General features: G+C 46.2%; 44 protein-coding genes, 1 tRNA gene and 1 pseudogene (1 of these 46 cut by a window edge). 16 read left to right on the top strand and 30 right to left on the bottom strand.

Annotation, left to right across the window (positions count from 1 at the left end):
* A protein-coding gene (locus tag QUB56_RS02075) for an SAM-dependent methyltransferase (RefSeq protein ID WP_332952713.1) crosses the window boundary here: on the top strand, positions 1–572 show its 3' portion. It extends 148 nt beyond the left edge of the window; the window shows 572 of its 720 coding nt (coding positions 149–720); its start codon lies beyond the left edge, outside the window; its stop codon occupies positions 570–572.
* 246 nt (positions 573–818) lie between these two features.
* On the opposite strand, the gene QUB56_RS02070 is transcribed toward QUB56_RS02075, so the two are convergent.
* The 5 genes from QUB56_RS02070 to QUB56_RS02050 form a co-directional block, all read right to left on the bottom strand.
* Positions 819–1,919, bottom strand: a complete 1,101-nt coding sequence (locus tag QUB56_RS02070) for an iron-containing redox enzyme family protein (protein ID WP_332952711.1) — start codon at positions 1,917–1,919, stop codon at positions 819–821.
* Between the two features lie 172 nt (positions 1,920–2,091).
* Positions 2,092–2,703, bottom strand: a complete 612-nt coding sequence (locus tag QUB56_RS02065) for a rhodanese-like domain-containing protein (protein WP_332952709.1) — start codon at positions 2,701–2,703, stop codon at positions 2,092–2,094.
* Positions 2,693–3,463, bottom strand: coding sequence for a sterol desaturase family protein (locus tag QUB56_RS02060; protein ID WP_332952708.1), 771 nt, complete (start codon positions 3,461–3,463; stop codon positions 2,693–2,695). The genes QUB56_RS02065 and QUB56_RS02060 overlap by 11 nt, the downstream gene beginning before the upstream one ends.
* Before the next feature lie 23 nt (positions 3,464–3,486).
* Complete coding sequence (locus tag QUB56_RS02055) at positions 3,487–4,125, bottom strand: type IV pilin-like G/H family protein (RefSeq protein ID WP_332952705.1); 639 nt, start codon at positions 4,123–4,125, stop codon at positions 3,487–3,489.
* A 567-nt stretch (positions 4,126–4,692) separates the two neighbouring features.
* Positions 4,693–6,474 (bottom strand): AAA-like domain-containing protein, encoded by a 1,782-nt coding sequence (locus QUB56_RS02050; protein WP_332952703.1) that lies wholly within the window; start codon positions 6,472–6,474, stop codon positions 4,693–4,695.
* A 173-nt stretch (positions 6,475–6,647) separates the two neighbouring features.
* Between QUB56_RS02050 and QUB56_RS02045 the strand changes: the two genes are divergently transcribed.
* From QUB56_RS02045 to QUB56_RS02020, 6 genes are all read left to right on the top strand, one after another.
* A complete protein-coding gene (locus tag QUB56_RS02045; RefSeq protein WP_332952702.1) occupies positions 6,648–7,193 on the top strand; it encodes an NfeD family protein in 546 nt (181 codons plus the stop codon).
* 124 nt (positions 7,194–7,317) lie between these two features.
* Positions 7,318–7,878, top strand: a complete 561-nt coding sequence (locus QUB56_RS02040) for an SPFH domain-containing protein (protein WP_332952701.1) — start codon at positions 7,318–7,320, stop codon at positions 7,876–7,878.
* A gap of 245 nt (positions 7,879–8,123) precedes the next feature.
* Positions 8,124–8,639, top strand: a complete 516-nt coding sequence (locus QUB56_RS02035; protein ID WP_332952699.1) for a type IV pilin-like G/H family protein — start codon at positions 8,124–8,126, stop codon at positions 8,637–8,639.
* 48 nt (positions 8,640–8,687) lie between these two features.
* Positions 8,688–9,215, top strand: coding sequence for a type IV pilin-like G/H family protein (locus QUB56_RS02030; protein ID WP_332952697.1), 528 nt, complete (start codon positions 8,688–8,690; stop codon positions 9,213–9,215).
* Positions 9,216–9,225: 10 nt separating this feature from the next.
* On the top strand, positions 9,226–12,075 hold the full coding sequence (locus tag QUB56_RS02025) for an AAA-like domain-containing protein (protein ID WP_332952694.1): 2,850 nt from the start codon (positions 9,226–9,228) through the stop codon (positions 12,073–12,075).
* Positions 12,076–12,378: 303 nt separating this feature from the next.
* Positions 12,379–13,437 (top strand): potassium channel protein, encoded by a 1,059-nt coding sequence (locus tag QUB56_RS02020; protein WP_332952692.1) that lies wholly within the window; start codon positions 12,379–12,381, stop codon positions 13,435–13,437.
* Positions 13,438–13,813: 376 nt separating this feature from the next.
* Here the strand turns inward: QUB56_RS02020 and QUB56_RS02015 are convergent, their stop codons facing one another.
* From QUB56_RS02015 to pyk, 3 genes are all read right to left on the bottom strand, one after another.
* Positions 13,814–15,019 (bottom strand): phytochelatin synthase family protein, encoded by a 1,206-nt coding sequence (locus QUB56_RS02015; protein ID WP_332952691.1) that lies wholly within the window; start codon positions 15,017–15,019, stop codon positions 13,814–13,816.
* A 255-nt stretch (positions 15,020–15,274) separates the two neighbouring features.
* Positions 15,275–15,346 (bottom strand) — tRNA-Thr (locus QUB56_RS02010).
* A 94-nt stretch (positions 15,347–15,440) separates the two neighbouring features.
* Positions 15,441–17,228 (bottom strand): pyruvate kinase, encoded by a 1,788-nt coding sequence (gene pyk, locus QUB56_RS02005; RefSeq protein ID WP_332952690.1) that lies wholly within the window; start codon positions 17,226–17,228, stop codon positions 15,441–15,443.
* A gap of 571 nt (positions 17,229–17,799) precedes the next feature.
* Here pyk and crtR point away from each other — a divergent pair.
* Positions 17,800–18,690, top strand: coding sequence for a beta-carotene hydroxylase (gene crtR, locus QUB56_RS02000; protein ID WP_332952687.1), 891 nt, complete (start codon positions 17,800–17,802; stop codon positions 18,688–18,690).
* A gap of 61 nt (positions 18,691–18,751) precedes the next feature.
* Positions 18,752–18,931, top strand: a complete 180-nt coding sequence (locus QUB56_RS01995; RefSeq protein ID WP_332952685.1) for a hypothetical protein — start codon at positions 18,752–18,754, stop codon at positions 18,929–18,931.
* A 139-nt stretch (positions 18,932–19,070) separates the two neighbouring features.
* Here the strand turns inward: QUB56_RS01995 and QUB56_RS01990 are convergent, their stop codons facing one another.
* The 10 genes from QUB56_RS01990 to QUB56_RS01945 form a co-directional block, all read right to left on the bottom strand.
* Positions 19,071–19,265, bottom strand: a complete 195-nt coding sequence (locus QUB56_RS01990; protein ID WP_332952683.1) for a hypothetical protein — start codon at positions 19,263–19,265, stop codon at positions 19,071–19,073.
* Between the two features lie 30 nt (positions 19,266–19,295).
* Positions 19,296–23,051, bottom strand: coding sequence for a chemotaxis protein CheB (locus QUB56_RS01985; protein ID WP_332952682.1), 3,756 nt, complete (start codon positions 23,049–23,051; stop codon positions 19,296–19,298).
* A 326-nt stretch (positions 23,052–23,377) separates the two neighbouring features.
* Positions 23,378–24,787, bottom strand: a complete 1,410-nt coding sequence (locus tag QUB56_RS01980) for an adenylate/guanylate cyclase domain-containing protein (RefSeq protein ID WP_332952681.1) — start codon at positions 24,785–24,787, stop codon at positions 23,378–23,380.
* A gap of 997 nt (positions 24,788–25,784) precedes the next feature.
* Complete coding sequence (locus tag QUB56_RS01975) at positions 25,785–26,867, bottom strand: 30S ribosomal protein S1 (RefSeq protein ID WP_332952679.1); 1,083 nt, start codon at positions 26,865–26,867, stop codon at positions 25,785–25,787.
* Between the two features lie 948 nt (positions 26,868–27,815).
* Positions 27,816–28,373, bottom strand: coding sequence for a transcriptional regulator NrdR (gene nrdR, locus QUB56_RS01970; RefSeq protein ID WP_332952792.1), 558 nt, complete (start codon positions 28,371–28,373; stop codon positions 27,816–27,818).
* A 195-nt stretch (positions 28,374–28,568) separates the two neighbouring features.
* Complete coding sequence (locus tag QUB56_RS01965; RefSeq protein WP_006635641.1) at positions 28,569–28,664, bottom strand: photosystem II reaction center protein T; 96 nt, start codon at positions 28,662–28,664, stop codon at positions 28,569–28,571.
* Positions 28,665–28,806: 142 nt separating this feature from the next.
* Entirely contained in the window at positions 28,807–30,336 is a 1,530-nt protein-coding gene (psbB, locus tag QUB56_RS01960; protein ID WP_332952676.1) for a photosystem II chlorophyll-binding protein CP47, read from the bottom strand.
* A gap of 198 nt (positions 30,337–30,534) precedes the next feature.
* Positions 30,535–30,864, bottom strand: a complete 330-nt coding sequence (locus tag QUB56_RS01955; RefSeq protein ID WP_332952674.1) for a hypothetical protein — start codon at positions 30,862–30,864, stop codon at positions 30,535–30,537.
* A 143-nt stretch (positions 30,865–31,007) separates the two neighbouring features.
* Positions 31,008–31,223: a hypothetical protein gene (locus QUB56_RS01950; RefSeq protein ID WP_332952673.1), complete on the bottom strand. Its 216-nt coding sequence runs from the start codon at positions 31,221–31,223 to the stop codon at positions 31,008–31,010.
* Positions 31,224–31,778: 555 nt separating this feature from the next.
* Positions 31,779–32,381, bottom strand: a complete 603-nt coding sequence (locus QUB56_RS01945) for a DUF3800 domain-containing protein (RefSeq protein ID WP_332952670.1) — start codon at positions 32,379–32,381, stop codon at positions 31,779–31,781.
* A 211-nt stretch (positions 32,382–32,592) separates the two neighbouring features.
* Here QUB56_RS01945 and mnmG point away from each other — a divergent pair, with 211 nt between their 5' ends.
* The 4 genes from mnmG to QUB56_RS01925 all read left to right on the top strand — a co-directional run bounded on the left by mnmG (position 32,593) and on the right by QUB56_RS01925 (position 37,257).
* The gene (gene mnmG, locus QUB56_RS01940) at positions 32,593–34,509 is read left to right on the top strand and encodes a tRNA uridine-5-carboxymethylaminomethyl(34) synthesis enzyme MnmG (protein WP_332952669.1); all 1,917 of its coding nucleotides are present in this window, start codon (positions 32,593–32,595) and stop codon (positions 34,507–34,509) included.
* Between the two features lie 161 nt (positions 34,510–34,670).
* A complete protein-coding gene (locus QUB56_RS01935) occupies positions 34,671–35,411 on the top strand; it encodes a GDSL-type esterase/lipase family protein (RefSeq protein WP_332952667.1) in 741 nt (246 codons plus the stop codon).
* Positions 35,412–35,519: 108 nt separating this feature from the next.
* Positions 35,520–36,809: an AAA family ATPase gene (locus QUB56_RS01930; RefSeq protein WP_332952665.1), complete on the top strand. Its 1,290-nt coding sequence runs from the start codon at positions 35,520–35,522 to the stop codon at positions 36,807–36,809.
* 7 nt (positions 36,810–36,816) lie between these two features.
* A complete protein-coding gene (locus QUB56_RS01925; RefSeq protein ID WP_332952663.1) occupies positions 36,817–37,257 on the top strand; it encodes a hypothetical protein in 441 nt (146 codons plus the stop codon).
* Positions 37,258–37,273: 16 nt separating this feature from the next.
* Here the strand turns inward: QUB56_RS01925 and QUB56_RS01920 are convergent.
* The 5 genes and pseudogenes from QUB56_RS01920 to QUB56_RS01900 form a co-directional block, all read right to left on the bottom strand.
* Positions 37,274–37,438, bottom strand: a pseudogene (locus tag QUB56_RS01920) (DUF433 domain-containing protein).
* A 570-nt stretch (positions 37,439–38,008) separates the two neighbouring features.
* Positions 38,009–38,953 (bottom strand): GDP-L-fucose synthase, encoded by a 945-nt coding sequence (locus QUB56_RS01915; RefSeq protein ID WP_332952660.1) that lies wholly within the window; start codon positions 38,951–38,953, stop codon positions 38,009–38,011.
* An 851-nt stretch (positions 38,954–39,804) separates the two neighbouring features.
* On the bottom strand, positions 39,805–40,836 hold the full coding sequence (gmd, locus tag QUB56_RS01910) for a GDP-mannose 4,6-dehydratase (protein WP_332952659.1): 1,032 nt from the start codon (positions 40,834–40,836) through the stop codon (positions 39,805–39,807).
* A 226-nt stretch (positions 40,837–41,062) separates the two neighbouring features.
* Positions 41,063–41,794 (bottom strand): sugar transferase, encoded by a 732-nt coding sequence (locus tag QUB56_RS01905; protein ID WP_332952658.1) that lies wholly within the window; start codon positions 41,792–41,794, stop codon positions 41,063–41,065.
* Between the two features lie 316 nt (positions 41,795–42,110).
* The gene (locus QUB56_RS01900) at positions 42,111–43,280 is read right to left on the bottom strand and encodes a glycosyltransferase (RefSeq protein ID WP_332952657.1); all 1,170 of its coding nucleotides are present in this window, start codon (positions 43,278–43,280) and stop codon (positions 42,111–42,113) included.
* 300 nt (positions 43,281–43,580) lie between these two features.
* Here QUB56_RS01900 and QUB56_RS01895 point away from each other — a divergent pair, with 300 nt between their 5' ends.
* Complete coding sequence (locus tag QUB56_RS01895; RefSeq protein ID WP_332952656.1) at positions 43,581–45,668, top strand: iron uptake porin; 2,088 nt, start codon at positions 43,581–43,583, stop codon at positions 45,666–45,668.
* A gap of 600 nt (positions 45,669–46,268) precedes the next feature.
* On the opposite strand, the gene QUB56_RS01890 is transcribed toward QUB56_RS01895, so the two are convergent.
* Positions 46,269–48,086 carry an NFACT RNA binding domain-containing protein gene (locus QUB56_RS01890; protein ID WP_332952654.1) on the bottom strand — a complete coding sequence of 606 codons (1,818 nt, stop codon included), beginning with the start codon at positions 48,084–48,086 and terminating at the stop codon, positions 46,269–46,271.
* A gap of 573 nt (positions 48,087–48,659) precedes the next feature.
* Positions 48,660–50,231: an NAD(P)/FAD-dependent oxidoreductase gene (locus tag QUB56_RS01885; protein ID WP_332952791.1), complete on the bottom strand. Its 1,572-nt coding sequence runs from the start codon at positions 50,229–50,231 to the stop codon at positions 48,660–48,662.
* 292 nt (positions 50,232–50,523) lie between these two features.
* Between QUB56_RS01885 and QUB56_RS01880 the strand changes: the two genes are divergently transcribed.
* Positions 50,524–51,111 carry a hypothetical protein gene (locus QUB56_RS01880; protein ID WP_332952652.1) on the top strand — a complete coding sequence of 196 codons (588 nt, stop codon included), beginning with the start codon at positions 50,524–50,526 and terminating at the stop codon, positions 51,109–51,111.
* Between the two features lie 271 nt (positions 51,112–51,382).
* Here the strand turns inward: QUB56_RS01880 and QUB56_RS01875 are convergent, their stop codons facing one another.
* The 4 genes from QUB56_RS01875 to QUB56_RS01860 all read right to left on the bottom strand — a co-directional run bounded on the left by QUB56_RS01875 (position 51,383) and on the right by QUB56_RS01860 (position 56,436).
* Positions 51,383–54,445 carry a CHAT domain-containing tetratricopeptide repeat protein gene (locus QUB56_RS01875; RefSeq protein WP_332952651.1) on the bottom strand — a complete coding sequence of 1,021 codons (3,063 nt, stop codon included), beginning with the start codon at positions 54,443–54,445 and terminating at the stop codon, positions 51,383–51,385.
* A gap of 352 nt (positions 54,446–54,797) precedes the next feature.
* Positions 54,798–54,974, bottom strand: a complete 177-nt coding sequence (locus tag QUB56_RS01870; protein ID WP_332952650.1) for a PIN domain-containing protein — start codon at positions 54,972–54,974, stop codon at positions 54,798–54,800.
* On the bottom strand, positions 54,971–55,513 hold the full coding sequence (locus QUB56_RS01865; protein WP_332952649.1) for a hypothetical protein: 543 nt from the start codon (positions 55,511–55,513) through the stop codon (positions 54,971–54,973). The genes QUB56_RS01870 and QUB56_RS01865 overlap by 4 nt, the downstream gene beginning before the upstream one ends.
* 320 nt (positions 55,514–55,833) lie before the next feature.
* Positions 55,834–56,436 (bottom strand): hypothetical protein, encoded by a 603-nt coding sequence (locus tag QUB56_RS01860; RefSeq protein WP_332952648.1) that lies wholly within the window; start codon positions 56,434–56,436, stop codon positions 55,834–55,836.
* Positions 56,437–56,519: 83 nt separating this feature from the next.
* On the opposite strand from QUB56_RS01860, the gene QUB56_RS01855 reads away from it, so the two are divergent.
* Complete coding sequence (locus tag QUB56_RS01855) at positions 56,520–57,410, top strand: hypothetical protein (protein ID WP_332952646.1); 891 nt, start codon at positions 56,520–56,522, stop codon at positions 57,408–57,410.
* 52 nt (positions 57,411–57,462) lie between these two features.
* On the opposite strand, the gene QUB56_RS01850 is transcribed toward QUB56_RS01855, so the two are convergent.
* On the bottom strand, positions 57,463–57,671 hold a 209-nt coding region (locus QUB56_RS01850; RefSeq protein ID WP_332952644.1), incomplete at its 5' end, for a hypothetical protein.

The following is a 57,671-nucleotide window of genomic DNA, read 5'->3' as shown; positions in this document are numbered from 1 at the left end:
TTATTAAGTCTTTGCTGAGAACTGATTTTGACGGGAAAATAGAGGGATTTGAGCTAAATAAAGTAGCTTGTAAAATTGCTGAGTCTCAAATTAAGGAATATGAACTGACCGAACAATATACCGTCAACAATTGCTCTTTTTTTGATTCGTCTTTATACCAGTCGGCCGATTGTGTAATCTCAAATCCGCCTTACTTGCCGGCGGTGGATGATAAGATTTACCAGCCGCTGCTGCACGGGGGGAGTGATGGTTGTACAATTGCTAAGAAACTTTTATCTTTGGGCTGCGATGAAGTTTTGTTGATGGTTTCTAGCTATTCTAATCCTGTGGGTTTGATAGATTATGCCTTGGATCGAGGCTACTCGGTTGCGAATTTTGAGATTGCACCTTTAACTTTTGGCTATTATAGTTCGGAACCCAAGGTGAAAAGCGCGATCGCCAGTCTGCGAGAACAGGGCATGGCTTTTTATTCGGAAAATATCTATCTGCTGGCTGGAGTTTTGTTTAAGAAGCAGCAAAAGTCGCAAAGAGATTTGTCGATCGAGCTAATTCAGTTAATGACAGCATTGTGAACTACCCAGCGCTGGTAGGGTGCCTCTGAGATGTTGCACCATTGTCAGCAACAGGCTTTCGGGCCTGTTCCACAAAGAGTGTATTTCTTGTGGAACAGGCAAGATGCGTCAGCAACAGGCTTTCGGGCCTGTTCCACAAAGAGTGTATTTCTTGTGGAACAGGCCCGAAAGCCTGTTCCTCAAAGGCTTATTGAGAACGGTGCAACATCTAGGGTACATCCAAGACTTATGCACCCTAAATAGCTGTTAATTCCGTTCTGCGGCTTGGATCGATCGCACTACAGCAGCCCCAGCCCGATCGCCCATCGACTGCGCCTGATCGTAGCCCAACACCAGTTCCCACGCATCCTGCGGGTATCTATCAACCAGCGGGATCGCCACTTCATCCAACATCCAGCGGCCGTGACGCTCATCTTCTCGGACGTGCAGTTCCCAATAACTCATCGCAGCCTCCGAGAGGCCCAGACGCTGAACCCCGGCTACATAATTGCGGTAAGTGACGGGCCCCGCCACCTCAAAATAAGTGAGTCCGCCGTTGTAGCGCAGAAAATGGCGCTTGCGGTCCGTCAGCAGAAAGTTGTGATTGATGGTTGCGAGCACTTCCCAAGGCACTAAATCGAAGTACGCTTCTGGTTGTGTACTCATATCGAATTCGGCCAGCATTTGAGCAAAAAAGGTCGAGTGCTTGCGGGGGAGGCGACCGCCGCCGTATTCTTCGATCAGCACCCGCGTCAGCGTTGACTGAATTTCGTTGCCGACACCGCCGAGGATGCGAGAAAGGTGGCTGGCTTCAACTAAACCGTCGATAGAACCGATCGCCAGCAGGTGTCTGTATCCGGCTGCTGTCATCTGTTCCCGCAAATAGCGATCGGTCTCGTTCAAAGGACGAGCGACATCGGCGGCCGCGCGATCGCGCAGCGCTTGCTTGACATCCGGCAATTTTTGCAGCGCTGCAACGTCGATTTGCGCGCTTTCCCACTGCTGCCAAGGTTCCTCAATGCGATCGCGCACAGAGCGCAAATAGTGCGATCGTTCGTTATTGTACCGGCGCAAATCGTCGTACCAAAACAAGTTGAGGCGGTTGATACGGTAAAGCACGCGCTGCAAGAAGCTGTGAGCGGCCTCCGAGCCGTTCGGTTCCTGATAAGCCGATCGAAGGGCCACTGCGATCGCGCTTTCAAAATCGCTGACAAGTAACGGTTTTGTCGCCACCGTCTTGTCTAAATCCTCCACCTCTAGCAAATCGACAAATTGGCGATCGGCTGCTTCATAATTTGGGAGTACGGGTTGCTTTTTGGAAAGACTCCGCGAGTCTGAAGAAGGAAGTATCTCTATCGTGTTTGGCATGGAATCTAATTATGCTAACTCTAATTATTGTGCTGCCTGCCCAAACAGCCAACCGTTGCAGATTGCTGAGGATTATGGCTACTTTTCTTGAAGATAGCTAATCTGTCAGTACGATACACCTTTCTATTGATAGAGATTTGACAGAAATTAATTTTGTCACAACTGCCCCGATTCATTCCGAAAGCAGGGTGACTGAGGGAGACTTTCTCAATCTCGGCAAAGTAATTGGCGCTAATACCTGAGCATCTTTTAGAGTCGGCACTGCTTGCCGCCACGCTGTGATACCGCCTGAAAGGACAACAACATTCAGCTTGATATCCTTAATCTTATTAGTCTCATTTTTTGCCAATTTTTGGGAATGCCGAGCCGCTTTTTCCAACTGTTTGTATGCCTTAACCGATCGCGCTCCTTTGGTACAATAAAGTACAATTAAGGGCTGAGGTTGATTGGATTTAACCCTAGCTTTTACAATGGATTGAATCTCCTTGACACCGAACCCCATCTCAATATCAGTTAGCGGAACAAGGGGACTTTCACCGATGCGCTCTTCCGCGTATTCTTCGGGCGATCGCACATCAATCAAAATCACGGGTTTCAACTTACCCTGCTGCAATTGAGCCACAGTTACTTGTTTCGTATTTAAACTGGCGATAAAAGTTGGGATATCCATGTGATGAAATAGAGCCACTGCACTCAGAGAAGCAACACTCATCAATCCACATCCCATGGCAATCAAAAGGCGAGAATAGCGATTAATACCTGGTTTTGCATTTTTATCTAGCATTTTTCATCATCCTTGAAAATGGATAGAACATTTGTCCGACATATCCAGCAGGTATAGAATCAGAGATTCCATATTGATGAGGCATTTTTTTTTCTGGCATATAGATAGTGCCAAATAGCAAATCTAACAGTGGCAACTGAACAGCAAAGTTTTTGTTGTAAATTTCGGGAATTTTACTGTGATGCCAGTGATGAAATTGTGGGGTAGCTACGAACCATTTTAAGAAGCCAAATCTTAAATTAAGATTTGCATGAATTAGGAAGGCGATCGCCGCCGAATAAAGAGCATAAACTACCAAAGTCTCCTTACTAAATCCCAACCAGTAAAGAGGCAGAATTTTGCAAATCTGAGTAAATATTTGCTCGCAGGGATGCACCCGCACTGCTGCTAACCAATCCATCTGTTCAATGCTGTGATGGACTGCATGAAATTGCCAAAGCCAGGGTACTTCATGCAGTAGTCTGTGAGCAATATAATATGCCGTATCTGAAACGATAACTGCTTCTGCCAACTGCAACCACACAGGTTGAGATGTTACTTTGCTTTGCAATTCCGGGTTGAGTAAATTAGTCATCAGCGACAAAATTACAGTCACAACAATAGCGCCCGACCTGCCAATAAAGTAACCAGTAAAAAAATAAGTGGCATCGGTTGGCCATCCGAGACGGAATATCTTTTGGTTGTGCAAGGAAAAGATTCTTTCGAGGGGAATGAAGATGCCACCTAAGACGAGGAAGCCTTTGAAAATTTCAGGTAACATGAGATTCTCATTAATGTCTATATTTACTTAAGCGCATCGCTACTACCAGCAGCGCAGACAGGATTACCATTCTGAAGGATAGGATCGGGCGGTTGGGTATTTCCCGGAGAATTTGCTTTACACATAATGGATACAGTAGTCTTCTCTTTGTTAGCTGCTTGGGAAACAGGTACTAAAAATACAGCCCCGACATAGCTAGTAAGATTATTGCTGCGGGCTACACCATAATTAAACGCAGCATTTTTTGTAGCGAGGAGTGAATAGTTATAGTTGGTTGTCTGAGTTTTAAGGCCGAGGCCCAGAGCATTAACGGAATTGGAAAATGCGCCATCCTCGGCGTATATTGCTTGTTGACCTTTGTTCATTGCGCTAATATATTGTTTTGCTTCTGATTGCTTCGCTTTCTGCGCGCCACCACAACTGATAACAAAAGGGAAGGCGATCGCAGCAAGTATCATGACCGGAAGAACATAAATAAAAGTGATGCTCAGTAAAGTTCCTACACAAGATTTACTTTTTTTGTCAGGGGGAAGGTTTTTTTCTGAAGATGCCGCTTGTTTGTTAAGTGCATCGAGTTGAGGCTTTGTCTTAAGCTGTATGGTTGTTCTCGATACTGCTTGTTTGGTGAGTGCATCGAGTTGAGGATTTTTTTTAAGCTGCATGGTACTTGTCCAAATGGTTTAGCACAGTAGTTTTCAAGTGATTGACATACTCCCGGTGTAAACACATGGAGATTCTAGAGTCAAACAGCGAGTACACGCATAGCTTGTCTAATATCGCCTCATCTAACAGTCGATGCCAAGAAAAACAAGCAAGTTATTATTAGCGTCGTTTTCATCCAGTCCATTGAGTGCGGTGGGGTTTGCAAACCTCGCCTACTGCGCCTTGCTTCTACTGTATTTCTATTAGATCACGTGGCTATTTGAGAACGTGAGTTAGTTCTCATCGACTTCTCATCGACTTTTCATTACTCCCTTCCCGCCAGAAAACGATTTACTTCTTCTCTCCCCCATTCCCCCGAAGGCGGCAGGGCGGTTTCATTTTTCCTAGGGGCGGTGCCTCCCTGTCCGTGCCCTATCGCTGCGCCAATGGATCGCGTCGCTGGGGAGGGGTGGGCACGGGGGAACTACCCCTACAAAATCCTGGTTTTTCTGATCGTGAAACTGCCTTCGGGGGTGGGGGGTTCTTCCTTCGTGTCCTTAGCATCTGCGCGGTTCCATAATTCGATATTATTTGCCATTTAGCCGCTCGCGAAAATATTCCTCATACAATCGACATCTCGGAACGTAATTATTTCCCTCTAATTTAACCAATCCCATGCTATTTAACTTAAACCCCAATTCCGACCTCAATCTAACTGGCTGGGAAACACTCACAACCTCTCTCATCGCCTCCATTAATTCCGAATATTTCTCTAAATTCCATAAATGCCGCCGCAAATGATCGCTATAAATTCCCGCTTCACTTGGAGGTAACTTCACCAATTGATTGAAACTCACATCTTGACGCGAAATGCGATACATGGCTAGCCGCACCAAATAGGGATGACCTCCCACTAAACCCATCAATTCTACAACTTCACCCTCACTCCAATTCAATCCGTGCCGTTTAGCTAAATCTTGCACTTGCTGCGAATTAAACTCCGGCAAGTCTATCGGCAATCCCACATTAAACGGCGATTTATTCACGTCCAGCGGGATATAAACTTCCGTCGAATGCACCACAACCAAGCGAAACTTTTTCCAAATATCTCGCCGTTTCGCTTCTTCGTGCAAAGCTCGCAATAACCCAAAGAAGTCGTCGGCAATTTCCGGTGATTCAAACAGGCGATCGCTCTCATCCAACCCTAAGGTCAGAGGTCTTGAGGATTCTGACAGTAAATACTGTTCAAAATAAGCCTTGCAGCACTGATTGCTGCCAATTAAATCGGCTAATTGCCAACACTTTGGCAACGGCTCCAGCATTCCTAACTCTTGACCGATGCTAGCACAAAACCACTGCAAAAATGTATCTGAATTAGCGAATATTTTCCGATTTGCTAGCTGAAAACTCAGCGCTACCGTGCGAGAACCTTGAACTTCTGCGTGATGCAAAATCCTCGCCATCAAGGAAGTTTTGCCCATTTGTCTGGGTGCTTTTATGCGGATCAGCGCTCCCGGCTGGGCGATCGTCTCGTAACAGCGGGATTCGATCGGAGGGCGATCGATATAAAAACAAGAAGTGAGTTCAACTTGTCCTCCTGGCAATTCTGGAGCCGCTGCTGGCAGGGGTTGAATTATTGACTGTTTTGTGCTAGTAATTGCTTTCCATTCTACAGCCAATTCATGGTCAGCCGTTAACGATGTGCGACCTTCTTTGATAATGGTTAAAATTTGTGATAATAATTTAAATGTGTCGCCAGCACCGCGCCACAGCCAGGGCTGAATTCCTGCCAAATAGCTCAGTAAATCAAAGGAAAGCGGTGTATTTAATTCAACGAAAATCGGTAAAATCGCTGGTTTGCGAGCAGTAAGATTGGGCAATTCTTTGGCGAGCTGCACTTGTTCCAATACCATTTCGCTAGCTGCCGATTCTTGGGAAATCAGCAACAGCAAATAATCACAACACTTTAAATATGAGCGTGAGTCGCTGCTGTTGTTAATAAAAAAGACTTCGTGGCCTCCCGCACTCAAAGCTTGGTGTAACTGCTGGGAAAGGGTGTTGTGTGAGGTTGTGAGGGCGTTGGCTGCGCCCTCGAAGACGATCGCCACTTTTGCCCTCACAAGCACTACCTCCTCTGGCTCTGAATTAGCCTCAAAATCAGCTATATCGCGCCATTCCTGGCCCAATCCGCGACAAATTTCGATGAAATTGGCATAATCCACAGGTTTGCCATTCAGAAAATGGCTGACAGTAGATTGCGCCATCCCTAAATCCTCAGCCAGGATTTTCTGACTGGGAAAGCCATTTCTCAGGAGACAGGATTTAACTGTACGAATGCACTCTTCGCGCACCCTTAGCGATCGTGGCATTGCTTATCACAATCAAGATACTGAAACCATCATAAATGGCAACCGCCCCTAAAGTCGATGAAAAGTCGATGAAAAGTCGATGATTTTTCAAATAAGTCAGTCGCCAACTCAAATAGCCGCCTGATTAGATGAGAAATAACAAAGTTGAATCCTATCAACGAGGTAAAAACATTGTGTCTTCTATCCTAATTTGGTCGCTGGCCTCAGCCACTAATCAACCAGGTTTCGCTTTCACCCCCCCGATGTTGTGGTTGCTGATGGGAATGGTGCTTAGTGCGTTCGAGCTATTAATCATCAAAACTCAGCCCCAGAAATACAGGTTTTACGTGCTAATGATGGGAGCTTCGGCTTTAATTGAATCATTTATTTTGTGGAGAGGAGCTGTAGCATTTCAGTTTAGTTGGGCGAACATAATGTATGAAGATTTTGACTGGCAAATCTTCTACTGGATGGGGATAGCCCTCGCGCTGAGCATCTGGATTCGACCGATTTTCATTGTCCGCAAAAAGTTTGTCATTCCCGAAGCAACGGAAGCGACAACAATCTCTGAGATTTTCCCCGGAGAAACCGGAATGGTGATTTATGAAGGGGCTTCGTGGAAAGCTCGCAATGAAGATTCCCAAGGGGCGATCGCACCCAGACAAAAAGTTTACGTTTTGCGCCGCGAAGGAAACACGCTGATTGTTGTACCTGACAGATTAATTCATATCAACAGCTAAATCTGAGTTAGCTTTTTTATGACTCGGCGATTGAAATCGCTTCTTGCCAAACAAAGTCCCTTGCTAAGAGACTAAGAAATCACTATCAACTGTCAACTGTCAACTATTTACCAGGAGATTCACTATGTATCAGTATTTTTTGATGGTGTTGTTTGCAATTACCGGAGTATCCTTAGCCAGCAGCGTAAAAATCGTCCGTCAAGGAGATGAGGCTTTAGTTGAAATTTTTGGAAAGTACGATCGAAAAAAACTCGAACCAGGTTTGACATTTCTGATTCCCTTTGTCGAAACAGTCGCCTATAAACAAACTCTGCGCGAGCAAATTTTAAACTTGCCACCGCAACAATGCACGACGCGCGATCGCGTTGCTGTCACCGTTGAATTTATTGTGTACTGGCGAGTAATTGACTTAGAAAAAGCCTCCTACAAGGTGCAGAATCTCAAGGAAGCGATGTTAAATATGCTGATTCTTTCTATTCGGACTCACATTGCGACATTAGCTCTGGAGGAACTTTACACGGCTCGCAATGAAATCAATAATGCTTTAGTGGAGGAGTTGGATACAACGACAGATCCTTGGGGTGTGAAGTTTACGAGGGTGGAATTGCGCGATTTTGCGATCGGCAGTAAAGTGATTCAGCCGACATCCATTGACAGGAAAGAAGTACAAAAGCTGCGAGCTTAGAGATTAGTGTTTCCTAGTTTACTTGTTACCAGGCTCTGCCTGGTAACGCAGATCCAGAGGCTCTACCTCACTGAATTTAATTCGCCTTATATACACCATTTAAGGAGACAAGACTCTGACTAAATATCAAGAATCAACTATTAGCAATTTCCTCGTTACCAGGCAAAGCCTGGTAACGAAGATCCAGAGGCTCTGCCTCTCCGACTTTAATTCGCCTTGTATATACCATTTAAGCAGACAAGACCATGACTAAATATCAAGAATCAAGTATTAGCAATTCAGCTTATAACGGTTGCGGATGCTTATTGCTTTTAATGGGCATTGGAGTAATGGGGGCCATCGCTCTGCCATCAGTCATGGATAATACCCCTAGACCCAAGGTTTTCCAATCAGAAGCAAAACAGTATGTTGGCTCAATGAACCGCGCACAGCAAGCCATATTTATAGAAAAAAGTGCTTTTGCCACTTCTGTTAATGCTTTGGGAATTGCGATTAAAACGGAGACAAAAAATTACAAGTATTCAGTTCGCGCCACAAAGCAAACTGCCTTTAATTATGGAATCTCCAAAAAACCAAAGCTTAAGAGTTATGTTGGAGGAGTTTTTGTAATACGAGCCAAGTCAAATAATGGCGAGGATGAAATGAGAACAGAAAGCATCCTGTGTCGCACTGATACACCTGGTACAAGACCTCACCTACCTCCAAGACTTCAAAATAGTAAATTAGTTTGCCCAACAGGGACAACACAGGTAACAAAATAATCTAATAAAGACTAAAGTCTTTACTACAAAGAGAGAGGATACAATCCCATGAGCCAACAAAATTCAAAATTAGCTAGCATTGGATATAATTATTGTGGAGGCTTAGTGCCTTTAATGTTCTTTGGAATAATTCTGGCGGCGATCGTTGTGCTACCATTTCAGGCTAGGGTTAAGTATGTAAAGCAAGGGTCAGCCAGAGAGTATGTTAGCTCAATCAACAAACGTCAGCCAGCCTATTTTGCCGAAAAAAATGTTTTTATCACTTCGGTTAAGGCTTTACGAATTCCCATTAAAACCGATACCGAAAATTACAAATATTCCCTTGTAGTCACAAAAACAGCAACATTTAATTATGGAGTTTCAAAGCAAAAAGACCTTAAAAGCTATGTCGGTGGTGTCTTTCTAATTCCTAGTAAAAATTTTGACTCAAATGCTTCTCAGTATAAACTAACGACCACATCTATATTGTGCCAAGCTGATTCTGCTGGTACAATTAAACCACCAGAACCCACCAATCAAAATGGTAAAATTGCTTGTGCTACAGGCACAGTAGAACTGACACAAAACTATCACTAGAGCCTAGATAATGACAGTCGATTACCAATATCAAATCGGCGGCAGTCTCCCGCAAAATGCACCTACTTATGTAGTGCGACAAGCTGACTCAGAACTTTATCAAGCCCTCAAAGCTGGAGAGTTTTGTTACGTGCTCAATTCCCGACAAATGGGCAAATCCAGTTTGCTGGTGCGAACTGTACAAAAGCTCTCCGCTGATGGCATTGCCTGTGCTACGATCGACCTTTCGGACATTGGCAACCAGCAAGTCTCTCTAGATAAGTGGTATGGCGGCGTCGCTTACAAGCTATTGTGCAGTTTCAACCTGTTTAACCCAGTCGAGTTTATGACTTGGTGGCAGGAGAGAGAGTTGATGTCGCCAGTGCAGCGCTTAGGAGAGTTAATTGAAGAGCTGCTGCTGGCAAAACTTCCTCAACCTCTTGTCATTTTTATTGATGAAATTGATAGCGTTCTCAGTTTCAAAGAACCGCTAGATGATTTTTTTGCCCTAATTAGAGCTTGCTACAACAAACGCGCTCAGAAGTCAGAATACAAGCGCATTACATTTGCTTTGCTGGGAGTAGCTACGCCATCGGATTTAATTAGCGATGCAGCTCGTACCCCGTTTAATATCGGTTTAGCTATTGAATTGCACGGTTTCAACTTACAAGAAGCTCTGCCTTTAGCAAAGGGATTTGAGGGAAAAGTAGACAATCCTCAACAGGTTTTAAAAGAAATTTTGGACTGGACTGGAGGGCAGCCATTTCTGACTCAAAAGCTTTGCAAGCTGATTCTGAACCATCTAAAAAGCTTAGCCTCCGCTTCTATTATATCAGATTCAACGGATGAAATAAGGACTGACATTATTACTACAAATCAATTATTAATTAGCGAGATAGTAAGACATCATATTATTGATAATTGGGAATCATCCGATGAACCTGTACACATCAAAACAATTCGCGATCGCCTTCTTAGAAATCACCACCACGCCAGTAGGTTATTAGGATTATATCAAAAAATATTGCAACCCTTTGATGCCCCGCCACCCCCCTTAAAAACGGGGGATGAAATGCCAGAATTATCCTTGTTAAGGGGTGCTGGAGGAATCTGGGCAGATGATACTCCCGAACAAACAGAATTGCGACTGAGCGGATTAGTAGTAAAACGAGCCGGAAAATTAACCGTATACAACCGCATTTACGCAGCTATATTCAACCAAAACTGGGTAGAAAAAGCACTCGGCGACTTGCGCCCCTATGCCGAATCTTTAGCAGCATGGATAGCTAAAAACTGTCAAGATGAATCTCGCTTGTTGCGCGGTCAAGCACTGGAAGATGCCCGTAAATGGGCGGCAAATAAAAGCTTGTGTACCCAAGATTATCAATTTTTAAATGCAAGTCAAGAAGCGGAATTAGCCAAATTCCGCTGTCAAGAAAAACAGCATCAAGCTGAAATAGAACAACTGCGACGCGAAAAAAAGTTACTAGAGGAACTAAGCGAAGCACAAAAGCAGAAAAAAGTGATTGCAGCTAAACTTTGGCGCGAGCGACAACTGAGAGTGCAAACAGTTACAGCAGCAGCAGGAATACTGGTATTAATTCTGATAGGAGCCTTTTGGATTAAACCATCAATCGAAGAAAGAAATAACAAAATTCTCACTCTCAGTCTACTATCAGAAACGCTACTTTCTGCTGATAAAAAAGAGGAATCTCTGCTAGAAAGCATTAGAGCTGTTACAGAAATGAACCGATCGCTCGGAGTCAGTTCAGATATTCAGATGCGAGTAGCGATCGCCCTCGAGCAGGCAGTTTACAGCTTCCGGGAACGCCGCCGCTTCCAGAGTCAAGCCAGTAGCCTTGCTTTCGCGAGTTTCAGTCCTGACAGTCAAACCATTGTGACTGCGACCGATGATAATTATATCAAACTTTGGCAAACTAATGGAACTTTGCAAGCAACATTAACAGGGCATACTGATAAAATTAGAAGGGCAATATTCAATCCTGTTGGTGATATTATTGTCTCAGCCAGCGACGACCAAACTGTAAAGATTTGGAAAAAAAATGGCAAATTGATTCATGATTTAAAAGGACATAGGGGTCAAGTAACAAGCGTTTGTTTGAGTCCCGATGGTAAAATTATTGTTTCAGCAAGTGCCGATGGAACTGTTAAAATCTGGAATATTAACGGTGAAGAATTGTCAAGTTTTAAAGTCGAGCGAGGTTGGATAACTAGCGCAAGTTTTAGCCCAGACGGTCAGAGAATTGCTGCGGCTGGTACTGATGGTAGTGTTAAACTTTGGAGTTTGAGAAAGGTTGTGGAAAAGTTGCAAAAACAGCAGTCAATTGAAGCAAGCACCGATATCCAATTGCTCCGAACTTTACAGATAGAAAGTGATAAAATTATGAGTGTAGCTTTCAGTCCCGACGGAGCAATGCTGGCGACTGCAAGTGCTGGGGGAAATGCGAGAATTTGGAGAAAAGACGGCACACCGCTAAGTATTTTAAAGCATACAAGTGGATTGACAAATATCAGCTTTAGTCCCGACAGTCAAATGTTGCTATCTGCAAGCACAGACAAAATGGTGAGGCTGTGGAACATTGACGGTACATTGCTCAAAACTTTAAAAGGTAACAAGGATGCTGTTTGGAGTGCGAGTTTTAGTCCAGACGGCAAGGCGATCGCTAGTGCTAGTGCTGACGGTACGGTGATGCTGTGGAATTTTAATCTTGACGATTTGTTGCAGCAGGGTTGTAATGGAGTCCGCAATTATTTTCAGACAAATCCGATCGCCAATCAAAACAATCGCCACCTCTGCGACGGGATTGGAAGTCAGTCGGGACTCAGCCAAAAAGAACCCAGTCAAGAATCAAAATCTTGATTTTTGCAGCAAAGTATCTAGGAAAAAACTGGCTTTTTGACCAATAATTTCTTGATGGTACAGCCCCCCGGATTTATCCGTGGAATCAATCGAAAATCGAAAATCGAAAATCCTCCAGCCCCCGCATTTATCCCTGGGGTCAATCGAAAATCGAAAATCGAAAATCCTCCAGCCCCCGCATTTATCCCTGGGGTCAATCGAAAATCGAAAATCGAAAATCGAAAATCGATTGATTCCCCCTGCTTCTAGGGCTGATATGGTTAAAATTGTTAGCAGCTAATAGGTAATAGGTCAGTCCGATCGGTGTATTCAACTCTAGAGCAAAAGTACCAGCGCCTGCAAAAAGACTTAAGGGGCGGAGTCATCGCCCTTGGCGGCATTTTATGCACCGGTACTCTCTGGTATTGGCAAGTGGAAAAATGGTCTTTGCTCGATGCCGTTTACATGACAGTATTTACCCTAGCAACTGTGGGCTACGGTGAACTTCAGCCCCTGGGCAAACGCGGGCGAATGTTTACCATAGGCCTGATTTTGATGGGCGTGATTGTGATTGGTTTCATCGTCAACCGCTTTACAGAAGCGCTGATTCAAGGATATTTTCAAGAAGGAGCAAGAATTAGGCAGCAGCGACGATTGGTAGATTCTTTGATCGGGCATTACATTCTCTGCGGTTTTGGGCGCATTGGGCGTCAGATTGCCTTGGAATTTGAGGCAGAAAATATTCCTTTTGTGGTGATTGATTCGGCGGTGCAGTCGGTTGAGGCAGCTTTGGCGCTGGGGTATACGGCTGTCCAAGGAGACGCGACTCTGGACGAAATTTTGCTGAATGTCGGGCTCGATCGCGCAATTTGCATAGTAGCAGCTTTGCCCTCGGATGCCGAGAATTTATACACTGTGCTGTCGGCGAAAACTCTGAATCCGAAGGTACGGGCGATCGCCCGCGCCACCACAGAAGAAGCTGTAAAGAAGTTGCAGCGGGGCGGCGCCGATGCCGTCGTATCCCCCTACATTACCGGGGGAAAACGCATGGCGGCGGCGGCTTTGCGGCCTCAAGTTATGGATTTTTTAGACGGTGTTTTGACGGGCACGGAGAGTTCTTTTTACATGGAGGAATTTTTGATCGATCCCGATACTTGTGTCTACGTGGGGCAAACTTTGAGAAATGCCAAGTTGCGATCGCAATCGGGGGCCTTGGTTTTAGCAGTGCGGCGCGCTGGCGGGACTTTGATTGTCGGGCCTACGGGAGAAACTGCGATCGAAGGAGGAGATATGCTGATTTGTTTGGGTACTGCTGAACAACTGCGAACTCTCAATCAAATCCTCAGTCCCCTGAGTTTTCGCCTCCCCCGGCCCCCAAACTAATACCATGTCAGGTTTATATAGCATTCGCCAAAGTTGACTGTTGGCTGTTGACTGTTGACTGTTGGCTGTTGACTGTTAAGTGTCAGTCAAAAAACTGAATGATGGTTGAGTGTTGACTGTTGGCTCGATTTTACGCCCGAGGATGCTAGCGGATTTGATATTACAAAGCTCCCCGGTGAAAGCCGCGTGCGTTTACACCGGGGAGCGTCAAAGCCCAAAAATTGGTAGGTAATTCTCTGGATTAACAAACTGAGCGTTCAGATTAGCGGTAGGGCAAGCGCTTAAGAAAGTTAGCCCATCTATACCAAGAAATTAGAGGTTAAACTTTCACTTTTGTACTTAGTCGAGGTTTGGGGAGTTCAAAAGGCGGTAGATGCTAACTCTGATGGATATTGCACTGATGTCCCTTTGAATATAAAGTGTCAAAATCCTGGAGTGCTGACATTTGTTCTCTCAATCTAGATATCTCTATATCCAAGGGAGAAATTAGTTTCTCAAGGTAGCGAACCTCACTCAACCACAGTCGTAAATCTGGTTTGAGAGTTGCATAGAGCGTTTCGGGGCCCGATAGTAATATTGCTGTTATTGTCTCTGCTACGAATGGCTGTTGCGATCGCCACTTCCCTAGAACAGACATTGCATCCCCGTCATCGCTTGACAAGCATTGGTGAACAATATCAAACAGTGAATTTAACTCAATAGCTGCTCGTAATTTCTCAAGTTTCTCTGCCGTCTCTGAGGAGGTATCCAGCATAGTGGTGAACTCAACAGGCCAATTGTGCAGGATGGTACTGACAAATGAAGCAATGGAATCAGGTTGCTCTTTTCTCAAAATGTCTGGCAGTATTTCTGCAAAGTAAGGAGCAACACTGCGCCACTGATGTAAATCAAAAGCAACATGAAAGAAGGTTTCTGGCAACCTTTCACTCTTCTGCAATAAAATATAACCTCGACATTGATTAGTGACGGGATCTACAGGCTCAAACGCTTTCCATAACAAAGGCAGAGAAACCCAGTGAGGTGGATATTTGAAACGGGCAACATCCAGCAGCAGAACTAGATCCCGTTGTCGATGATAGCCAGCAATTGGTGAGAAGTGACCATCACCAGTTTGTCCCAATACCTTTCGGCTGTAGGAAACAACTAGATGAATATCACCTGGCGCCGTAGCCACCTGCTTAACTGCTTGCCGAAAGTTTTCCAAGCTGCTTTGGTTGTAACGGTTAGGTTTTACAACGGCACCGTTGCAACGTGCGATACAGACAAACTCATCAAAGGTGATACCGTTTTCTTTAATGACTGAAAGAGGTAAACAACAGTCTAAAAATTCCTCTCCATACCATCTCCACACCCCTTTCCAAATGCGACCCGGATCGATGGATAAGGCATTAAGAACAACGACTAAACTACCCAATCCACAAAAAGCGGGTTCTGCTTGAGTATGAAACTGTTCAGCTAGAGCAAAATACCCTTCCATCTCTCCCAATGCCAACGCTTCTCGAAAAATTTGCCTTCCTTCTACTGAGGAAAAGGCAATAGCAGAATCGGGGAGTGAACGACGATAAAACCCTTGAGCGGACATTGAGTGTTTTAACCCTCATTGCTTACGGCTAATAGATATTATGCAACATCGCCACATTGATACTGATGAATTTACATATCTACTACGTTTTTTCCTTTTTACTTTTGATTTAAAAAATTCACCATATCCACCACCAAGGATTGACGACAACTAAAAATGCTCTCGGCGACTTTGCCGAGAGCATTTTTGAGTTGTTAAACTGCGTTTTGATCCCCGTTCGATCCCCAAGCGTGGGTAAAAATCGCTGAAACCCAAAGCCGATGGTGGGATTTGAACCCACGACCGTTCGATTACGAATCGAATACTCTACCCCTGAGCTACATCGGCACAGACAATTTTGAATTGTAGCACAACCTAAGCAAAAAAAGCAATGAGTTGTAGAATTTAATTCAAAACTCCACAACTCCTAGCTCACCAACAGTTAAACGGCGAGTTCCCCGTCTGTTGAGCCGCCTCTGGCCCCGGAATAAACCAAACCCCGCTGCATATCCAGCGTCAGCATAGTTCCGTCCCGAATTACCCGCGTCGCATTCTGCACGCCCACCATCACCGGCACGCCCAACCGCAAACCGATAATCGCGGCGTGAGAAGTCAAACTGTCCTCCTCCGTCACTACACCGGCTGCTTTCCGAATCATCTCCACAAAAGCGACGCTGGTGTGCTCGACTACCAAAATTTCTCCCGGGTGGAAATTGCCTACATCCGCAGCAGTGCGAGCCACCCTGGCCATGCCGCTCACCGAGCCCAAACCGACACCTGTACCTCTGCCTAAAACCGCTGTCACTACCTCAACTTTGATCAAATCCGTCGAACCGGCAACCCCTTGCAAGGTACCGGCGGTCATCACGACTAAATCTCCGTCGGACACTAACTCTTTTTCCTGGGCGACAGTCATCGCCGATTGAAATGTCTGGCCGGTGGAGGGCAAATCCAGCACCAGCAAGGGTCTGACTCCCCATACTAATTGCAGTTGTCGGGCTACGTCTACGTGAGGAGTAACTGCCAAAATCGCTGTTTTCGGTCGGAATTTCGAGACGTTGCGGGCTGTAGCGCCGGTTTTGGTCAATGTCATGATGGCGGCCGCGTTCAACTGTTCGGAGATTTGGCTGACTGCTTGGCTGATGCCGTTGGGGATCGATCGACCGATATCTTCTACATTCCTAATATTGCCTCTAATTCCTTCCCTCTCCATCCGCACTGCAATTCTCGCCATCGTCGCCACCGCTTCGACGGGGAACTTGCCGACTGCGGTTTCATTCGAGAGCATCACCGCATCAGTTCCGTCGAGAATCGCGTTGGCTACGTCGGAAATTTCGGCGCGGGTGGGACGGGGATTACTTACCATGCTGTCGAGCATCTGGGTAGCGGTAATTACCGGAATCCCCATGCGGTTAGAAGTAGCAATCAAGCGCTTTTGCAAAAGCGGCACATCTTCGGCCGGCAGTTCCACTCCCAAATCGCCCCGGGCGACCATCACGCCGTTGCAAAGGGCCAGGATTGATTCCATTTGTTCGATCGCCTCGTGCTTTTCGATCTTGGCAATCACCGGTACTTGCTTGCCGGCACTGGCTATGAGCTCTTTAATTTCGAGCATATCCTGGGGATTCCGCACAAAGCTCAGGGCCACCCAATCGACACCTTGGTCGAGGCCGAACATTAAATCTTTGCGGTCTTTGTCAGTCAGGGCCTTAATTGACAGGTAAACTCCGGGAAAATTCACGCCTTTGTTGTTGGAAAGCGGCCCGCCGACTACCACGCGGCAGTACAATTCCCGGGCGGCGCGGTCTACTTTTTCGACGCGCATTTCCACTTTCCCGTCGTCTAGCAGAATCAGTGCTCCCTCTGGAACTTCGTCTGCTAGGGGGTCGTAGGTAACGGAAGAAATGAGTTCGGTGCCGGGAACCGGGCGGCTGGTGAGAATGAAAGGATCGCCGTTTTTGACAACTATAGAGCCTGTCTCAAAGCGCCCTAAACGAATTTTCGGGCCTTGGAGGTCTTGGAGGATGGCGACCGGCTGGTTGAGTTCAAAGGAGGTTTGCCGGATTAAGCGAATGCTGCGCTGGTGGTCTTCTTCTGTTCCGTGGGAAAAGTTGAGTCGCAAAGTTGTGGCACCGGCTTCTATGAGCTGGCGCAGCACTTGAGGGTCGGAAGTTGCTGGGCCAATGGTGGCGACGATTTTAGTCCGGCGTAGGGCTTTTGGCAATTGCATCAGCGGTGTTGTGGGGAGGCAGGTGGATTTCTTGTTTAAATTTCGCCTAACGTTTCTTTTTTGCACTAAAAGCAATGACGCTAGTCTCGAGTCTTAAAAATTTTGATAGTCGTCAAAAAAGCAGGTATTGAACACTATATAGAATATCTGACTTTTTACCCATCGGTAATCTTTTCTTGGGCAGCGCGCTTTTTGGCAATTTTTTCTGCTCTCAGGCTTGACATAAATACAGAGATACCCATTGATTTTATTTGGTCTGCAGAGCTCTTTTGGGTAATCTAGGACTGGTGTCCTTGCACAACAGCAATAGACCTCTTGCAAAAAGGCACCAGACCCATCCCCAACCCTCCCCGAAGTCGCGGTTCGGGAGTCTAATTTTTCTTGCTTCCCCCCTTGCTAAGGGGGGACCGAGGGGGGTGAGTTTTTGACTTTTGCAAGAGGTCTAATACTTTGCTGTTTGTGCAGAGGCTAGTTTCTGGCGATCGAACTCAGTTCTTTCATAAAACTTTACTATTGTCCGGCTGGTATCTTATACTACGCAAGAGTGAAATATTAAGGAGTCTTAACAAAGATGTCGGAGGCAGGACGGCCGCTGACAGTGCCGAAAGAGTTTTTGAGTCCTCCCGGTGACTTGAATCCGACACTGCTGCTGTTTTTGAGTGCAGTAGCGATTATCGTGATTTCTAACTTGGGTTTCTGGTGTTGGGAATGGCCGCAGTGGTGCTGTTTTTCGCTGAATGTGTTGGCGTTGCACATGGCCGGAACTGTGATTCACGATGCGTCTCATAATGCAGCCCATCGCGATCGCACGATGAATGCTATTTTGGGACACGGTAGCGCCTTGATGTTGGGTTTTGCTTTCCCGGTGTTTACGCGGGTACACATGCAGCATCACGCCCATGTCAACGATCCAGATAACGATCCAGACCATTATGTTTCTACCGGCGGGCCTTTGTGGTTGATTGCTGCGAGGTTTTTTTACCACGAGATTTTCTTTTTTAAGCGCAAGCTGTGGCGGAAATACGAACTATTGGAATGGTTTTTCAGCCGTTTGTTTGTGATCGGGGTGGTTTATATCGCGATTCAGTACGATCAATTAGGTTATGTGCTGAATTTTTGGTTTTCTCCTGCTTTGGTGGTGGGGTTGGCCTTGGGGTTATTTTTTGATTATTTGCCGCACCGTCCGTTTCACGATCGCGATCGTTGGAAAAATGCCAGAGTATATCCGAGTCCGATTCTGAATATCTTAATTTTGGGGCAGAACTATCACCTGATCCATCACCTGTGGCCTTCTATTCCTTGGTACAATTACAAGCCTGCTTACGAAGCTGTGAAGCCGCTGTTGGATGAAAAAGGTTCTCCTCAAAGTTTGGGAATATTGGAAGGGAAAAAGGACTTTTGGAGTTTTATATATGACATTTTTTTAGGGATTAGGCTGCATCACAAGAAAGCATCTGATTGACAAAAAACCCGGTTTCTTTGAGAGGCCGGGTTTTTTTTGTATGGGAGAAGGAAGAGGGCAAATGCAATTCGGGGTAATGGTTTTAGTAGGGAAACGGCACTGCGTTTGGTGGTTTCAACTTAAGCTTTTAGTCCGCCAGTCCTCCCACCCGACAGTCCTTAGCGGGATGGAAAAATTTCAAGCAGATGTAGTTTCAATCCTCTCTCGGGGAAGTGGTAAAGGAGACAATGAAAGCCACTAATATCAACTCCGGTAGCCTCGGAATTAATATTACTCACAGTCAGGACACGGCAGTGCCGTGTCCCTACCCCCATTAATTGTAGGGACACGGCACTGCCGTGTCCTCTATATCATTCCGATGCAACCGGAAACAATATCAGTCAAAGCAGCGATTCCCTAGGGGATAGCTTCGTTCGCGCGTACTTTTGGCAGATGCAAGTCCAAACCTGTGCCCCATAGCTTTCGATCGCAAATTTTAAGAGATTGCGCCTATCGATCCGATCGTCTACAGCTAAAACGTGCAAGCCTTCGAGAGACGGGACAATCTCGCTAGAGGCATTCAAAGGCGCAGCCAAAACAGTTGGCTTTCAATCAATCGTCGGTGGCTACTCTTGAGGCGAGGGTAGCAACGGCAATCTCAGAGTTATTGTAGTTCCTTGTCCCTCACCCGGACTTTCGGCTTGCACCGTTCCCCCGTGCTGTTCGACAAGATGATACACGATCGACAAGCCCAATCCCAGCCCTTGATCCGTCTTAGTGGTGCTGGAATCTCCTTGGCGGAAGCGATCGAAAATATACGGTAACAACTCAGGCTTAATCCCTTTTCCGGTGTCGGTGACTCGAACTTCAGCATGATTCTCGAGATCCTGCATCACGATTTCCACTCGTCCCCCCGGCAGAGTAAACTTAATCGCATTAGATAGAATATTCCACAAAACTTGCTGCAAGCGATCGATATCGCCTAAGACAGTTGCAGAATTCAAATGCGAAACAATTTCAATGTGTTTTGCCGAAGCTGATAATTGAACCCCCTCCAGCGCACGTTGCACCACTACCTGCAGATCGATCGGAGAAATGGACAGTGGAAGGTTGCCGTTGGTAATCCGGGAAATATCGAGAAGATCTCCGATTAACTGAGCTTGCGCCTGGGCGCTGCGCTCGATTACCTCTAAAGCGCGATCGGTTTCTGCTTCCTTAAGTTTCCCGCAGCGCAGCATTTGTGACCACGCCAGAATCGGAGTCAGGGGATTGCGCAATTCGTGGGAGAGATTCGCCAGAAATTCATCTTTAACTCGGTTAGCTTTTTCTGCTTGTTGGCGGGCTAACTGTTCCTGCTCCAATAACTGCGATCGCTCTGTCTCCAAATGCTTGCGATCGGTGATATCCTCGATCGACAACAGAATCATTGAAAGCGTTTCTTCTCGTTGAACTTTACAAGCATTCAGCAGCAAAGTTTTGGGCCCGAGCTGCTCAAACAGGTGATCCAACTCAAAGTTTATAAGCTGAACATCATTACCCAGAATATCTTCCAATATCTGTCGCAATTTGGGGATATTCCACTGCCCGTTCCCGAGTTCAAACAGCGAAATATCCGTTATTTCTGAGGATGAAACCGGAAAGGTTTCATAGAACGATCTATTTGCTTTTTTTACTTGCAACCCAGCATTTAGCGCGACTAAAGGCGTTTGCACAGCTTCTACGATCGCCTCAGCATAATTTCGGGCTGACTCCAAGGTTTTAGCACTGCGTTTGAGAGCGTCAATATCGAGCAAAAGTATTACCACACCGTCAATCACGTTTTCCGTTGTGCGGTAAGGATGAATGCGGAGGTTATACCAATATCCCGATAAACTTTGAACTGCTTGTTCTTTGGAGTTGAGAGTATCAATCACCTCCAAAATCATTTGTTCCAAATCAGAAACGTCAAGAGCCGATCGGATGTCGCTAAAGGGTCGTCCAATATCTGTGGCAATCAGATTAAAAATTTTCTTCGCCGTTGGCGTAAAGCGTCGAATCTTTAAATCCTGTGCCAGCATTAAGACTGGGATCTGGATACTAGCCAGCAAATTTGTCAGATCGTTATTGAGCTGGCTTTGTTCAAAATATCGGCTGCGAAGTTCCTCGTTAGTGGTGCTGAGTTCCTCGTTAGCGGCTTGAATCTCTTCTTTGGCCGTTTCTAGCTCCTCGTTGGCGCTTTGCAATTCCTCGTTGCTCGATAGGATTTCTTCGTTGGCAATTTTGAGGTCTTCGTTGAGATTTTTCTGCTCGTGGATCAAGGATTCCAGGTGTGATTGAGCCACTGTTCTTGCTTGGTTAGCGGTGGCAAGTTCCTCTCTCAGCCGTGCATTTTCAGGCTCTAAATCACATTTCGTGCAGATTTCAGAATTGAGGGTGCAGAAGTTGCCCGCCGTCGGTAAAACCTCTTCAAATACCACCAAAAAATAGCCTGCTGCGACGGTGTGCGGCCCGAAGGGCCTCACCTCAATATTGACGATAGTCGATCGCGCGCCTGATTCAATAGATACCCCTTCTTTCCTAACGCTCAGGTTCTGCATTTGTGCCTCATAAATCGCGGTGCGAAGGTCAACAAGCAATCCTGGCCTTGCCATTGTCAGCAAGTTTAAGTCCGGCGTTCCGGGTGCCATTCTCAAGTAAGGATCGATGTCTCCCCGCACTTGCACGATTTTCATCTGCTCGTCCACAACCACACCGGCTGGGGCATAGTGATTCAAAATCAGTTGGTCAGTTTCTCGCTCTAAGTCAAACCTCTTGCTCAACCTTTCATTCACTTTTTGCCCTTCACCTTCTTTAACGCCGGGATAGGAGCTCGGCGTAAAGAATAAACTGGGAGGTTTTCCACTCAACTTTTTTGCATAAATTTTAGAATTGTTATGCACTGAATCAAACAAGTATGAAAATCTTCCGGTACTCTCAGAAGAACCTAACATGAGAAAGCCTGTTGGGTTAAGGCTGTAATGAAAAATCGGCAGCACTTTCTTTTGCAATGACTCTCCCAAGTAAATCAGCACATTGCGACAGGTAACTAAATCGAGATTGGCAAAAGGCGGGTCACTACTTAAGTCTTGTCGGGCAAATATACACAGTTCGCGGATTGCCTTGCAGATTCTATAACTACCTCCTTCTTGGAGAATAAAGAAGCGAGAACGTCGCTCTGGTGAAACGTCTATCATCTGGTTTTCTAAGTAGACGGCTGACCGAGCTTTGGAGATTGTCGCCTCGCCAATGTCCGTAGCAAAAATCTGGATCGGCGGCGGGATAACTCGATCGCCCAAAAACTCTAACAAGCACATGGCGATCGAATAAACTTCTTCACCAGTCGAACATCCCGCCACCCAAATCCGAATCGGAGCATTTGCTGATTTATTTTGGGTAATCGCGGGGAAAACCACCTCTTTTAATTTTTCAAAGGATTCGGAGTCACGGAAAAAACTGGTGACGTGGATCAAAATTTCTTCATACAAAGCTTTGACTTCAGCCGAATTGTGTTGAAGGTGTTCGGCGTAATCATGCAAGAGTTCTACCTTGTACAAAACCATCCGTCGCTGGATGCGTCGGTTCACGGTAGCCGGTTTGTACAGGCTGAAGTCAACGCCTGTGGTCGATTTCAGCAGCGCAAAAATAGTTGCCAGGGCATCTGGCTCTCCGGGCGATTCCTCAGCTTTTGTCAGGGGAAGCCGGCGATTGAAAAACGGACTGCGACTATAGTTTGCCAGTTCCTCGGCAATTTTTTGCGGTGGCATAACAAAATCAACATTGCCTGTGGCCACAGCGGTATTCGGCATACTATCGAATTTTGCCGTGTCTTCACATTGAGCAAAAGTCATGGCTCCGGCTGCTTTGATTGCCATCAGCCCCAGTGAACCGTCTCCGTCTGCCCCCGATAATACTACGGCGATCGCTTTGTATCCGCGATCGAACGCCAATGATGTAAAAAACGCATCTGCGGGCATATATTTGCCATAAATCTTCTCGCGGGGTGAGAGTTCCAGCACGCCTTTAGATATCACCATCTTGGTATCCGGCGGAATGACGTAGACTTGATCTGGCTCTACAGCTACGCCGTCTCGTACCTGCTTAACAGGCATTGACGTGCTTCTGCTGAGAATCTCGGCGAGGAAACTTTTGTGATTCGGGTCTAAATGCTGAATCAGCACAAACGCCATACCCGTATCGGTAGGCAAATGGCCCAGTAACTCGGTGAATGCTTCCAAGCCTCCGGCAGAGGCCGCAATTCCGACGATCGGAAACCGGGCATTGGTTTCAGGTAATTGTTCGAGCTCGAGGGCGCTGGAGGCGATCGGTTCGGGTGTATTGTCTGGAGATAATTGATTAGAAGTCATCGTGCGAAGTCCTGGACTTCAGTTATTTAGCAGCATACATATCTGGCAAGCGTAAGGCTGAGTAATTCGGACTATTTTCATCTGAGCCTACTTAAGTTGTCGGCCTTATGCAACTGCCTTAAGGATTAGCTAAACTCCTGGAGCCACGAGCTGAGCGCGATCGAAGAACTCTATCTGTTGTTGGGGCGATCGTAACAAGAGGCTGGCAATAATCAGGTATATAGCGGTTGATCGGGTGGTGAGGTATGCCCTATGCCCGTGGGCCCGTCAGCCTTATGCCCGATCGTACCTCATGTTTCTGAGAAACGCTATATTTGGTTACCTACTTAGCTTCTGCCAGCGACCAGTGTACCAGACAGCGCGATTACTGATTCGGTATTAATTCTAGCAGTATAAGCGACTTGGGCGCCTTGTATTCCCTTTAAATCTTCAACTCGTTTGTGAATTTCGGACACTCCAGCAGCTTGTAATGCTGTTAAAAATCCTTGGTCGCTGTAAACCTCTTCCGAAAACGAAACTTCGTCACTTTTAGAAAGATTTTGAATGCGGGCTGCTTTGTTGACTGTGGAACCAAAATAGTCGATCGAACTATTAAGATTTACCAGCAAAGCCGTACCTCGGTGAATGCCAATTCTGACTTGAATCCACTCTGCATGTGGGCGAGTTAAATTGTACTCTTTGAAAGAGGTCACAGCATCCACTGCCGCCATAATTGCTTGTTCGTTGCTAATAAAGGAAGCCATGACGGCATCGCCGATGGTTTTAATGATTTTACCGCCAACTTTCTCGATCGACTCAAAGAAAATTTCAAAATGATCGCGGACAATATTGTAAGCTTTGGTATCTCCCAGCGTTTCGTACATTCTGGTAGAGCCGGTAATATCGGTAAACATAATAGTAATCGCGCGAATCTTGACTCGCTCTCTTTCCGATAGTACTTGCTCGCCGAACAAACGCTTATAATCCGGGTGATGAAGCAGTTGGATTCCTGACAGCCGCAGGGGGAGTTGTTCTAAGGTCAATTCCTGGGGCAATTCGTCTGTATGCAAAATCAGCCCGGACAAATTGTGATCGTTATTAGTTAATTCTATCTTAACTTTTCCCGGGCGCACGGTCAGATCTGTTTTGTCAAAATCTTTGCCTGCCAACTGTTTGAGTTTAATTTCTTGTATCTCTTCTGTTTCTGGGCCTTCAACCTTTAAAACCCCTTTAGCTAAAGTCAGGGGACAGCAGTAGCGGTATCGACCTTGTTCTAAGGTGACAGTCTCGGATTCGGTGCAGTATAAAGGCGTTATCAGTTGCAGTTTGTTTTGGAGTACGGGAGGGGGAGCGCAGACGGGGCGCAGTTGCGGGTCTTCGATTTCTTTGTTCAGGGAAAAAGTAACTTCGACGCGATCGAGCAAATCAAGTTTAAAGTCGCGCTCGCACATCGGGCAAAAAGACACTTCTGATGTGTCTGCCAAATCCTTGAATTCGTCTGTAATCATGTTGCAGTGCGGGCAGTGAATATCCCAGTGCAAGTCGAAGGCACCGGCTTTGACTCCGTGCAGAAATTCCGAAGTAATTCTTTTAATATTCTTGACTGTATCGCCTGCTACGTAGTAAGGGTTAATCCGCAATCTTTGCAAAACGTGGGAACCCAGCAACCATTTTTCGATTTGGTCGATCGTTCCTTTGCTAGAATTGGGACGTTTTTTGAGCTGTTCTAATTTTTCTTTTAATAGTTCGATGTTCATTATCCACTTGCCTATGAGCGTCAGGGCAAGAACTTTCTAAAGATTATGTTGTCTGATTGCCTCGTCTGGCTTGTTCTTGCCTGAGAATTCTGATGAGTTTGCACCTGTGCGGATGTCCCTGATATTTATAAATCTTAACAAATTAGCAGCAGGAAGGTCATATCTATTTAGGCAGAGGTATCGGCTACTTTTATTAATCCCAAGAGGGGTCGCTGCATCTGTCTGTAGCAAGATACTATACTATTGGAGAATTTAGACTTCCGTGCGATCGCTGAGTCGATCGATTTTCGATTTTCGATTTTAGATTTTAGATTGTTAACAGTCAATCGATTTTCGATTTTAGATTTTAGATTTTAGATTGTTAACAGTCAATCGATTTGAGCTTTTAGATTTTAGATTTTAGATTTTAGATCGTTAACAGTCAATCGATTTTAGATTTTAGATTTTAGATCGTTAACAGTCAATCGATTTTAGAGTTTAGAGTTTAGATTTTAGATTGTTAACACTCAATCGATTTGAGCTTTTAGCTTTTAGCTTTTAGATTGTTAACAGTCAATCGATTTTATATTTTAGAGTTTAGATTTTAGATTGTTAACTGTTAAGAGTCATCAGTCATCAGTCAATCGATTTTAGATTTTAGATTTTAAATTTTAGATTGTTAACAGTCATCAGTCAACAGTCAACAGTCATCAGTCATCAGTCAACAGTCAATCGATTTTAGATTTTAGATTGTTAACAGTCATCAGTCATCAGTCATCAGTCAACAGTCAACACTCAACAGTCAACAGTCAACAATCACGGACGGTGTAACCGGAATTGATATGATTCCGTAAGGGTTTGGATCGCCGGCTTACCGTTGCATTGTTTTTTGACGATGGTATTAAATGGTTGGTAATTGGTAATTGGTAATTGGTAATTGGTAATTGGGGCGTTGAAGGCAAAAAAAAGAGGGAAAATACCCTCTTTTAATGACAGTGACTTGCGATGACTTGCGATGTTATTCTACGGTTGCAGGAGGGATTTCTTCCTCTACATCTAATACTGCTTCCGGTGCTGCTTCCGGTGCTACTTCTTCTGGCAGATCCTCTTCCATTGCTGAGGGCACGTCCTCGAGTATTTCGTCGGAGATGTCATCAGGATCGATCGAGTCTAGAGGAATGTCTATGCCTGCTTTAGCTTGCTTTTGAGCGAGCATTTTTTCGCGGAACTTAGCTGCCATTTCCTCAGCTTTTTCATACACCAATTCGCGATTTTTGACCATCGCGCCCGGTTCCGGTTCCAACTGCTTGGTAGAGAGAGAAATCCGGCCCCTATCGGCATCCAAGTCAATAATCATGACTTTCACTTCGTCGTTGACATTGAACACGCTGTGAGGCGTATCGATGTGATCGTGCGAAATTTCCGAGATGTGCAGCAAGCCGCTGACGCCGCCAATGTCGATGAAAGCACCGTAAGGCTTGATGCCGCGCACTGTACCGGTTACCACTTCCCCGACTTCGAGACGGTTCATCTTCTTTTCTACTAAAGCGCGGCGGTGGCTGAGCACTAAGCGGTTGCGGTCTTCGTCTACCTCTAAGAATTTTAATGGTAATTCTTCGGCGACTAATTCTTCCTTCGGTTTGCGGGTGCTGATGTGAGAACCGGGAATAAAGCCTCGCAAGCCTTCTATTCTCACGAGTGCGCCGCCGCGGTTGGTGGCAAATACTTGCGATCGTACTGTGGCATCTTCTGCTTGCAGTTGTCGCACTCTTTCCCAGGCCCGCATATACTCGATGCGCCGGATGGACAGGGTTAATTGTCCGTCTTCATTTTCATCGGTTAGAATGAAAAATTCTCTGGTTTCGTTTGATTGCAATACCTCTTCAGGGCTTTCGACTCGATTGATGGACATTTCCTGAATGGGAATGTACGCTGCTGTTTTAGCACCGATATCAATCAGAGCGCCCCTCGGTTCTATACTAAAAACTGTACCCGCTACTACATCGCCCGGGCTAAAGTGATAGTCATATTTATCAAGTAGGGCTGCAAAATCTTCGTGAGTAAAGCCGATATCTTTGACTGTGGTTTTGAGATTGACCATGCGAATAGTTTCCTAGGATTTCTCTCCTTCATGTTTTTCGTTTGTGCAGGCAGATATTAGAGATTTTGGTGAAAAAGCGATTAACTTTTTTCAAAATCTTTTATTAAAGTCAGTTTTTGCTAACTTTTTCCCTGTGCCATTGCACATGGGGGCTTGCCACTGCTATTACTTGAAACTCTGCACTCTGCGTTAAAAGGTTTAATCTTAACATTCAGAGTCCATTGACACTCTCAGGTAAAAAGAAACTGATATTCTTCATTGAACTAGCCGACGCCGCTTGCGACAGGATTACTCCAGTTTAAGTAGAGGTCGGTTTTTCCAGAAGCGTAAATTCCGGTATGCCTTACCGTATTTAATTAGTTCTTCACCTGTAGTTAGGTTGTGTTCAAATTTAGCTTTCCTAAACTGCAACACCGTGAGGTGTGACGGAGCACTTAACCAATCGAGTTAAGCTTTTACGTTGTTTAGTTATACTCAATTTTAGACCGATGACGATCATAACACACCTAGCACAAAGACCTAGAAAAAAGAACACGGGGACTCTTCGCCCCAAGAGAGGTTCGGCGAAGCGCTCAGAGTTTGGCAAGCTGCTCGCGCCGTCGCTGGGAATCCGGGGCCTAAACGGACAGGGTTTTCAATCTCAAGAGAATATTTCGATAACTTACCTCGCCCAAAAACGGATACTGTGCCACGTACTCCTGTGGTGAACCGATCAAAATTTTCGACTCTTGTTCGAGCTCGCAGATTGAATCTGTAGAGTAAGTCTCAAATCTGAAATCTAAAATCGACTGAGCCGCCTAAGCTGCGGAGCATCTGGCATTGAATACAGACACGGGCTAGGAGGGTCCGTTCCACGCTAGGAGAGCCCGTCCCACAATAATTGTAGAAAAATTGACTGTCTAATTAGATGCACAGCAGCTTAGTGCTTTTAAATTAATTTAAGGGAGTTTAGCTGCCAGTAGCGCAGGATGCGGGGCTTTCTCGATCGACTGCATCCGGCTGTGGCGAATCTGCGTCAAAATCTGGCTTTGTTTCTGGTTCTCGAGCTTCGTTGAGGGGATTCTGAAGGTGATTTAGGGTATCTACAAAGTCTCGGATGCCTCGAAATTGGCGGTATACGGAAGCGAAACGGACATAAGCGACTTCGCTGAGCGGGCGCAGGTGCAACAGCACCAGTTCCCCAATTTCTGAGCTGGCGATTTCTCGGAGCGCTCGACCTTGGAGTTGCGCCTCGATTTCTTCTGCCAGGGTTTCGAGATGGCCGGAAGACAAACCGGTTTTTTCGCAGGCCCGAATCAATCCCCTGACTAATTTTGACCTGTCAAAAGATTCGCGTTTGCCGTCCCGCTTGAGCACCGTAATCGGCACAAATTCTATGCGTTCGTAAGTTGTGAAGCGGTGCTGGCAGCTCAAACACTCGCGCCGCCGACGGATGCTTTGACCGGATTCGGCTGAGCGCGATTCGAGAACGCGGCTATTTGTGTGTTGGCAGGAGGAACAGCGCATGATTGCTGATTTTAACAGGCATTGCCAGCAAATTGCCATTCATCTCACCGCCTGGGGTCGGATGAATGGCTGGACTAGAAAAATGAGGAAAGCCAACAGCCCTGAAATAGTCCCGCACCAAATTCGATGGCTATGATGCGGGCTGACCGCAGTCCGGTTCAAGATATTTTGGACTTGCCGCAGGCGTATAGCTAATTATTTGCCAATCCGGGGAGGTTCCCGAAAGGCGATCGCAAAAAATAGTACGCCTATGGCTAAAGCCAGAATCAAAATGTAAGCAACACTTTCCATGTTAAATTTTCCCTATCTTCCCTTGCCGTATTATTTTATCTTAATTACTGGTTTTATTATTAACTAAAAAACCCGGTTTCTTGAAGAAACCGGGTTTTTTTACACCGGGGAAGTTTCCCGGCTAGCCAGAGGCTGGCGAAATCTAGAGAGGTTCTTCTCTTCTGGTGGTGACGTCACCCAGTTTTTGGAACAAGCCCCACTCGACTTGTTCTTCCATGTCAGCCTCAACTCCAGCAAACACGTCGCGGAAAATAGTCCGAGAACCGTGCCAGATATGGCCGAAGAAGAACAGCAAAGCAAAGCAAACGTGTCCGAAAGTAAACCAACCGCGAGTCGAAGTGCGGAAAACCCCGTCCGAATTCAAGGTTTCGCGATCGAATTCAAATACTTCACCCTTTTGGGCGGCGCGAGCAAACTTCTTAACATCTAGAGGATTCTTAAAGGTTTGGCCGTTAAGTTCGCCACCGTAGAAGCTGACAGTAACTCCGCTTTGTTCAAAGCTGTATTTTGATTCAGCGCGGCGGAAGGGGATGTCAGCGCGAACGACCCCATCTTTGTCAGTCAAAATTACTGGGAAAGTTTCAAAGAAGTTGGGGAGACGGCGCACCGACAAAACCCGGCCTTCGCTGTCAGTAAATACGGGATGGCCTAGCCAGCTTTTAGCAATGCCGTCGCCGTTGACCATCGCGCCGGCGCGGAACAAACCGCCTTTAGCAGGAGAGTTGCCCACGTAGTCGTAGAAAGCCAATTTTTCGGGAATTTGTTCGTAAGCTTCTTGGAAGCTTTGGCCCGCGGCCAAGCTAGCTTGAGCTCTGCGATCGATTTCTTGTTGGAAATAGCCGCTGTCCCACTGATAGCGAGTCGGGCCAAAAAGTTCGATCGGAGTAGCAGCAGAACCGTACCACATCGTACCGGCAACCACAAAGGCTGCAAAGAATACGGCAGCGATACTGCTAGAAAGTACAGTTTCGATATTCCCCATCCGCAGGGCTTTGTAAAGACGTTCCGGCGGCCGCACTGTCAAGTGGAACAAACCGGCAATTACGCCGACTACGCCCGCTGCAATGTGGTGAGCCACGATGCCGCCCGGATTGAAGGGATCGAAGCCTTCAGGGCCCCAAGCAGGCGCCACTGGCTGGACGTGACCGGTCAGGCCGTAGGGGTCGGACACCCACATTCCCGGGCCGAAAAGTCCCGAAAGGTGAAATGCGCCGAAGCCGAAGCAGAGCAAGCCGGAGAGGAACAGGTGAATGCCAAACATTTTTGGCAAGTCGAGGGCTGGTTCACCGGTGCGAGGGTCTCTGAAAAGTTCCAAGTCCCAAAATACCCAGTGCCAAACTGCTGCTAAAAACAGCAGGCCCGAAAGGATGATGTGAGCGATGGCGACGCCTTCAAAAGACCAGAAGCCGGGATCGACGTTACCTTCGCCCGTGATGCTCCAACCGCCCCAAGAACCGGTAACTCCCAAGCGGGTCATGAAGGGGAGCACGAACATCCCTTGACGCCACATCGGGTTCAAAACTGGGTCTGTGGGGTCAAAAACTGCTAGTTCATAAAGGGCCATTGAGCCGGCCCAACCTGCCACTAGGGCGGTGTGCATTAAGTGTACAGAAATCAATCGGCCTGGGTCATTTAAGACGACTGTGTGTACGCGATACCAGGGTAGTCCCATTGATTGCGGTTCTCCAAGGTGTAAGTGATGATGTCTATTTTGACGGAAAATTCAGATTCTCAATCCCGAGCAGTTACCTGCGGGCTGTAAATTCTGCCTTTTGCCGAATGCCCTCTACCTTCAAAGGTGGAGGCATAAAAATGAAAGTTATTTAAAGAAGTGTATCGAGTGTTAGAACCGATTGCAAGATGTTTGGCGTTACATTAGTTGCGGGTTGCCCATTTCGCAGCGGGTGGCGATCGTCCCGAGGCGTTCGAGGACTTGCTCGGCATCGATCAGTCTGGTCAGCACGACGTTGCCGATGTTTTTGGCAGGAGCGTTGGGGTCTGCGGGGGCTGTGGGTTTGACTTCTACCATGAGTACAGCGTCTTCGACGCGGTAGAGCCACATTTTTTCTTGGTGATCCGACACGCAGATGTCGAGTTGTACAATGTCGGGGTGGCGTCTCCAAGCGGCGTAAGTCCACTCGCCGCCGACTCCCCAGACTCGCCCAACTTTCCACCCGTCGGATAAGAAAAAATATTTCATTTGTTGTGTACGCTTGTTGAGATTTTTTTGTCTAACATAGCGCAAAACTGCCTGATTACAGAATTATTGAACCGCGAAGACGCTAAGGACGCGAAGGAAGAGTGGAGAAGATGTAGGTAATCTGCTAGCTGTTGGGGATAAATTTACCTAATTGTGAGAGGGGTTTCTGTCTGGTCGATCGGCAAAATATCCGATCTTTGATTGTTCAAGTCGAGTGCAATTCCTAGCATTTGGAGGGGGAATACTCCTGGCAGCGCCTCGCTTGGTTCTGGAAGTTCTAAACATTCAAATGTGCCTTCGGGCCCTAACAAGGTTGTGGTAATTTTGCCGTTTTGGTTCCTGGCTGTCGATCGCATCATCTTAATCTCAATTAATATGCCCCAATTATGAGCGATCGATATTTAACCAAACCTTTTAATGTACTATATAATGGTATTAAATGACAGGTGCCCTGAACTGCACGGGGAGGTATGGTACGGTTGAGATACCGTGCGCCTGTCAGAGACAAGGTGCCCCGAACTGCACGGGGAGTTATGGTACGGTTGAGATACCGTGCGCCTGTCAGAGACAAGGTGCCCCGAACTGCACGGGGAGGTATGGTACGGTTGAGATGCCGTGCGCCTGTCAACCAGAAACACAAGAACATTTATAACAATACCCCGGTTGAACAAACAACGCCCTGCCAAGGCGTAGAGTGTTCTTTTGAACACTCAGTAAGGGCGAAATCCACGACTATAATAGTCGTGGATTCGCATTTAAACTTACCCTTCATTTTAGCGGTCTTCAAAGTGGATTTTCTGCTGGAGAATAGGAATTTTCAACAACTGCATTTTCGGCTCAAGTAGATGGAAGGCTTCCTCCAATTCAGTATGACCACTGGCTGTCCCTGCTTCCTTTGAATTACGATCGATCAACTACACCACATAATCTGCTAGCTGCAAACCAGTGTAAAATTCTGAGGAGCCAAACAAAGGTAGTTCTACAAAGTTAGAAGATTTTTTTTGTGACTTCCAATCTCGATACACTCTGAGCAATCTCCCATCCTGAATACTGGTATGCTGAGTTGAGCGCGAATCCATAAGTAATATTCCAGTTTCGCTATATTGCTTTAGATAAGCATCTAGCAGCTCTAATAATTGATTAAAAGTTAAGCGATACAAACCAGTTTCATCTTTAATATCTTCGCTGGTTTCGCGCAATCTTTTTTGGTTGACTTGAACAGCGAATATATGGCAAGGTAACTGACTCATAGTTTCTGAAAATTTCTTGAAAGCTCGAAGACGGAATTCCCTTGGAAAATTCTTAAATGAACCCACACCTTGCCAAATATCGCGCCCCTTAAGTTCCCAGTCTTCAGGTTCCTTCCCCCTAAATAGCTCGTTTTTAAGCGCTGAAACTTCTCTATCCATTTGTGACCAGTGTTGGATATGGATAGCAAAGCTAGCTAAAAAAAATAAATTTGTAGTAGGATCGCTCCAGCCAGTGCCACCCTCATCAACGTAAAATAAAATCGTCATCTTGCCTTATGGTAACTTTTTGACATAAGCGTTACATTATAAGTGTTTTTTAGCCTGTAAGTTATACTAGAATAAAGACAAGACTCAAACCCCATCTCTCACCGGCGCTTATATCGATCGCAAACATCCAAAATACAAGCCCCCAGATTAATCCGTGGAGTCACCTCTTCAATATAAAATCTAAAATCTAAAATCTAAAATCTAAAATCGAATGACCGCACAAACACCAGTAGAATTCCAAGACAGTTTCGACATCATCGTAGTAGGTGGCGGACACTCCGGCTGCGAAGCCGCCCTCGCCACTTCTCGCCTCGGCTGTCGCACCCTTCTCCTCACCCTCAACCTCGACAAAATTGCGTGGCAACCCTGCAATCCCGCTGTCGGCGGCCCGGCTAAATCTCAACTCACTAATGAAGTGGATGCGTTAGGTGGGGAAATTGGCAAAATGGCCGATCGCACTTACTTACAAAAACGCATCCTCAACTCTTCGCGAGGCCCCGCAGTGTGGGCCCTCAGAGCACAGACAGACAAGCGGGAATACGCCGCTGTGATGAATAATATTGTTGAAAATCAAGAGAACTTGACCGTCCGCGAAGCGATGGTTACAGACTTAGTTTTGGGCAAAAATGAAGAAGTTATCGGAGTTGAAACATACTTCGGCGTCGCTTTTGAATGCAAAGCTGTAATTCTCACCACAGGCACTTTTTTGGGCGGCACGATTTGGGTGGGCAATAAGTCGATGCCTGCCGGACGCGCCGGAGAATTTGCCGCCGTTGGTTTGACGGAAACTCTCAACCGTTTGGGCTTTGAAACTGGCAGGTTGAAAACTGGAACTCCGGCGAGAGTTGACAAACGTACTCTCGATTTTACCAACCTGGAGCCGCAGCCGGGAGATGCAGATGTTCGCTGGTTTAGTTTCGATCCAGAAGTTTGGATCGAACGGGAACAAATGCCTTGTTACCTAACTCGAACTACGCCAGAAACTCACCAGTTAATTAGAGACAATTTGCACCTTTCTCCAGTCTACGGCGGCTGGGTTGATGCGAAGGGGCCCCGCTATTGTCCGAGTATTGAAGATAAGATTGTGCGGTTTGCAGATAAGGAAAGTCACCAGATTTTTATTGAACCGGAAGGTAGAGATATTCCTGAACTTTATATCCAAGGATTTTCTACTGGTTTACCGGAAAATTTGCAATTGCAAATGCTGCGGACTCTTCCTGGTTTGGAAAAGTGCGAGATGATGCGCCCTGCTTATGCTGTGGAGTACGATTATTTGCCTGCAACTCAGTGCTATCCGACGCTGATGACGAAGAAGATTGAAGGGCTGTTTTGCGCGGGTCAGGTGAACGGTACGACTGGATATGAGGAGGCGGCTGCACAGGGGATTGTGGCGGGTATTAATGCGGCCCGGTTTGCGAAAAATCAGGAGATGATTGTGTTTCCTCGCGAGCAAAGTTATATCGGCACTCTGATCGATGATTTGTGTACGAAGGATTTGCGGGAACCTTACCGGATGCTGACTTCGCGATCGGAATACCGGTTATTATTGCGATCGGACAATGCTGACCAACGCTTGACTCCCCTGGGACGGGAAATTGGTTTGATTGACGATCGCCGCTGGGAGTTATTTGAGCGGAAACAAGCTAATATTGTGGCGGAAAAAGCCCGTTTGTACTCGATTCGCGTGAAAGAACACGATGAGATTGGCAAGGCAATTTTGGCTGACACTCAACAAGCGATTAAAGGTTCAATTACTCTCGCTGATTTGCTGCGCCGTCCTGGTTTTCATTATGTCGATTTGGAACGGTACAATTTAGGCAATTCGAGTCTGAAGTTAGCTGAGAAAGAAGGTGCAGAAATTGACATCAAATATTCCGGCTATTTGCAAAGACAGCAAAATCAAATTGATGACATTGCCAAACACGAACGCCGACAATTGCCTGCAGATTTGGATTACATGGCAATTACAACTCTGTCGAAGGAGTCGCGGGAAAAGTTGGCTAAAGTGCAGCCGCTGACTATTGGCCAAGCTGCGAGAATTGGTGGGGTAAATCCGGCTGATGTTAATGCTTTGTTGATTTTTCTGGAAGTGCGAAACCGTCAGCAACCGGCTGGTGTGGGAAAATAATCGGAGTTGATAGGCGAGGGGGTGGGGAGCAGAAACTGGGTTTCTCACAAAAATCTCGTGAGGATGTGTAAATTTTCCTAGAAACCCAGTTTCTTGGACTAGGCGCGTGGGATTCAGAAACCTCGCGAATAGACAAAATATTCGTGTTATTTTGTAGTGATATGAAGCCTGTGACACCCACAAAAATAGCAATAGTAGCGCTTTCTTTAGCATTACTAGCATCAGCAGCATTGAATGTCTTTCTCTACCAACAAGGGCAAAAGTATTACCTGCAATTAAATGCTGCGAAACTCGATCCACTCGGCCTCAACTCCTATCCCAATTCAGCAGAAAAGACACAACAGCCTGTTATTGTTTTTTATGGCGATTCACGGGCTGCGGATTGGACTGCGCCGGACCCCATAAAAAACGCAACAATCATCAATCGCGGCATAGGTGGTCAGACTACGGCGCAGGTGCTTGGACGTTTCCAGCAGCATGTAGCCTCGGTGAAGCCTAAGATGATTGTGATTCAAGTTGGTGTCAACGACCTCAAGGCAATTCCTCTGTTTCCAGAACAAAAAGAGACGATTATCCGAAATTGCCAGACAAATATCGGGCAAATTGTGAAAAATTCTCTTGACACGGGAGCTAAGGTTGTGGTAACGACGATCTTTCCGTTAGGAAGTTTGCCAATAGAAAGAAGGCCGTTGTGGTCGGAGGATGTGGCGATCGCAATTAAGGACGTAAATGATTATATCAAAACGCTGGCGGGCGATCGAGTAATTGTTTTTGATAGCAGTCAGGTATTGGCAAATTCCCAGGGGATTGTTGACCCGAAATACAGTCGAGATTTTCTGCATATTAACTCCGAAGGTTATGCGGCACTCAACCAGGCAATTGCTGGTATCTTGGTGCCGTAGGATAAGGCTGTCGCTCTGAAAAACATATCTAGCAAAAGCTAAACCACTGAAGAGCAAAGTTGAATGTTAAAATATAGTAGAATTCCTTACCGTCCTTGAGTTCCAGTTATGGCTGAAAAATTAACAGTTAAAAACTTTGCTGGTATCACAGATTTGGAGATTGAGATCAAGCGCATAAATATACTGATTGGTCCCCAAGCTAGTGGTAAAAGTGTTTGCGCCAAACTTCTTTTCTATTTTAAAAACTTCGTATGGGAAATTTTATCGGTTGTAGAGAACGAGCAGACAAAACGCAATCTTGATTTTAACTATTCCAAGAAGTTTGAAGAATATTTTCCTCCTAATTCTTTGGGTACACAATATTTTTCCATCAGGTATGAGATTGCCAATGTTTTTATAGAGGTTAGTAGAAAAGAGGAAAATAAAGGCAAAATCTCCTTCAGCTATTCAGATTTATTCAAGAAAGAACTGACAGAACTACGCAATTTATTAAAAAAATCAAGATATAAAAACCCCGAAAAAAATGCTAGGTATTATGATTCCACTCAGTTATATTTCAGGCAAATTTTGCAAGATAACCTGGTAGAATTTTTAGTAAAATCTATCGGTCGAGAGGCAGCCTTCACTCAGCTTTTTATTCCTGCTGGTCGCTCCTTTTTTGCTAATCTTCAGAACAATATATTTTCTTTTTTGTCAAGCAATAATGCCCTCGATCCATTTCTAAGGGAGTTTGGTTCAATATATGAAAGTATAAAACTTTTGCGTATAGTACCTAGAGGTAGAGTTGGAGAAAAAGATGTGAAAGATATACAACAAGTGGAAATAAACAGGCTAATAGAGAAGTCTCTATGTGGGAAGCACGTACACGAAAAAGGAAAAGATTTTTTGGAGGTTGCAGATGGAAGACGGATTAGTATTGCGAACTCATCTTCCGGTCAACAGGAAACATTGCCGCTTACAGTTATGCTAGCTGCACTACCTTTTTTATCTTCCGCGCGTGCCGGGGAAACATTGTATATTGAGGAGCCAGAAGCACATTTATTTCCCAGCGCACAGCGTAATATTGTCGAGCTGATTGCTACTGTATTTAATTATCGCAAGGATAAACTTCAATTCTTCATAACGACCCATAGTCCCTATGTCCTAACAGCATTTAATAATCTACTCCAGGCTGGTCTCCTTTATCAGGAATCCAGTGGAGATGTGCAGCGTCAATTAGAAAAAATTGTATCTAGATACAAATCACTAGATGTTTCCGATCTCTCAGCTTATGTTTTAATGGATGGAAAATGCACGAGTATTGTGTGTCCTGAGACTGGATTGATAGATGCAAAAGTGATTGATTCTGTTTCTGATGACCTAGCTATTGAATTCGAGCAACTTCTGAACTTAGTTTGAATTGTATATGAAAAGTCTTCCAGAATGTGAAGAGTATAGATGTGACAAAAAAATTGTCTTAAAGGAGAACAAAAGTAAAATAACTTTCCTCAACCCAAATCAAGACGAAATATTAACAATTAAGGTTGATGGCTGCGTTATCAGTGACAACGAGACTTTGCGCTGTGACTACGCCCTTATGCCTTCTGATGAAGTAGAAATATATGTGGAGTTGAAGGGAAGCGATATTGTCCATGCATTTAAACAAATAGAATCAACTATCCGATTACTTTCGGACAATCCCCAAAAAATCAAGAAGCTATGTTTTGTTGTGTCTACTAGCGTGCCTAAATACACAACAACTATACAACAGCTAAAAATTCAGTTTAAAAAAAACTTTAATGCTAGTTTCCGAGTCAAAAATATTCAAGATGAGTATGATTTAAGCACCAAGGTGGGGGGTAACTGAGTATCAATCCAAATATTCATGCTGTCAACCCAGTAAAATCAGTGCGCCGTGCAGCAAACAGCCAGCAAGCTTCGATATCTTGAGGTCCCAAATCGGGGAAGTTTTCTAAAATTTCAGTGACACTGACATTTTCCACCAACATTTCTCAAATATCGCTGACCCGAAGTCTCATGCCTCGAATACAAGAACGGCCACCTCACTGACCCGGTGTTTGGGTAATACGAGTTAACAAGTTATTCATTGTGCCTCAAGTTGTTTGATAACAGGTAAGATCCTGTTATTATACAAAAGCTGGTTGCGATCGCGACCCAACAAGAAGAAACAAATAACACAGAGCTAACCCTAGACTAACAGTTGACCAGAGTGAAGCATTTGGTCATAAAGCCAGAGGTTTGAAACATAAATTTTTACTTTGTATAAGGGGTAAGACCCGTCATACATTCGCCAACAGTCTCTTGAAATCACCGACTATTAGCAGTGAATTTTAACCTGAATTTGTATAATTTATTAGTCTCTTAGAGAGAGACTTCGTTTGTGTAGGATAGGTTTCAACCGCCGAGTATTATAAATGAAGTTTCTCATATCAAATCCGCCCTTCATCGGAATTATTCATCTCTCTGTTCTGGAGACTCTGCGTTCTGGAGCGTACTCTGTGGTTTAATCATTCCAATGCAAGCGGAATTGAGATTACCCGGATTTGGTATTATTCCTAAAAAAACCCGGTTTCTTCAAGAAACCGGGTTTTTTACACTTATGCTGCGTGTTTTCGATACCAATCAATGGTATTTTGCAACCCTTCCTTCAACTCCACTTCCGCAACAAAACCAAACTTTTCCTTAGCCCTTTCCGTATCCAAACAGCGGCGCGGCTGACCGTTCGGTTTGTCTGTTTCCCAAACAATTTCTCCCTCAAATCCCATCAATTCGCAAATCGTTTCCACTAAATCGCGAATTTTAACTTCGCTATTGGTTCCCAAATTAACTGGGTCAGGTTCACTGTAAGATTGAGCGGCCATCACAATTCCCCGCGCGGCATCTGTGGAATACAAAAACTCGCGGCTGGCACTGCCGTCGCCCCAAACTGGGAATGTTTTATCTCCCCTTTTTTGCGCTTCGTGGACTTTGCGAATTAATGCGGCGATGACGTGGGAACTTGTCGGGTCAAAGTTATCTTCCGGGCCGTACAGATTTACTGGTAGCAAGTAGATACCGTTGAAGCCGTACTGCTGGCGGTAGGATTGCAGTTGTACTAATAAGACTTTTTTGGCAATTCCGTAAGGTGCGTTAGTTATCTCTGGATAGCCGTTCCAGAGGTCATCTTCTTTGAAAGGAACTGGGGTCAAGTTGGGATAAGCGCAAATCGTGCCGACGCAGACAAATTTTTCGACTCCTGCTTCGTAGGCGGCGTGGATTAGTTGCGCGCCCATCATCAAATTGTCGTAAAATAATTCAGCGGGTTTGAGTTGGTTTAAGCCGATGCCGCCGACGTGGGCGGCGAGGTGAACGATGATATCTTGTTGGTGGGCGGCGCGCTTGCAGTTTTCCATGACGCGGAGGTCGCAGTCGCGCGATCGAGTCACCGAAATTTTATCAGCATCGGCCCCTGCTTTCACTAACTGGTCGATTACCTGACGGCCCAAGAAACCGGCGCCGCCCGTTACTAGAATTCGTTTGCTGCCTAAATCCAAGCTGGTCATAATTTTAGCCTCGGGATTTTGAATAAGGGTCGATCGACAATTTCAATTCTAAAGTTGTTGCTTTCGCAAAAAAACCTTTCAGCTACAGGACGCGCTTGCCCACAAATCTGTTTTAGCTGCTGCAGATAGGGACAATGCGATCCCTGCATACCGGAAAGTTAGATTTATGAGCGCCGAGTCCTCAAGTATCATTTTAATGTTTTTGTTAGCCCCCACATCCGAAAATTTTGCGCTCAATTAAGCTGGTTCTTTGAATCCCGAGCGCGCTAATGATTAGATGAGCGAAAAAAAACCATAGTATCTTGTTGGGGCGGGTGCCGGTTAAGATCCCTAGATACAAGTCGCCAGATACAAGCGAGTAGAGTAGTGAGTTCACCCGCTCTCCCATGTAATGTTTATTTGTCGCCACCTAGTTAGCTGAACCCCTAGAGAATATGAATTCTTGTAAATTCCCTGAACAATCAGGTAATAATAAGTATGTTTACATAAGCTACCGTTTAAAACGAGCGTTGAAGCCTCAGGCTCCTTACAGAAGTTTTGTAGTAAACGTAACGCAATAGTCACCTGAAAGACAACGTGTTGAATAGCGCTTTCAATATTTTGTTGAAAGCTTTGAGAGATACCTGCCGATAGGTCGAGCTTAGGGCAAGAAGCTTAGGCCAAGACCATATCGGCCATACACAGTAAATTTGGGAGAAGTCCTAGATTTACCTGCTTAAATGTATGTGTAACAATCCTCTCATCATTTATGAACTGTGTCTAGGGGCACTCCCCCGGGGGACGCCTTTCTAGGGATAGACACGGGGTACTATCCCTAGAAATTGTTCGCGCTGACGGCTTGGTTTAGCGACTTAATCAAATCCGTTGCCCGAACCCAGAGCTTGCTGGTCTAAAGCTTTCATGTCAGCATCTACCATTAAATGTACTAACTCCTGAAAAGTTACAGAAGGTTCCCAATTTAATTGCTGGCGCGCCTTAGTTGAATCCCCAATCAACAGTTCCACTTCTGCAGGACGTAAGTAGCGTTCGTCAAACTCTACATATTTTTGCCAATCTAAATTGACGTAAGTAAAAGCCAAATCGAGAAATTCCTTAATGGAATGGGTCTCATTAGTAGCAATGACATAATCGTCAGGCTTGTCTTGTTGCAGCATCAGCCACATGGCCCGCACGTAGTCTTTAGCATAGCCCCAGTCCCGCTTGGAATCGAGATTGCCCAAGTAAATCTTTTTCTGCTTGCCTGCGACTATTCTGGCAACGGCGCGAGTAATTTTGCGAGTTACAAAAGTTTCGCCGCGGCGGGGAGATTCGTGATTGAACAAGATGCCGTTGCAGGCAAAAAGTCCGTAAGATTCGCGATAATTTACTGTTTGCCAGTGACCGTAAACTTTGGCGCAGGCGTAAGGACTTCTGGGATAAAAAGGAGTTGTTTCCTTCTGCGGAACTTCCTGCACCAAACCGAACATTTCCGAAGAACCTGCTTGATAGAACCGCACTTCTATACCGGTGCGGTGCTGATAGTCCCGAATTGCTTCTAGCAGGCGCAATACTCCCATGCCTACTGTGTCAACCGTATATTCCGGCGAGTCAAAACTGACTCGAACGTGAGATTGAGCCCCTAAGTTATAAATTTCTACCGGCTGAACTTCTTCCAATATCCGGCGCAGAGTAGTGCCGTCGGTTAAGTCGCCGTAGTGCAGAAACAACTGCGCGCCCTCGCTGTGAGGATCGACATAAATGTGGTCAATTCGATCGGTATTGAAACTAGAACTGCGCCGGATAATGCCGTGAACTTCATATCCTTTCTCTAACAGTAATTCGCTCAAGTAGGAGCCGTCTTGACCTGTAATCCCTGTTATTAGCGCTCGCTTGCGTTGCGTCATCTGATTTTCCTTTGACAGGCTGTGTTAATTCAATTCGGACTTTCCGGGCAGAGGCTGTTTTTGCCTGCCGGGTATATTCTCACACTCTAGGTTAACTCACAATTCTTCGATGCGCATCCAGGAACTGTTGAGTTTTGACAAAGAGTTTGTCGCTTGCTGTCAGTCGTCAGCATCAGTAGCCAGTAACAAACAAAACTAACTACTGATTGCTGACTGCGGACAAAATTTAATATGCGCCGTTATTTTTGGGAAAAATCACAACTCCAATTGTTTTGAAAAGAATCCACATATCCATCCAAAGGTTTTTGTCATTTGCGTAATAGAGGTCGATTTGGACTCGGCGGGGATAGGGAATGTCGTTGCGCCCGGACACTTGCCACAAGCCTGTAATTCCAGGTCTTATGGTAAGAATTTTGTTGATGTGACGGCCGTATCTCGGCAGTTCTTCTTCAACTAAAGGTCTCGGGCCTACGACGCTCATATCTCCTTTTAAAACATTCCAAAACTGGGGAAACTCGTCTAAACTGGTCATTCGTAAAAATCTTCCAATCCCGGTAATTCGAGGGTCTTGTTTTAGTTTGAAATTGTCCTCAAACTCTTGACGCAAATGCGGAGATTTTTCCATGATTTCCAGCAATATGTCGTCCGCATTTTCCACCATCGTTCTGAATTTAAGGCAATAAAACCTTTTATGGTTTTTGCCTACTCGTTCCTGTACGTAAAAAATAGGCCCGGACGAGCTTAAGGCGATCAAAAAAGCCAAAAGCAGGTAAACGGGAGCAAACAGGATCAGAACCGATAAGGAAAACAGGATGTCAAATAACCGCTTGAAAAGTTCTCCGTCGAGGCTCTGTAGAGAACGACTTATGGGTCTATCTCCTTGCAGGACAGGCCCTAAACCGCGTCTTGCGATCGCTCGAATTACCTTGCCGGAGATTAGTTGGCTGTCGGCAGTCATCTTACTCCTTCACTTCACACCACACACAGTCCTGATCATAAAGCCTCAAGACACTTTGTTCTCTCAATTATGTTTCCAATACTCAATTTTCTGCATTCTGAATACTTGATTCGGCAGAATGCAGCGGTGTTGAAGGCAGCGGAAGCTTAAGGCATAAGGCTTCTGAAGGAAGAAGTCCGATGGCAGCCGTCAAGGGTGAAGAGGGGACAAGGCACTTATACAGAGGGCTTCTGAAGGCACTGATGCAAAATTAAGGTTTTCCCCTTCAGCCGTGTGGTCTTGTGACCTTCTACCACTCGGACCCTCGGACACTCTCTCAACTCCCAGACTTGGTAAAAAAATCGCCGGATTGAAATTCCTGATAGCAGCCTTCCACAAAAGCTAGATAGCGCTGCCCAAAGACTTCGGGGGCAAACTGTTGAGCGCGCAACCTGCTGCTTTCTGGTTCAAATTTGCCTTGCAACTGCTCAAATTCTTGGACAGCTTCGACTAATGCTGCTGCGGTTTGGGAGGAAAAAAATAAACCTGTCCCAGTCTCTGGGTGTTGGCGAATGTCGAGCACTGTCTCCAAAGCGCCCCCTGCGGCATAGGCAATTACGGGTGTTCCGCAAGCTTGAGCTTCTACTAAAGCTATGCCAAAATCTTCGCACGCTGCATAGACAAAGGCTTTCGCCTCTGCCATGTACTTTTCAACTATGGAGGCGGGCTGCCAGCCGAGCACTTGCACGTTGGGTTTGGCCAGAAGCCGAATCATTTCTAATTCTGGCCCGGTGCCGATGACTATTAGAGTATGCCCGAGTTGATTGAATGCTTGGACTATCGCACTAACGTTTTTGTAACTTACCAATCGGCAAACTGTGACGTAAAAGTCTTGTTTTTGCCGCCTCAAGGAAAATCTCTCGATATTTACCGGCGGATAAATCACCTGGGCCCGCCGCCGGTAGCACCGCCAAATTCGGCGCGCCGTGTGTTGGGAGTTGGCGATGAAATAATCAACGCGGTGGGCAGAAATTACATCCCACTGCCGCAGTCGATGCAACAAATATCGCGTCAGCAGACCCTGGATGCCCCGTCCGGCTTTACTGCTGCGCAAATAGTCAAAAGTTAAGTCCCAAGCGTAGCGCATGGGTGTGTGGCAGTAGCAGACGTGCAGTTGCTGGGGACTGCTGAGGATGCCTTTGGCGACGGCGTGGGATGATGAGAGGAGGATGTCGTATTCTCGCAGATCTAGTTGTTCGATCGCCAAAGGCAGAAATGGCAAATATTTTTGGACGCCGCTGCGGGCTCGGGGAAAGTGCTGCAAAAATGTTGTGCCAATCTGTCGCCCGAAAAGATAGCTTTGGGGATTGGCTGATTCAAAGTCGATGAGGGCATAGACATCTGCCTCGTCTACGTGTTTGAGGATTTCCTGTACTACGAGTTCTGAACCGCCAGTAGCTAAGGGCGTCAACCATTCGTGAACTAGGGCGTATTTGAGTTTTTTCACTTGTATTTGTAGCCGATCGAACGATTTGTTAGCGCCAGTTCTGTCAATATTAGTCTTATTGAGGAATCACTTACGCAATATCCAGCCCTCAACCAGGTTTCTACGTAGGTATCTAGCTCAAACCCAGGATTTTGGCAATAAACGGGGTTTTTGTGAAATCAGCGACAGCAAAACTGCACTCTCGGGCAGTGATTTCCCCGATTGTTGACAAGAAATACTACTAGGCGGAATACTGAAGGTGATTTGCGAGCGCCTAAATCTTCGGAACGGGCGCGAGGCTCAATGTGGTGTGAGGAAAAAATGTCTAAATTTTTGTGGAAGGGACTTTTAGTTAGTCGCGCAGTATTGGCAGCAACTTTGGTCGTATCTTCGACCGCGCTAGCTGCAGAGCAACCTGTAGAAATTGCTGCGGCAGCTCAAGCTAATCTGCAATTAGCAGGTGCTGCAACCGAGGCGGCAAAGCCTGAGACGGCAAAGCCTGAGACTGCCGAACCATTGTCACTAGCTAGCAATTTGACTGTTGAAACTATTGAGAAAGAAAGTGCGAACCTTTACGAGGGCTTAGCTAACGAGCCGATTGCCCCGGTTGCCGAACAGGCAAAAGCACCGTCCAACGCAGTTGCAGCAGATTTAACCGAAACCAAACCCGCAGTCGCGCCCGCAAATCTAAGTGCCGAACAACCTGTCGCGGAGCAAATCCCCGCAGTCGCGCCCGCAAACTTAAGCGAAACGCAACCCGCCGTTGCACCGGCTAATTTAAAGGCAGGAAAAGCGGCCCCACAACCCGAGCAGATTTCCCAATCGAGTGCTCCAAGTGCCCAACCTCAAGCAGAGTCAAATGTTTTAGAACAAATCAACGAATACAGCACAGAAGGCAGCGGCAGCGAAGATGCTGTTGGCCAAGTAACCTCTGTGTCGCAACTTTCCGACGTTCGACCTACCGATTGGGCATTCCAAGCTTTGCAGTCTCTAGTAGAGCGCTACGGGTGCATAGCTGGCTATCCTGACGGCACTTTCCGCGGCAACCGGGCGATGACTCGCTACGAGTTTGCAGCGGGTTTAAATGCGTGTTTGGATAAGGTGAGCCAGTTTATTCAAGGTTCGAGAAATCGGGTGATGCGAGAAGATTTAGCTTCTATGCAAAGGTTGCAAGAAGAATTTGCGGCGGAATTGGCAACTTTGCGCGGCCGCGTCGATGTTTTGGAAGCGCGCGCCTCTGAATTAGAAGCAAATCAGTTTTCAACTACGACTAAACTCAACGGCGAAGTGATATTTGCTTTGACGGGTATCGCCAGGGGAGATGATGCCGAGGGTCGTAAAGCTGATGAAACGACGGCTTTTGGCAGCAGGGTTCGTCTCAATTTTGACACGAGTTTTTCAGGAAAAGATTTGCTGAGAACTCGATTGCAAGTTTTAAATTTGGGTTCGTTTTCTACTAATAATACGAAAACTGCTGAAGGGGAATTGCGGTTTAATGCTGGGCCTTTTGGCGAGGCTAGCAATACTGTAGGTTTAGATGCGCTGCTTTACCAATTCCCTCTCGGCAAAAACACTACTGTAATTCTAGAAGCCAACGCCGGCGCTGCTGATGATTTTACCAACACTGTCAACCCTTACTTTGACGGAGACGGCAGCTACGGCGCTCTTTCTAACTTCGGTACTCGCAACCCAATTTACTATTTGCTTGGTGGTTCTGGCATCGCTGTGCGACATCAGTTTGGGGAGAAACTCGAACTGAGTTTGGGATATTTGGCCGGCAACCCTGCGAACCCGACACAGGGCAACGGTTTGTTCAACGGTTCTTACGGGGGTTTGGCTCAGTTGACTTTCAAACCGAGCGACAGCATGGCTTTAGGTTTAACTTACGTTAATTCCTACAACTTAATTACCAATACCGGCAGCAATGCTTCTAATTTCCCGGCGCGTCTCGGTTCCTTCGGACTCGACAGCGATAGCAATCTGCCAGTTTCTAGCAATTCCTACGGCGCGCAAGCTTCGTGGCGTTTGAACCGGGGATTTGCAATTGGCGGTTGGGCGGGTTACACTAATCAGCGCATTTTATCGAACTTGGCTACTCCTACGGGTTCTGTGCAGCGGGGAGACCAAAAAATTTGGAACTGGGCAGTTACTTTGGCTTTTCCCGATTTGTTGAAAGAAGGAAATGTGGCGGGGATTTTGGTAGGTATGGAGCCGCGGGTAACGAGTTCTACTAATCGGACTTTGCCGGAAGATAAGGATACTTCGCTGCACTTTGAAGGTTTCTATCAGTTTAAGTTGAGCGACAATATTTCTATCACTCCTGGTCTGATTTGGCTGACTGCTCCCGACCACAATAAGAATAATTCTGATTTGGTGATAGGGGTGGTCAGAACGACGTTTACTTTCTAGGAGCAGCCCACACGGATTTTAGATTTTAGATTTTAGATTTTAGATTGGCGGTTTTATATCATGTCCGATCGATTAACCATAATATCCCGGTCGGGGCGGGTTTTTGAGATGGGAGATTGTTGGCCGGTATTGTTGGCTCACTGGCCCCTACAAGAATCCCTGTCCCTCGACCGGACATGATATTAATCTAAAATCTAAAATCGCCAATCTAAAATCGGTGGGGCTTGGGTTTAAGGTTTCAACAGAAACGACCAGCTTTAGCAAAAGCTGGTCTGCACAAATAGTTAAATCCGTTGTGTTCCCACAGTGTTTTTCTCACAGTGAGGAAACCCAAGTTGCACGTTTCTTTGCAAAGGGTTCTAAAAGAAATATCATCTCTCTTAAGCGGTTCTTTAACAACAAAATTTAAAATTTTTTAATAAAACTTTACATTACCCGACTGTGAATTGTGAGGGGCGATCGCACTCGCGGCAACTTTGTATAATCCAACAAGGCTTCAAAAACCCGGTTTATGCGCGGGTTTATCGCTACCAAACCTGTTATTTTAAGTAAAAACCAGATTTCGATTGCCGATCGACCATTTCACTCAATTTATATAAATTATGCCGGAGCTTGCTGCGGTCTGCCCCAGACAATTCGCTCCTGCTTGTATACAACCATACCAGGTTTCGCGCCTTTCGGCTTGTATACATATTTCGGTTCTGTATAAACGACGGGTACTTGTTCGCTGTGGCGGGCGCGACTGTAGTAAGCAGTCATGTCGGCGGCAAATTGCAAATCGGTTTCTTCAGCCACAGTACCGGGTTTGAGACGCAGCAAAGCGTGACTTCCAGGAATCTCTAGGGTGTGGAACCACAAGTCGTAGTCGTTGGCGGTGCGAAAAGTGAGTTGGTCGTTTTGGCGGTTGTTGCGCCCGATTAATAATTCAAAGCCGCTGGGGGTTTGGTAGCGGTGAAATTCGATCGCAGCATTTTTGTCGGTACTGCGGTAATCTGGTACGTCTAGATATTTTTGCTGGATCAGTTCTTCGCGGATTTCGGCGAGGGTTTGCAAATCTTGGGTGTTGCGGTAGGTTTCCAATACCGAAAGTGCGACTTCAACTTGTTCTAAATAGTCGATTTCTTCCTGTACGGCGGCTAACAAAGGTTCTACTGCAATGCGGGCTCTTTTAAGTTTTTGGTGTTTTTTGTAGAGGGCTTGAGCGTTTTGAACGGCGTTTTTTTCCGGGTTTAGGGGAATGATAACTGGTTTTTCGGTTTCAAAGTCTGGGAGAGAAATCGATTTCATTCCCGGTTCCCAATGCTGCAAGTTTGCCATCAGCAAGTCGGCTTGGGATTTGTGGGTGTCTGCGTCTGCAGATTGCTGCAAGCGTTCTTTAAATGTGTTGGCTTTGAGGCGCAGTTTTGCCAGGACGTTGTTGAGTTTTTGGGTAAGCTGATGCCGCAGTTGGGCGAATACTTCTTGATTGATTTGGCCTGTGTAGTAGCTGTTAAGTATTTCTTGAACGGAAGGGAAGGAAGAAGGCTTTTCGGCTTCGCTGAGGGTCAAAACAGGGGAAGAGGAAGAGGAATCGGACTCGTTCCCAAGCATATCTTGAGGCTGTGCCTCTCTGGTACGATCGGGTGCGGGCCAATCGATGACGGTGTAGCCTTCGGGGGTAAAACTCGGGTGAAATTTGGAGTTTTCTAGGCATTGCAGCCAGTATAGCCAGCGCTGGAATAGTTGCTGCCATTGGTCGGGATTGAGGCTGTCGGTGGATTGTTCGGGGTCTAAGGAAGCCGATCGAATCATTGAAAAAATTAAGGCTTTACTCAACCCTCGGTAATTCTTCAACAGACTGCGGTGTAATTGTCCAGGAACGAGGCTAATTCGTGATTGCCAGCGGTTTTGAGATTCGCTCAGACTCGGCACTGCATCGGTCAAAGACGGGGGCATTTCGTAGGGTTGCCCGGTTTGGATGGGACGGACGGTGGACTGTTTGGCGCTGACTTGGTGGGCGCAGGTGACAACGAGGTTGTCTTGGGCGGTGAGGATGACGTTGCTGTATTTGCCCATGATTTCGGCGTACAGGTGCCAGAGGGCTGGTTCTCCGGGGCGTTTGGCGAATTGCAAGTCGATGACTCTTTCCCAGGATGCAACGGGGGCGATGGAAACTAAGGCTAAACCGCTGAGTTGGTGCCGCAGTTGTTCGCTGAAGGTGAAGGTGTCGGGAATGCGGGGCGGGGGGTCGCCGAGGCAGATGCGGGCGGCTACTGGATGCCAGGAAAGGTCAATCCAGCCGCGCCCTTTCATGGTGCGCAGCGCGAGGGACACGGTGAAGCGATCGCGCTGGTAGACTTGTTCTAAGCGCGCTGGCAGCCATTGGGCTCGCAGTTCGCTGCAAGCTGCGGTTAAAGTTGTAAAGTCTACGGGTTGCACGGTGGCCTCTTTGCGATCGAACTATCTATTTCTATGCTGACAGATATCCGTCACATTTTACTAACGATATAAAATTATTGTTCGCTCTTGCTGGGCGTCCTTCGCTAGGAAAGCGCTGCCATAATTCCGTTAAGAAATAATATCATTTCCGGTTACACCGGAATGATGTTGACTGTTGGCGGTTCACTGTTGACTGTTGACTGTGAACAGTGAACCGCCAACAGTGAACTCGAATTTACTATTCGGATGCTAACGGATTTGATATAACAAATAACTAATAGACATCTGCTAAAAAGCAGGTTTTGAACAGGCAGGCTGCCTGTTCCACAATAATTATGGGAGATGTCTAATAACAACTAACTAATATAGCAATCCTTGCAGGAGTCGTAAATTTTTTACCCCACCCCAGCCCTCCCCTTTCCAAGGGGAGGGAGTAAGAAATTTACAAATGATTTAGGATTGCTATAATATCAAATCCATTAGCCTCGGCATAGTAAATTCGACTTCACAGTCAACAGTCAACAGTCAACACTCAACAGTCAACACTCAACAGTCAACACTCAACAGCCAACATCATTCCGGTGCAACCGGAATCGATATAACTTCCCGAATCAATTCCAAATGTTTGTACAAAGGTGCGATCGTATTGGCTGCGATCGCCCCGCTAGCAGCAACAGCGGGCAAACCAATTCCCGGAAATGTCGAATCTCCGCAGCAAAACAGCCCCGCTAAAGGTGTTATCGGCCCGGGAAACAAGCCGCTACCAGCCCGAATTCCGGGCCCGTAGGAACCGCGGTGGCGGCGCAAAAACCGTTCGTGGGTAAGGGGTGTCCCAACTAAGGTGACTTCGGCGCGCGATCGAATATCGGGCACAATTCTCTCTAAGGCCAACCACATCACCTCGGCGCGCGCTTGTTTTTGCAGCTTGTACTGTTCGCTGGTGCGATCGAGCTTTTGCCACAAATCGTAAGGCTCGTTTCCGGGGGTATATGCGTGAATGACGTGCTTTCCCGGAGGCGCGAGGTGGGGGTCGAGGAGGGAGGGAATCGAGACGAGAACGACGTTCTGAGGGGCCGAAACCCCCATTTCCCAGTCTTTGACGAAGATGTAGTGACAAGCCAAGTCCGATCGCACTCCGGCTGCATCTATTCCCAGATGCAGGTGCATGAAGCTGTCGCACTCGGGGGTCGCCTGCCGCTGTTGCCGAAACCTTTGCGGGACTGAGGTTTCAGGTAACAGTTTCAGGGTATCCCAAACGGATGCGTTGGAGACGACGGCTTTGTGCGATCGAATTATTTTGCCCGATCGCAGCCGCACGCCGGCAGCCCGGTTGTTTTCGACCAAAACTTCTGCAACGTGGGAATTTAGCAGCAACTGCCCTCCGTGGCGCTCTAAACCTCTTACCAGGGCGTTTACCAAAGCTGCACTACCGCCGATCGGATAGTCTAAAACTGCATTGGGGCGATACCAGTCGGCGAACATGAAAGCGACTTCGGCTGCGATCGTTCCGTCGGCGGGAAGTCCAGACAGCAGGAAACACAACAAGTTCAGCCAATTTCGGACAAAGGGATCTTTGACATTTTTGTCCATTATTTTGCTGAAAGGGCCTGCAAGTGCGATCGCGTCGCCAGCAGTTTGCAGGAAAGCCGGCGCAAATTGGCCGAGGGTAAAAACAGATCCCAAATCGAAGCGCAAAGCCAGGGAGGGTAAGGCTGTGGCAGCTTTGGCGTAGGGTTCCATGATGCGCTGGAGTTGCCGCCATTCGGCGACTGCTGCGGCGCCGCGCAGTTGTGCGAGCACTTCGGCAAATTGACTCGCACCGACGGATGTGTCGAAATCGCCTTCTGGCAAACAGCAACCCCAGGTATCGTAGGTGATGCAGGGGAGTTTTTCGCCGATCGCATCCAAAACTTGCCGCAGCGGATTGGCAGACGGGCTGTAGGATAATCCTGAGTACAGGGAGGGCCCGGAGTCGAAGCTAAATCCGCCGCGTTCAAAACCGTGTGCGGCCCCGCCCGCGATCGAGTGACTTTCGCAGACAATCACGTCAAAGCCATATCTGGCAAGCAGTGCACCGCAACTTAAGCCGCCTATCCCGCTGCCGATGATGATGATTTCTGTGTCTGTGGGGGCGATCGCAACCATGTTTTTCTCCGCTACTTCAGCTAATATTATCAATGTCTTGCAGCTTTAGGACTTAGGCATTTAACAGATGCGATCGTCCCTAGCCCTCCAAAACACAAGGGGGAAGAAGCAAGCAGTTGACTGTAGGGTCGATCCCCCCTAGCCCCCCTTAATAAGGGGGGGACAAGAAGCAGTCAAAGTCTTTGTTAAAAATGGCGGGTTCAGAAGCCTTCAAAGTCCCCCTTTTTAAGGGGGATTTAGGGGGATCTAGACTCAGCTACCAACCTTAAAATACAAATCTGTATATTATTAAATGGAAAATATATCTATTCTAGAACAAGCTGCCCAATCTAATTCTAAACCATCTCCCGGCGCTGTAGTCGCCGCCCTCCTCGAAGCTGAGAAAAGCGCGAAACAAAATAAAATTCGCTATGGTTTCGAGCAATTAATCGGCAATTGGCGCTTGTGCTTTATCACCGGCACTAAAAAGACTCGACAAAAAGCGGGAATTGTGTTGGGCGCGGGACGTTACATCCCTGAGTGGGTGGCGAAAATTCAAATTGCTTATACGGCCCAAGCTGTTGCGGATGGGGAAGCGGATAGCGAAACGGGCAGGGTGGAGAATTCGGTGCAGGTTGGGGCGATCGTACTAACTCTTTCGGGGCCGACTAAGTTTTTGGTTAATAAAAATATTTTAGCTTTTGATTTTACCAGAATTACGGTGAAATTGTTGGGTAAAACTGTGTATCAAGGATTTATTCGCGGTGGAGAAGGGCGGGAGACGGAGTTTTTTAGTTTGAGTGTGGGGAAGCAGGCATTTTTTGCATATTTTCTGGTAGAAGATGGGATAATTGCGGCTAGGGGAAGGGGCGGCGGCTTGGCTTTGTGGGGGAGAGTTTAGAGGAATTAAGGACACGGCAATTGAGGACACGGCAGTGCCGTGTCCCTACGCCAAAATAATCTATCGCCCTGGCTTTGATATAACCATCGCCCGATTAATTGTAGGGACACGGCACTGCCGTCTCCTGACTGTGGGTAACGGGTAAAATCAACCGGATTGGATGATGAAATTGCCCGATTAATGGTAGGGACACGGCATTGCCGTGTCCTGACTGTGGGTAATATCTCTGTAACTACATACGTCAAATACAGGGTTTACTTTTCGGTATTAACTACCGCGCATCGCCAATTAAAATAAACGGCGACCAATAAAACGGATGCCGCTGGATTTGACTCAACTTAGCTTGCTGCAAAGCTTCATTTTTACTCATCCCCTTATTGATATTTTGATAAAATTCAACCATCAAATCTTTAGTAGCGGCATCATCAACACTCCACAAACTCGCCATCACCGCTTGTGCGCCCGCACGCTCAAATACATAGGCAGCTCCCGATATTTCTTCACCGTTAGAATTTGCTTGCATAGCAGTTTGACACGCGCTTAAGGTGAGGAGTCTGGTGTTTTGCAATCCTAATAAGGCCGCCTCGCGAATATTGAATTGGCTGTCAGCAAATAGCAGTGTATTTTCCTCCATCCCCAATTTTTGACAGCCTCCCTGTTGGAAACAGCCGTGAGTTGCTAGGTGTAAAAAAGGAAAGCGGGGTGCTTGAGTTTTGAATTGGTCGAGGGTGGCGGCATTGCCGATATAGGCGGAACTTCCGGGGAATAATTGAGCGATATTTCTAACTTCTTCTTCTGTACCCGCTAAATTTTGCGGCGCGCGGGGGATGGGATTTCCTAATGCTAAGACTCCGCCTTGTAAAGTAGAATTGGGAATTGACCTTGTGGAAAGGCGGGTGAGATAGTTGACGGGATATTTCTGGATGAGGAATTTGCGATTTTTCGTGTCCCAAAGGGTTTCAAAAGAGATGTAACGCAATTTTCCGGTGGCGATGATGCTCAATTGTTTGGGAGATAATGCCTGTATCTGGTATTCTACAGGGCGAATTAGGATGTCGTATAGTTTGCCGCCAGTTTCTCTGTAATCTGAGTTGAGATAGTTTGATATTTCTTCGCGGTGTTCGGTAAGGAGTTTGTCAAATTCTGCAGGGTCTAGCGTAACTTTTTTAACACTTAAACTGTCTTTTGTCAAGACAAATAGGGCGATGGTATTGGGGAGATTTGTGACATTTGTCAGCAAGAGGGGCTGAATGACAACGGTATCGGGTGCGATACTTGCTTTGAGTTGGGCGATGTCTTTTGGTGTGGTTTCAAAGAGTTCGGCGGCTTCTGGGAATTGGCGGCGAATTTCTTCAGCTTTGCCGTTGACTTCTGTTTCTAATTCCCGCATTTGTCGGGAGAGATTTTCTGAGAATTTGTCTTCGAGTTGGCGGCGGAGGAATTGGAGTAGTTGATTTTTTTGATTCCACTCGTCAATGGCTTTTTGTGCTTGGGGGTTGGCGACTTTGGCGTCAATTAAGCGCGTGTAGTCGGCGATATCGGCTGTGGTGGCGATGTTGACCCATTGGAAAGCGCGATCGGCTTGGTTTTGGTCGATGAGGAGGGAGGTGAGGGCAACTGCTGATCCGCTTTTAGCCTCCAAAAACTTTTGGCGATTTTTCCGTTGTAAACTACTCCGAATTTCTAAGGTAATTTGGACGGATTGCTGCAAATTTTCGATCGCTTGAGTCGGTTGCTTCGTATTTTGGTACACTGAACCAATATTACTCAAAGTAGCAGCTTCCCCCGCGCGATCCCCCACTGACTGCAGAATTGGTAAAGCTTGGTTATAGTATTTCAATGCTTCTTGCGGTTGGGAAATGCTGTCGTACACTCCACCTATATTATTCAAAGTACCAGCTTCCCCCGCGCGATCGCCCACTGACCGCCTAATTGGTAAAGCTTGGTTAAGGTATTTCAATGCTTCTTGCGGTTGGGAGATGCTCTTGTACACTGCACCGATATTATTCAAAGTAGTAGCTTCCCCCGCACGATATCCCACTGACCGCAGAATTGGTAAAGCTTGGTTATAGTATTTCAATGCTTCTTGCGGTTGGTAAATGCTGTCGTAGACGAAACCAATATTATTCAAAGTAGCCGCTTCCCCCGCGCGATCGCCTACTTCCCGCTTAATTGGTAAAGCTTGGTTATAGTATTTCAATGCTTCTTGCGGTTGGGAGATGCTGTGATACACTGCACCGATATTAATCAAAGTAGTAGCTTCCCCAGAGCGATCGCCCACTTCCCGCTTAATTGGTAAAGCTTGGTTATAGTATTTTAATGCTTCTTGCGGTTGGGAAATGCTGGCGTAGACCAAACCAATATTATTCAAATTACCAGCTTCCCCAGAGCGATCGCCCACTTCCCGCTTAATTTGTAAAGCTTGGTTATAGTATTTCAATGCTTCTTGCGGTTGGGAGATGCTCTTGTACACTGCACCGATATTATTCAAAGTAGTAGCTTCCCCCGCGCGATCGCCCACTTCCCGCTGAATTGGTAAAGCTTGGTTATAGTATTTCAATGCTTCTTGCGGTTGGGAAATGCTGTCGTACACTAAACCGATATTACTCAAAGTAGTAGCTTCCCCAGAGCGATATCCCACTGACCGCAGAATTGGTAAAGCTTGGTTATAGTATTTCAATGCTTCTTGCGGTTGGGAGATGCTGTCGTACACTCCACCGATATTATTCAAAGTAGTAGCTTCCCCAGAGTGATCGCCCACTTCCCGCTGAATTGGTAAAGCTTGGTTAAAGTATTTCAATGCTTCTTGCGGTTGGGAGAAGTTGTCGTACACTGCACCAATATTACTCAAAGTAGTAGCTTCCCCAGAGCGATCGCCCACTTCCCGCCTAATTGGTAAAGCTTGGTTAAAGTATTTCAATGCTTCTTGTGGTTGGGAAATCCTGGCGTAGACTAAACCGATATCATTCAAAGTATCAGCTTCCCCAGAGCGATCGCCCACTTCTCGCCTAATTGGTAAAGCTTGGTTATAGTATTTCAATGCTTCTTGCGGTTGGGAAATTCTCTGATAGTTAAAACCAATATCATTGAGGGCTAAGGCTTCCAGCTTTTTATATTTTACTTGTCGTGCTATGGCTAGAACCTGTTGCCATGTTTCTATTGCCTGTCGCGCTTGTCCTTGCCTTTCCTGTTGCCTTGCTTCTAGTATAAGCCTCTTTATTTCTTCAAACGCTGAATTTTGACTTTGCCCCCAACTCGGTTGAACCATCACCGGCACAGTCAGAGGCGTCAGACACACACCCAAAACCAAAACACTGCTAATAAATCGTTTCATGATTTTTATAACTCACCAAATTCGATTAATAGAATAGGCATCAAACACAGAATCTTTACTTAATATAGGTATCCCTTTCACCATTGCTTGTGCAATAAGCAAGCGATATTTACACATACCAGTTTTCTATTTGTAAGTCGAGAAAATCTGCAAAGTCTGAAACATTGTTCGTCACAAGTATCAATTCGTTTACTTTAGCGATCGCCGCAATTTGACCGTCTGCAAATGATGGAGTTTTTCCAATACTGGAGAGACGCGCTCTTTCTGTCGCGTGCCAGATGGCAGCATTAGTATCATAAGGCAGCAGAGGAATTTGAACTCGAACTGTCTCATAGAGATAACTTTCTAGAATTCAACGTTTCCTTGATTCAGGAAGTCGCTTACACCCAAATAAAAGTTCGTGAAATACAACTGTTGCCGTCGCAACTTCTTCTTTGTATCGCTCTAACATTTTGACCACATTTGCATTCGGAATTGACCGAGTTGGTTCCGAAAGTACATTAGTATCTAATAAAAATCGCAAACTCACAAAATAACCTCGCGCCCCAGTGATGAATCTCTGAGTCCCTCAAAAACTTCTGCCTCAATTCCTGCTTCTTCTAGATTGTTTTCTTGACGAAACTTTTGGATGGCTTCCCAAAAATTTTGAGGTTGCTCAATCTGGCGTTTTTTCTCAATCTTAGCAATTACTTCAGTTAACTCAGCAGATACTTTAGTCAATTCTTTAGCTTTTTCAAGCAAGCGATCGACTAAGGGTGATGGCAATAACTCCAGCAGTTCATCAAACTCATCAGAACTTGTAATTATTCCTCGATCGCTCCCAAATCGGCTAGGTGTAGACAACCATTCTTCAACTTCATGCAAAGTTTCTGCTTTAACTGTTTCTGTGATACCTTTAACTTGAATTGATTGAGATGGCATCCTTTTTCTGAGATAAATTGCAGCTATCAGGTCAGACCAAGTAAAGTTTTCAGGTAATTTATCGATTAAGCTGCGGACTTCTTCTTTAAGATTTATGGTTTCCATCGGTTTTAGTAAAGAGAGTTGGGATTTTAATTCTAGTGCCACTGATATTTTACATTTGTTGCAACAGTCCGGCAAGGGTTAAAACCCCTGCCTCAAAGCTTAAGTCCTCTAAAGAGGACTGCAAGATCGAGAATCATGCAAGATTTGAATTGGAATAGAGGGGGCTTACGCACTGTAACTAAAGAAACCGGGTTTTTTACCGAATCTGCGGGCTACAATGAAATATTTTCGTAAAAAAACCCAGTTTCTGGCCCCCCAATTTCTACTCTTCAGTCCTCTTTAGAGGACTTTCGCTATGAGGCGGGGGTTTAAACCCCCGACGGACTTTTGCGATGATGCAAAGGTTTAAACCCCCGACGGACTCAATAGGGAGTCGCTGCAATTGTCATCGTTTTTTTCTGCACATCAAATTGCATTTGATCGACGACAAATTGTCGTTTATTTTTCCCATCTCCAACCATAACTGACCTGAGACTGTCCAACTTGTCAAGAGAAAGAACAGACTCTAGCTTCACCTCCGCTTGACCTTGATTCGGATCTAGCAAGCGAAAAGCGTTTATGGGAATACCGCGCCAAGTCTCTGGACGGCCTTTCGCTGGAGTGCGATCGCCCCGAACAACGGGCCCTCGATCGCTGATATAAACCGTCGCACTTTCGGGAAACATGATTTTATCAATTTGACCCAAGGGGATAGATACCTTTCCCTGTCCTCCCTGTATCAATAATTTTTGCTCTTTTTCATCAATCTGCAGAACTCGACCGTCTCTTTTTTCGCCCCCTTTCATCACAATTTCCGCTTGTGTCGGCAACGCTACAGGTATCGGCCCGCTAGCGTTAGCCTGTGCTTGTACCGATCGCAAATTCTGTTTCTGGACTTCCTGACTGGCCGCATTAACTTGTGCAGCCATACCCGCTGTTACCGTAAAAAGTGCTACAACTAGAAAAGAAAGAGTTTTGCGTTTCATCGTCCTCTAGACCCCCTTCAAGGATAAGCGTTACCCGTGCTACTGTCCTAAAATTGTACTCCACATTCCTTGAAGGTGATTCCGTGACCGCTTCTCCCGAACCTACTCCCGAATCGAAGATTTTAGGCAACTTAGCCAGTGTAGTTGGCTTGCTTGGTGCCGCTTTGTTTTTCACCGGCTGGATTTATCGCTGGTCTTATTTTTACTGCTTTCAGCTAAATGTAATTACCCTCGATTTACCAGTAGAATCGTTTCTCCTAGTACCGCTTCAGGTGTTTTTAGGTGATGGCCCGACGATCGTCAAAAGTGCGATCGCCCTTCTGCTGACAGCCCTGGCGATTTACCTCAGTTTGTGGCTGGTTAATAGTATAAACAAGACAGTTGCTGCTATAATTAATCGCAGAGCTAGACGTTGGCGTTTCTATGCTCGCAGAAGAAGATTAGGGTTGCTTAATCGGTTTCTGAAGTCTTGGCAGCAATTTAATATCAATCGATTGAACTCAATCAAATTATTGCGATCGCTCGTTGACGAAATTATCATCGTCGGTTGGGTATTGCTAGTGTTGTTTTGGTCAGCATACCACCAAGGTATTGCCGATGCCCGACGCGATGCCGGGGAAAATTCGTCTTTACCCGCAGTTGCCTTAATCGGCAAACAAGACAGCATGGCTTTAGGCAGAAAACTCGACGATCCCACACTCCGACTAGACCCCAAAGGATTTAAGGCGATCGGCGATGCAGGTCTATTTGCTGATTTGAACAAAAGAGATTATACTGATATTAATAATCCCCAAGAACCTAGAGTTTGGCGGTTACTTTTGGAGAGAGGGAACTGGATTTATCTGTTTCCTGCTTTAACAAAAGAACAGCAAACAGACCCTAAAGCTCGCCCGCCAGTGATGGCTATTCAACCAAGTCAATCCGGCGCTCAATTGTTAATTTTAAGTCCCCAACCTTCTCAACCTGCTAAATAGATTTGGGGCTGGTTTTCATCGATGATTATACACAGGTGGCCAGAAACCTCGGTTAGTCCGCCAGTCCGCCAGTCCGCCAGTCCGCCAGTCCGCCAGTCCGCCAGTCCGCCAGTCCGCCAGTCCGCCAGTCCGCCAGGGGTTGAAACCCCTGTCTCATAGCTGAAGTCGTCTGAAGACGACTGAAAGAGTGATTTATAGTCCTCTTAAGAGGACTTTTGCTATGAGGCGGGGGTTTTAACCCCCGACGGACTTTTGCTATTA

It is taken from the genome of Microcoleus sp. AR_TQ3_B6 (genome assembly GCF_036702785.1).
Classification (GTDB): Bacteria; Cyanobacteriota; Cyanobacteriia; order Cyanobacteriales; family Microcoleaceae; genus Microcoleus.
Note: the sequence above shows the minus strand (reverse complement) of the source record. Positions and strands in the feature narration are given on the sequence as shown.

Excerpts from the sequence above, each read along its gene's own strand:
- QUB56_RS02070 (WP_332952711.1), bottom strand. The coding sequence starts at position 1,919 with ATGCCAAACACGATAGAGATACTTCCTTCTTCAGACTCGCGGAGTCTT.
- QUB56_RS02065 (WP_332952709.1), bottom strand. The coding sequence starts at position 2,703 with ATGCTAGATAAAAATGCAAAACCAGGTATTAATCGCTATTCTCGCCTT.
- QUB56_RS02060 (WP_332952708.1), bottom strand. The coding sequence starts at position 3,463 with ATGTTACCTGAAATTTTCAAAGGCTTCCTCGTCTTAGGTGGCATCTTC.
- QUB56_RS02055 (WP_332952705.1), bottom strand. The coding sequence starts at position 4,125 with ATGCAGCTTAAAAAAAATCCTCAACTCGATGCACTCACCAAACAAGCA.
- QUB56_RS02050 (WP_332952703.1), bottom strand. The coding sequence starts at position 6,474 with ATGCCACGATCGCTAAGGGTGCGCGAAGAGTGCATTCGTACAGTTAAA.
- QUB56_RS02040 (WP_332952701.1), top strand. The coding sequence starts at position 7,318 with ATGTATCAGTATTTTTTGATGGTGTTGTTTGCAATTACCGGAGTATCC.
- QUB56_RS02035 (WP_332952699.1), top strand. The coding sequence starts at position 8,124 with ATGACTAAATATCAAGAATCAAGTATTAGCAATTCAGCTTATAACGGT.
- QUB56_RS02030 (WP_332952697.1), top strand. The coding sequence starts at position 8,688 with ATGAGCCAACAAAATTCAAAATTAGCTAGCATTGGATATAATTATTGT.
- QUB56_RS02025 (WP_332952694.1), top strand. The coding sequence starts at position 9,226 with ATGACAGTCGATTACCAATATCAAATCGGCGGCAGTCTCCCGCAAAAT.
- QUB56_RS02015 (WP_332952691.1), bottom strand. The coding sequence starts at position 15,019 with ATGTCCGCTCAAGGGTTTTATCGTCGTTCACTCCCCGATTCTGCTATT.
- pyk (WP_332952690.1), bottom strand. The coding sequence starts at position 17,228 with ATGCAATTGCCAAAAGCCCTACGCCGGACTAAAATCGTCGCCACCATT.
- crtR (WP_332952687.1), top strand. The coding sequence starts at position 17,800 with ATGTCGGAGGCAGGACGGCCGCTGACAGTGCCGAAAGAGTTTTTGAGT.
- QUB56_RS01995 (WP_332952685.1), top strand. The coding sequence starts at position 18,752 with ATGCAATTCGGGGTAATGGTTTTAGTAGGGAAACGGCACTGCGTTTGG.
- QUB56_RS01985 (WP_332952682.1), bottom strand. The coding sequence starts at position 23,051 with ATGACTTCTAATCAATTATCTCCAGACAATACACCCGAACCGATCGCC.
- QUB56_RS01980 (WP_332952681.1), bottom strand. The coding sequence starts at position 24,787 with ATGAACATCGAACTATTAAAAGAAAAATTAGAACAGCTCAAAAAACGT.
- QUB56_RS01975 (WP_332952679.1), bottom strand. The coding sequence starts at position 26,867 with ATGGTCAATCTCAAAACCACAGTCAAAGATATCGGCTTTACTCACGAA.
- nrdR (WP_332952792.1), bottom strand. The coding sequence starts at position 28,373 with ATGCGCTGTTCCTCCTGCCAACACACAAATAGCCGCGTTCTCGAATCG.
- QUB56_RS01965 (WP_006635641.1), bottom strand. The coding sequence starts at position 28,664 with ATGGAAAGTGTTGCTTACATTTTGATTCTGGCTTTAGCCATAGGCGTA.
- psbB (WP_332952676.1), bottom strand. The coding sequence starts at position 30,336 with ATGGGACTACCCTGGTATCGCGTACACACAGTCGTCTTAAATGACCCA.
- QUB56_RS01955 (WP_332952674.1), bottom strand. The coding sequence starts at position 30,864 with ATGAAATATTTTTTCTTATCCGACGGGTGGAAAGTTGGGCGAGTCTGG.
- QUB56_RS01950 (WP_332952673.1), bottom strand. The coding sequence starts at position 31,223 with ATGATGCGATCGACAGCCAGGAACCAAAACGGCAAAATTACCACAACC.
- QUB56_RS01945 (WP_332952670.1), bottom strand. The coding sequence starts at position 32,381 with ATGACGATTTTATTTTACGTTGATGAGGGTGGCACTGGCTGGAGCGAT.
- mnmG (WP_332952669.1), top strand. The coding sequence starts at position 32,593 with ATGACCGCACAAACACCAGTAGAATTCCAAGACAGTTTCGACATCATC.
- QUB56_RS01935 (WP_332952667.1), top strand. The coding sequence starts at position 34,671 with ATGAAGCCTGTGACACCCACAAAAATAGCAATAGTAGCGCTTTCTTTA.
- QUB56_RS01930 (WP_332952665.1), top strand. The coding sequence starts at position 35,520 with ATGGCTGAAAAATTAACAGTTAAAAACTTTGCTGGTATCACAGATTTG.
- QUB56_RS01925 (WP_332952663.1), top strand. The coding sequence starts at position 36,817 with ATGAAAAGTCTTCCAGAATGTGAAGAGTATAGATGTGACAAAAAAATT.
- QUB56_RS01915 (WP_332952660.1), bottom strand. The coding sequence starts at position 38,953 with ATGACCAGCTTGGATTTAGGCAGCAAACGAATTCTAGTAACGGGCGGC.
- gmd (WP_332952659.1), bottom strand. The coding sequence starts at position 40,836 with ATGACGCAACGCAAGCGAGCGCTAATAACAGGGATTACAGGTCAAGAC.
- QUB56_RS01905 (WP_332952658.1), bottom strand. The coding sequence starts at position 41,794 with ATGACTGCCGACAGCCAACTAATCTCCGGCAAGGTAATTCGAGCGATC.
- QUB56_RS01895 (WP_332952656.1), top strand. The coding sequence starts at position 43,581 with ATGTCTAAATTTTTGTGGAAGGGACTTTTAGTTAGTCGCGCAGTATTG.
- QUB56_RS01885 (WP_332952791.1), bottom strand. The coding sequence starts at position 50,231 with ATGGTTGCGATCGCCCCCACAGACACAGAAATCATCATCATCGGCAGC.
- QUB56_RS01880 (WP_332952652.1), top strand. The coding sequence starts at position 50,524 with ATGGAAAATATATCTATTCTAGAACAAGCTGCCCAATCTAATTCTAAA.
- QUB56_RS01875 (WP_332952651.1), bottom strand. The coding sequence starts at position 54,445 with ATGAAACGATTTATTAGCAGTGTTTTGGTTTTGGGTGTGTGTCTGACG.
- QUB56_RS01860 (WP_332952648.1), bottom strand. The coding sequence starts at position 56,436 with ATGAAACGCAAAACTCTTTCTTTTCTAGTTGTAGCACTTTTTACGGTA.